This is a genomic window from Akkermansia sp. 54_46, from assembly GCF_001917295.1.
Lineage (GTDB): Bacteria > Verrucomicrobiota > Verrucomicrobiia > Verrucomicrobiales > Akkermansiaceae > Akkermansia > Akkermansia muciniphila.
Map to the genome: position 1 here is coordinate 84,637 of NZ_MNUD01000001.1, position 57,671 is coordinate 142,307.

General features: G+C 54.9%; 43 protein-coding genes, 1 tRNA gene and 2 CRISPR repeat arrays (1 of these 46 running past the window's edge). Of the genes, 27 read left to right on the forward strand and 17 right to left on the reverse strand.

Annotated features, from left to right (window positions below; translation table 11 throughout):
• A partial coding sequence (locus tag BHW66_RS00335) for a tetratricopeptide repeat protein (RefSeq protein WP_286688804.1) occupies window positions 1-634 on the reverse strand: 634 nt, incomplete at its 3' end.
• A 548-nt stretch (window positions 635-1,182) separates the two neighbouring features.
• A complete protein-coding gene (locus tag BHW66_RS00340; protein ID WP_143246954.1) occupies window positions 1,183-1,689 on the reverse strand; it encodes a hypothetical protein in 507 nt (168 codons plus the stop codon).
• 256 nt (window positions 1,690-1,945) lie between these two features.
• Here BHW66_RS00340 and BHW66_RS00345 point away from each other — a divergent pair, with 256 nt between their 5' ends.
• Window positions 1,946-3,016 (forward strand): tyrosine-type recombinase/integrase, encoded by a 1,071-nt coding sequence (locus BHW66_RS00345; RefSeq protein ID WP_286688805.1) that lies wholly within the window; start codon window positions 1,946-1,948, stop codon window positions 3,014-3,016.
• A 208-nt stretch (window positions 3,017-3,224) separates the two neighbouring features.
• Window positions 3,225-3,548, forward strand: coding sequence for a hypothetical protein (locus tag BHW66_RS00350; protein WP_217730439.1), 324 nt, complete (start codon window positions 3,225-3,227; stop codon window positions 3,546-3,548).
• Window positions 3,549-3,581: 33 nt separating this feature from the next.
• Window positions 3,582-3,878: a CRISPR direct-repeat array (repeat unit 36 nt; unit sequence GTTTTGCCTTGAATCCAAAATAAGGCACAGTACAAT).
• Window positions 3,879-3,886: 8 nt separating this feature from the next.
• Window positions 3,887-5,507: a CRISPR direct-repeat array (repeat unit 36 nt; unit sequence GTTTTGCCTTGAATCCAAAATAAGGCACAGTACAAT).
• Window positions 5,508-5,567: 60 nt separating this feature from the next.
• Here BHW66_RS00350 and cas2 read toward each other — a convergent pair.
• From cas2 to cas9, 3 genes are read right to left on the reverse strand one after another with little or no spacing between them, the layout of a single operon-like run.
• On the reverse strand, window positions 5,568-5,900 hold the full coding sequence (cas2, locus tag BHW66_RS00355; protein WP_022196948.1) for a CRISPR-associated endonuclease Cas2: 333 nt from the start codon (window positions 5,898-5,900) through the stop codon (window positions 5,568-5,570).
• Entirely contained in the window at window positions 5,867-6,802 is a 936-nt protein-coding gene (gene cas1, locus BHW66_RS00360) for a type II CRISPR-associated endonuclease Cas1 (protein WP_022196947.1), read from the reverse strand. Before cas1 ends, cas2 begins: the two co-directional genes overlap by 34 nt.
• Before the next feature lie 10 nt (window positions 6,803-6,812).
• Window positions 6,813-10,142: a type II CRISPR RNA-guided endonuclease Cas9 gene (gene cas9, locus BHW66_RS00365; protein WP_217730441.1), complete on the reverse strand. Its 3,330-nt coding sequence runs from the start codon at window positions 10,140-10,142 to the stop codon at window positions 6,813-6,815.
• A 364-nt stretch (window positions 10,143-10,506) separates the two neighbouring features.
• Between cas9 and alr the strand changes: the two genes are divergently transcribed.
• The 11 genes from alr to meaB all read left to right on the forward strand — a co-directional run bounded on the left by alr (window position 10,507) and on the right by meaB (window position 21,231).
• Window positions 10,507-11,613, forward strand: coding sequence for an alanine racemase (gene alr, locus BHW66_RS00370; protein ID WP_022196945.1), 1,107 nt, complete (start codon window positions 10,507-10,509; stop codon window positions 11,611-11,613).
• A gap of 92 nt (window positions 11,614-11,705) precedes the next feature.
• Window positions 11,706-12,146 (forward strand): Rrf2 family transcriptional regulator, encoded by a 441-nt coding sequence (locus tag BHW66_RS00375; RefSeq protein WP_094137189.1) that lies wholly within the window; start codon window positions 11,706-11,708, stop codon window positions 12,144-12,146.
• Window positions 12,147-12,280: 134 nt separating this feature from the next.
• Window positions 12,281-13,567, forward strand: coding sequence for an O-acetylhomoserine aminocarboxypropyltransferase/cysteine synthase family protein (locus tag BHW66_RS00380; RefSeq protein WP_102737404.1), 1,287 nt, complete (start codon window positions 12,281-12,283; stop codon window positions 13,565-13,567).
• A gap of 36 nt (window positions 13,568-13,603) precedes the next feature.
• Window positions 13,604-14,533, forward strand: a complete 930-nt coding sequence (gene cysK / locus BHW66_RS00385; RefSeq protein WP_102737405.1) for a cysteine synthase A — start codon at window positions 13,604-13,606, stop codon at window positions 14,531-14,533.
• 18 nt (window positions 14,534-14,551) lie between these two features.
• Complete coding sequence (gene thiE / locus BHW66_RS00390; protein ID WP_022196941.1) at window positions 14,552-15,166, forward strand: thiamine phosphate synthase; 615 nt, start codon at window positions 14,552-14,554, stop codon at window positions 15,164-15,166.
• Window positions 15,167-15,213: 47 nt separating this feature from the next.
• Complete coding sequence (gene thiM, locus BHW66_RS00395) at window positions 15,214-16,029, forward strand: hydroxyethylthiazole kinase (RefSeq protein ID WP_094139104.1); 816 nt, start codon at window positions 15,214-15,216, stop codon at window positions 16,027-16,029.
• A 308-nt stretch (window positions 16,030-16,337) separates the two neighbouring features.
• The gene (locus BHW66_RS00400; RefSeq protein WP_215836510.1) at window positions 16,338-16,802 is read left to right on the forward strand and encodes a type II toxin-antitoxin system antitoxin SocA domain-containing protein; all 465 of its coding nucleotides are present in this window, start codon (window positions 16,338-16,340) and stop codon (window positions 16,800-16,802) included.
• A gap of 134 nt (window positions 16,803-16,936) precedes the next feature.
• Window positions 16,937-17,011 (forward strand) — tRNA-Gln (locus tag BHW66_RS00405).
• Between the two features lie 151 nt (window positions 17,012-17,162).
• Entirely contained in the window at window positions 17,163-18,644 is a 1,482-nt protein-coding gene (locus BHW66_RS00410; RefSeq protein ID WP_286688806.1) for a beta-N-acetylhexosaminidase, read from the forward strand.
• 64 nt (window positions 18,645-18,708) lie between these two features.
• Entirely contained in the window at window positions 18,709-20,193 is a 1,485-nt protein-coding gene (locus BHW66_RS00415) for a beta-N-acetylhexosaminidase (RefSeq protein ID WP_257228397.1), read from the forward strand.
• Between the two features lie 18 nt (window positions 20,194-20,211).
• Window positions 20,212-21,231 (forward strand): methylmalonyl Co-A mutase-associated GTPase MeaB, encoded by a 1,020-nt coding sequence (meaB, locus tag BHW66_RS00420; RefSeq protein ID WP_012421044.1) that lies wholly within the window; start codon window positions 20,212-20,214, stop codon window positions 21,229-21,231.
• Here meaB and BHW66_RS00425 read toward each other — a convergent pair.
• On the reverse strand, window positions 21,206-21,682 hold the full coding sequence (locus BHW66_RS00425) for an NUDIX domain-containing protein (protein ID WP_215836512.1): 477 nt from the start codon (window positions 21,680-21,682) through the stop codon (window positions 21,206-21,208). The genes meaB and BHW66_RS00425 overlap by 26 nt on opposite strands.
• Before the next feature lie 359 nt (window positions 21,683-22,041).
• Between BHW66_RS00425 and BHW66_RS00430 the strand changes: the two genes are divergently transcribed.
• Both BHW66_RS00430 and BHW66_RS00435 read left to right on the forward strand, forming a co-directional pair.
• Window positions 22,042-23,505 (forward strand): alkyl sulfatase C-terminal domain-containing protein, encoded by a 1,464-nt coding sequence (locus BHW66_RS00430; protein WP_286688807.1) that lies wholly within the window; start codon window positions 22,042-22,044, stop codon window positions 23,503-23,505.
• Window positions 23,506-23,741: 236 nt separating this feature from the next.
• Complete coding sequence (locus tag BHW66_RS00435; protein ID WP_102733311.1) at window positions 23,742-24,263, forward strand: hypothetical protein; 522 nt, start codon at window positions 23,742-23,744, stop codon at window positions 24,261-24,263.
• 93 nt (window positions 24,264-24,356) lie between these two features.
• On the opposite strand, the gene ruvC is transcribed toward BHW66_RS00435, so the two are convergent.
• The 4 genes from ruvC to pyrC form a co-directional block, all read right to left on the reverse strand.
• Window positions 24,357-24,860, reverse strand: a complete 504-nt coding sequence (gene ruvC / locus BHW66_RS00440; RefSeq protein ID WP_094139094.1) for a crossover junction endodeoxyribonuclease RuvC — start codon at window positions 24,858-24,860, stop codon at window positions 24,357-24,359.
• A gap of 47 nt (window positions 24,861-24,907) precedes the next feature.
• Window positions 24,908-26,110 (reverse strand): DEAD/DEAH box helicase, encoded by a 1,203-nt coding sequence (locus BHW66_RS00445; RefSeq protein ID WP_094139095.1) that lies wholly within the window; start codon window positions 26,108-26,110, stop codon window positions 24,908-24,910.
• A 61-nt stretch (window positions 26,111-26,171) separates the two neighbouring features.
• A complete protein-coding gene (locus BHW66_RS00450) occupies window positions 26,172-26,801 on the reverse strand; it encodes an MBL fold metallo-hydrolase (RefSeq protein WP_286688808.1) in 630 nt (209 codons plus the stop codon).
• Between the two features lie 91 nt (window positions 26,802-26,892).
• A complete protein-coding gene (gene pyrC / locus BHW66_RS00455) occupies window positions 26,893-27,894 on the reverse strand; it encodes a dihydroorotase (RefSeq protein WP_012421051.1) in 1,002 nt (333 codons plus the stop codon).
• Window positions 27,895-28,479: 585 nt separating this feature from the next.
• On the opposite strand from pyrC, the gene BHW66_RS00460 reads away from it, so the two are divergent.
• From BHW66_RS00460 to BHW66_RS00470, 3 genes are read left to right on the forward strand one after another with little or no spacing between them, the layout of a single operon-like run.
• Complete coding sequence (locus BHW66_RS00460; protein WP_286688809.1) at window positions 28,480-29,016, forward strand: MarR family transcriptional regulator; 537 nt, start codon at window positions 28,480-28,482, stop codon at window positions 29,014-29,016.
• A 6-nt stretch (window positions 29,017-29,022) separates the two neighbouring features.
• A complete protein-coding gene (locus BHW66_RS00465) occupies window positions 29,023-30,159 on the forward strand; it encodes an efflux RND transporter periplasmic adaptor subunit (protein WP_094139098.1) in 1,137 nt (378 codons plus the stop codon).
• 7 nt (window positions 30,160-30,166) lie between these two features.
• A complete protein-coding gene (locus BHW66_RS00470) occupies window positions 30,167-33,274 on the forward strand; it encodes an efflux RND transporter permease subunit (RefSeq protein WP_022197320.1) in 3,108 nt (1,035 codons plus the stop codon).
• 97 nt (window positions 33,275-33,371) lie between these two features.
• Here the strand turns inward: BHW66_RS00470 and BHW66_RS00475 are convergent, their stop codons facing one another.
• On the reverse strand, window positions 33,372-33,851 hold the full coding sequence (locus BHW66_RS00475) for a dihydrofolate reductase (protein ID WP_102733306.1): 480 nt from the start codon (window positions 33,849-33,851) through the stop codon (window positions 33,372-33,374).
• A 22-nt stretch (window positions 33,852-33,873) separates the two neighbouring features.
• On the reverse strand, window positions 33,874-34,689 hold the full coding sequence (locus BHW66_RS00480; protein WP_022197322.1) for a thymidylate synthase: 816 nt from the start codon (window positions 34,687-34,689) through the stop codon (window positions 33,874-33,876).
• 145 nt (window positions 34,690-34,834) lie between these two features.
• Here BHW66_RS00480 and cls point away from each other — a divergent pair, with 145 nt between their 5' ends.
• Together cls and BHW66_RS00490 are read left to right on the forward strand one after the other, a co-directional pair.
• Window positions 34,835-36,289, forward strand: a complete 1,455-nt coding sequence (gene cls / locus BHW66_RS00485) for a cardiolipin synthase (protein ID WP_215439693.1) — start codon at window positions 34,835-34,837, stop codon at window positions 36,287-36,289.
• Between the two features lie 106 nt (window positions 36,290-36,395).
• Window positions 36,396-37,916 carry a pyruvate carboxylase subunit B gene (locus BHW66_RS00490; protein ID WP_102758450.1) on the forward strand — a complete coding sequence of 507 codons (1,521 nt, stop codon included), beginning with the start codon at window positions 36,396-36,398 and terminating at the stop codon, window positions 37,914-37,916.
• 122 nt (window positions 37,917-38,038) lie between these two features.
• Here the strand turns inward: BHW66_RS00490 and BHW66_RS00495 are convergent, their stop codons facing one another.
• Window positions 38,039-39,052: a tyrosine-type recombinase/integrase gene (locus BHW66_RS00495; RefSeq protein WP_102745373.1), complete on the reverse strand. Its 1,014-nt coding sequence runs from the start codon at window positions 39,050-39,052 to the stop codon at window positions 38,039-38,041.
• A 298-nt stretch (window positions 39,053-39,350) separates the two neighbouring features.
• On the opposite strand from BHW66_RS00495, the gene BHW66_RS00500 reads away from it, so the two are divergent.
• From BHW66_RS00500 to BHW66_RS00510, 3 genes are read left to right on the forward strand one after another with little or no spacing between them, the layout of a single operon-like run.
• Window positions 39,351-39,953 (forward strand): restriction endonuclease subunit M, encoded by a 603-nt coding sequence (locus BHW66_RS00500; RefSeq protein ID WP_102732580.1) that lies wholly within the window; start codon window positions 39,351-39,353, stop codon window positions 39,951-39,953.
• Entirely contained in the window at window positions 39,950-41,458 is a 1,509-nt protein-coding gene (locus BHW66_RS00505; RefSeq protein WP_102732579.1) for an Eco57I restriction-modification methylase domain-containing protein, read from the forward strand. The genes BHW66_RS00500 and BHW66_RS00505 overlap by 4 nt, the downstream gene beginning before the upstream one ends.
• A 29-nt stretch (window positions 41,459-41,487) precedes the next feature.
• Window positions 41,488-44,316, forward strand: a complete 2,829-nt coding sequence (locus tag BHW66_RS00510) for a GIY-YIG nuclease family protein (protein WP_102732578.1) — start codon at window positions 41,488-41,490, stop codon at window positions 44,314-44,316.
• Between the two features lie 30 nt (window positions 44,317-44,346).
• Here the strand turns inward: BHW66_RS00510 and BHW66_RS00515 are convergent, their stop codons facing one another.
• The 4 genes from BHW66_RS00515 to cimA form a co-directional block, all read right to left on the reverse strand.
• A complete protein-coding gene (locus tag BHW66_RS00515; RefSeq protein WP_102732577.1) occupies window positions 44,347-45,723 on the reverse strand; it encodes an MATE family efflux transporter in 1,377 nt (458 codons plus the stop codon).
• Window positions 45,724-45,865: 142 nt separating this feature from the next.
• Complete coding sequence (locus BHW66_RS00520; protein ID WP_094139677.1) at window positions 45,866-46,942, reverse strand: P-loop NTPase; 1,077 nt, start codon at window positions 46,940-46,942, stop codon at window positions 45,866-45,868.
• Window positions 46,943-47,195: 253 nt separating this feature from the next.
• Window positions 47,196-47,408, reverse strand: coding sequence for a DNA/RNA-binding protein (locus BHW66_RS00525; protein WP_012421062.1), 213 nt, complete (start codon window positions 47,406-47,408; stop codon window positions 47,196-47,198).
• A 425-nt stretch (window positions 47,409-47,833) separates the two neighbouring features.
• Complete coding sequence (cimA, locus tag BHW66_RS00530; RefSeq protein WP_123052285.1) at window positions 47,834-49,468, reverse strand: citramalate synthase; 1,635 nt, start codon at window positions 49,466-49,468, stop codon at window positions 47,834-47,836.
• A 121-nt stretch (window positions 49,469-49,589) separates the two neighbouring features.
• Here cimA and BHW66_RS00535 point away from each other — a divergent pair, with 121 nt between their 5' ends.
• From BHW66_RS00535 to BHW66_RS00550, 4 genes are all read left to right on the forward strand, one after another.
• On the forward strand, window positions 49,590-51,761 hold the full coding sequence (locus BHW66_RS00535; RefSeq protein WP_286688810.1) for a M3 family metallopeptidase: 2,172 nt from the start codon (window positions 49,590-49,592) through the stop codon (window positions 51,759-51,761).
• 282 nt (window positions 51,762-52,043) lie between these two features.
• Entirely contained in the window at window positions 52,044-53,243 is a 1,200-nt protein-coding gene (locus tag BHW66_RS00540; protein WP_286688811.1) for an efflux RND transporter periplasmic adaptor subunit, read from the forward strand.
• A gap of 61 nt (window positions 53,244-53,304) precedes the next feature.
• Entirely contained in the window at window positions 53,305-56,520 is a 3,216-nt protein-coding gene (locus BHW66_RS00545; RefSeq protein ID WP_286688812.1) for an efflux RND transporter permease subunit, read from the forward strand.
• A 37-nt stretch (window positions 56,521-56,557) separates the two neighbouring features.
• Window positions 56,558-57,671, forward strand: the 5' portion of a protein-coding gene (locus BHW66_RS00550) for an efflux transporter outer membrane subunit (RefSeq protein WP_094137166.1). 320 nt of this gene lie beyond the right edge of the window; only the first 1,114 of its 1,434 coding nucleotides appear in the window; the start codon lies at window positions 56,558-56,560; its stop codon lies beyond the right edge, outside the window.

Below are 57,671 nucleotides of genomic sequence, written 5' to 3' on the forward strand. Positions count from 1 at the left end.
AGTATCCCAGCCTCCACTGGGCTTCCGCGTTCCCCTGATCGGCGGCCAAACGGTACCACTTCACCGCCTCCCGCTTGTCCTCCCTGATTCCTTCTCCAAAGTAATAACAGTATCCCAGCCACCCCTGGGCTTCCGCGTCCCCCTGATCGGCGGCCAAACGGTACCACTTCACCGCCTCCCGCTTGTCCTCCCTGATTCCTTCTCCCCAAAAATAACAGTATCCCAGCCTCCTCTGGGCTTCCGCGTTCCCCTGATCGGCAGCCAAACGGTACCACTTCACCGCCTCCCGCTTGTCCTCCCTGATTCCTTTTCCCCAAAAATAAAAGTATCCCAGCCTCCTCTGGGCTTTCGCGTTTCCAAACTCCGCCGATTTTTTGAAACATGAGACAGCTCTCTCCACATCTCCTTTATTCAAATACTGCTCCCCCAAATCCATCAGGCGGGTATGATCCAGTTCTACTGTCTCGTTCTCATGGGCGTATTTTTTTCCATTAAATAGCTGTACAACACTAAAAGCCGTTAAAAAACATACGGAAATGATGATTGCAATCATCCGCCATTTTCTTCCTGCCCACCGTTTTTTCTCTATCTCTATTTCCGGATAATTATTTCCATCCGCAAATATTTGTTTCATGCTTTTTTTAGAACAATGAAAATCTATCAGGAAAAACGAGAACAGCAGAAAGACGATGATGAAAGATAAGTAAGACCACATATTTTCAGAACAGTCCATCAATAAAAAACCTACAGGAATAAATAAGGAAAAATAAACGCCCGCATTTAATATCATACTGTTATACTTGCAGTCTCCTGCCATGTCCGCTGCACGGCTGTCAGGAATACAGGCAGAAGATACACAGAAAACAACAATTCCTATATAGTCTCCCCACGTCAAATGTTCCACTATTCCTTTCCAGCTTTTTATTACTGCAAAATCATACAGGGAAACAGCAATAACCAGTAAGCACAAAGCCAAAGCGGCTTGTACTGTAGAAACTTGAGTTTCCCTTCTTGAAGAGAATAAAGACAGGGGCAGCAGGACGACGGAAGCCGCAAAAGAAAAAATCACCCTGGCGCTCAACCCTCCCAGCGCTCCAACCAAAATACTTAATATTGCATGAAGCATACTCATTAACAATCAATATTTATACCAGCTTTCACCCATTTATCCTGATGATTCCGTTATTTAATATTAATTTTATTATTGAGAATCAAATAATCAATAGCGCCAGCGGCCTCCCTTCTATCCATTATTCCCTGTTTGACGCGCAGGGACAAAACCTTTACCATCTTGTCTGCAAGAACCTTGTCCACCTTTCCCTGTTTTACGGCTTCCTGAAGGCGTGACAGAGATGCGCGAAAGACCTGAGCTTCTTCTTCCCTGGCAATTTTTGACTGGGCTTCATGTTCCGCCTGGTTGATGATTGTCTTGGCTTTGGCGCTTTGACGTTTATCCCAGGCGGCAGCTCCCGCCCTGGCTTTGGCTGAAGGGTCATAAGTGCTGGTAATTAAATCCCCACGATACCTGTTCCCATATTGGTCTGAAACGGAAATCGGGGTTATGCTGGTTCTAGTTGTAGGCGTTTTTCTGCTTTTGAACCGTTCAAACCTAGCTCTGGCGCTTCTGTCCCCTTTCCCGGAATGAGTGTAATAGCCACCCGCTCTTCCCGTTTCCAAAGTTCGAGCCAAAACATGTTCTCCCACCAGAAAGACTGTTCCAAATATGATTAATAAGGAAATAGAAACATTCATTTTTTGCCTGTTCTAACGGATTCCCAATCCGTACATTTATATCGAATAATGTAGAAAAAAATCTAACATATTTTTATGAATCATTGTTTATCATCTTTCATTTCCTTTTCCGTTCCTGTTTGATCTTTATAGCTGTTATCATCACATTTTAGACTTGTGTACGGATTGGGAATCCTCTGCTACAACGTTCTTCATGAACATACCGACTTCCTCTTTCCCCACCGACACGGATCAGACAGGAATCCTCCTCATCCGTTCCCTGGGCATTCCTCCCATGGACGCTTTCCTTCTTCTAAAGGACCTCCTGGACACCAGCCGCGGAAGAGGCGACAGAATAACCCGGGCCAAACGATGCATACGGCTGGGAGGAGAGGCCCTTGCCGACAGGGAAACAAGCGTGCCGTTTTCCCAGGCTGTCCGCGCCAGCCTGGAAGCAAGGAAACATCGCCGGCCCCGCACGCTGCAGGAAATCCGCTATATGGCTGCCCGGATGATGAAAAAATGCCCGGAACTGGCAAGAAAACAGGTCCGTTCCATCACGCCGGAAGATTGCGAGCGTTATCTCCGCAAAAGCTTTTCCACTCCCCGCCAGCGGCACAAGGGGCGGCTGATCCTGAGCGGCATCCTGAATTTTTCCCTGAAGCGCGGGTGGTGCCGTAAAAACGCGGCCTTTCTGGTTCCTCCCCCCATCCTCAGGGAAAAACGCATCAGGGCCCTTTCCCTGTACGAGGCAAAACGGCTTCTCCACACCGCGGAACAGTTGTTCCACGGGGCATGCCTGCCGGCCTGCGCCCTGATGCTGTACGCGGGCATACGCCCCCACGAAGTCAAAAGGCTGACCTGGAAGCACATCAACCTGAAATCCGGCCTGGTTTCACTGGCGCCCACCCATACCAAAACAGGAGGGAGCCGCCATGTTTCCATCCTTCCCGTGCTGGGCTCCATCCTCAGCCGGACGTCTTCCGCCTGCTCCCCCTCCCGTCCCGTTTGCCCGCCCAACTGGGAAAAGAAATGGAGGGAAGTAAGGCGCCGGTCCGGCATCCTGAAAAAAAGCGGATGGGTGCAGGACGTGCTGAGGCATACCTACGCCTCCTACCACCTGGCCCATTTCTGCAATCAAAACCTTCTTCAGAAGGAGATGGGGCACTCCTCCCCCTCCCTGCTTTTGGCTCGCTATCTTAACATGGACGGAATCACCTCCGCAACCGGCGCCATGTTCTGGACGCACAGCTTTGTTTCTCCCGCTCCGTTAAAGGAAGACTGACAAAAATCCGTCTGGAATTGCGCGGCCAAAGGCGGAGCAATCCCCTGCTCCATCAGACCGGAGGCGCATTTGTTTTGCCTTGAATCCAAAATAAGGCACAGTACAATCAGAATAATCACGCCGCCCTACGAAAGTATGTTTTGCCTTGAATCCAAAATAAGGCACAGTACAATGAAAGAAGCTAACACCCGTAAAATTATCCTGCCTCATGAAGCATAAACCACAATATAGATTCGCATGGAAGATTATCATGGCCTCTGTTTGCCTCGTTATCACGGCCGTTTTATCTTCATGTGATTCGAAAAACCATACTTCCGAAAAAGCATCCGGGACTTATGCAGAGTTTGTTGTCTTTGTAGATGACCGGGCCGTGATTATTGAGAAGGGTATTCCTGCTAAGGACATTACGACTAAGTGGGAAGGTGCTGGAGTTAAAGAAGTAATCATCTCTAAGTGGGATGATAGGGAAGAACGGCGAACTGTCACTCGTATCATAGGAAAGAACGTAACCACATTGGAGCAATGGAAATGACTAGCGAACTAGAAGAACATCGTAAACTCTTACGTTTTGCCTTGAATCCAAAATAAGGCACAGTACAATAAATAATAATATGAGCATTTATGATGACCGTTTTGCCTTGAATCCAAAATAAGGCACAGTACAATTCAGTTTGTATTGGTTGGCGACGACGCAAAGTTTTGCCTTGAATCCAAAATAAGGCACAGTACAATATTTGACAACTTGCTTTCTATTGCTAAAAGTTTTGCCTTGAATCCAAAATAAGGCACAGTACAATATTTGACAACTTGCTTTCTATTGCTAAAAGTTTTGCCTTGAATCCAAAATAAGGCCAAGAATCTACTGTTCTTGTTTTGCCTTGAATCCAAAATAAGGCACAGTACAATATGACCCCCGGAACACTACTTATAGAGAGGGTTTTGCCTTGAATCCAAAATAAGGCACAGTACAATTGTGGCGCCGTCAATACTGCTCTGCGGAGTGTTTTGCCTTGAATCCAAAATAAGGCACAGTACAATGTCTATAACGAGCAGGGCAATACCCAAATGGTTTTGCCTTGAATCCAAAATAAGGCACAGTACAATATTGTGGACCAGTTGACCTACAACCCCCTGTTTTGCCTTGAATCCAAAATAAGGCACAGTACAATCAATCGATTATACCCCCGCAACGCACCTTAGTTTTGCCTTGAATCCAAAATAAGGCACAGTACAATCCCTGAAACATACTGATTCCGGTGCATACAGTTTTGCCTTGAATCCAAAATAAGGCACAGTACAATATCAACTTCTCTGGGGAAATACTGTGCACAGTTTTGCCTTGAATCCAAAATAAGGCACAGTACAATCAAGCGCCTTAAGCATAGCCTCCGAGGCATGTTTTGCCTTGAATCCAAAATAAGGCACAGTACAATGTTGGATGCAGACATATCTGTTTGAATACCGTTTTGCCTTGAATCCAAAATAAGGCACAGTACAATTTGCGGAGGTAAAGTAATCGATACCATTCCGTTTTGCCTTGAATCCAAAATAAGGCACAGTACAATCCGCGAATTATAAACTCCTGTTCGAAGGTGGTTTTGCCTTGAATCCAAAATAAGGCACAGTACAATGTCTTCGCGAAGCCCTGTCGAGTATTGCACGTTTTGCCTTGAATCCAAAATAAGGCACAGTACAATCAACGGGGGGACAACCCGAAACACTCCTTCGTTTTGCCTTGAATCCAAAATAAGGCACAGTACAATACGGCGAGGGCCTTCTGTCCCTTATCTTTTGTTTTGCCTTGAATCCAAAATAAGGCACAGTACAATCCGGAGGGGAGAGCAGAGGCGGGGAACCTAGTTTTGCCTTGAATCCAAAATAAGGCACAGTACAATATGATTGCAGCGCGGGCATCAGCGGAGATAGTTTTGCCTTGAATCCAAAATAAGGCACAGTACAATTTTTTGTTGGCGGGGTGAGTAAGCTTCTCTGTTTTGCCTTGAATCCAAAATAAGGCACAGTACAATCATATTCTTCTTGAAACCCATACCCCACTCAGTTTTGCCTTGAATCCAAAATAAGGCACAGTACAATATAGGCCCTCTTCTTGTTTTTCCTTCCGTCCGTTTTGCCTTGAATCCAAAATAAGGCACAGTACAATGATAGTGACGGCGGGCGTGTTGCGGCCGTGGTTTTGCCTTGAATCCAAAATAAGGCACAGTACAATCGTCGGAAATGGTCTCCGCGAACAGAATTAGTTTTGCCTTGAATCCAAAATAAGGCACAGTACAATACGGTTATTTTGCATAAATCAAGGTCCTTAGTTTTGCCTTGAATCCAAAATAAGGCACAGTACAATGCAGGATGCGCAGGGTGTTGCGGAGGCGGCGTTTTGCCTTGAATCCAAAATAAGGCACAGTACAATTGATTTTGTCGGCAATGGACGCAAGATGCTGTTTTGCCTTGAATCCAAAATAAGGCACAGTACAATAGATACTGTGCCTTATTTTTATGTTCAGCGACTTATAAAAAAATACGGCGTCCGATATTTTTACCAGAGGAGCATCTGCTGAGGCAGGGAAACCTCCTGTCGGGGACAAGACCTGCCATGAAAAACGAACATCTTATCCCACTGGATATTCGTAACGAAAAGACAGCGGACAGAACCATCAGGCGGTATCATTTTCTGGATTCTGCGGGAGTGGGTAGCCATTCTTTCCTGAGTAACGCACGCGCGGGCATAGACGCTATACTGAATCATCGTATAGCCGTCTTCTAAAAGAGCCTTACGGAAATATTGATAGTTTTTTTTATCTTCCGGCGTGGTTGTGGGAAGATCAAAGAACACAACTAGCCAGCCCATTTTATAGTTGTCATAAGCCATGGTTCATACGGTCCGGATTGTCCGGCAAGAACTGCTTTGCGGAAACTGCGGCAAACGGCCTCTACCGCCGCTTTCAACGGCAGCTGTTTATCCCGGTACATGACAGAAGCCTGCAAGGTGGCTGTAATATGTTGCCTGAACTCACGGGTGATTTCTCCTGCTCTCTCTTCTGTTTTTCCTTCCCGCAGGCACAAATGAATCCAACGGGCCACATTGGCGTCAAAGGCAGGCCTGAAGGGTTCCATCAGATCATAAGCCAAAGGCGCTGCATGTTCCCGGGATTGATGAAAAATGCCGAAGCAGGGATCCAGCCCCAGAGCAAAGAGATATTGCAATATGCAAGACAACAGAATAGCGTACGCATAGTTGAAGAGGTTATTAAACCCCTCCTCATGACGTCCCCTGCGAAAATCGGAGTTTGCCCATGTATCCGCAAATACGCTCCAGAACAGGCGGGCGCACTCTGCTTCCCTCGCCGTCTTTTCCGTCACGGCCATTCTCTTCAGCTCCGCAATGGCGGGATGATGCGGATTCCATGCTTGGGCCAGAGCCGTCTGATTCCCACACTTGGCATCCAAAGTCTTTTGCCAAAGGCGGTTCCGCAAACGGGCCGGCATATCCGCCAGATGTCTTAGCAGACCGGTATCCGTAGACCGATCCGCTGGCAGGAGCAGCACGGCAGGCCTGTAGCTTTCACACAGCACAAATCCTATTCTCTTCCTGGCCAGTTCTATCAGCAAATTGCTCGTGAGCGTCGCCTTAAAAGAACTGAGCACAACAGCCCCCACATCCTCCAGCGGAATCGTCCGGGGAGAATTCTCTCCATCCGCGCATCTGAGTTGGCCCTTGTCGCAGCTCAGATGGCATGTATAGGCATCTATGCTTAGAATATGGTATGACATGTAAAATGCCTTATCGTGGAGTTCCCGTATAAGAAGTAGGGTATCTTTTCATCTGGTATTTTTTTAATAAAGAAATGAGATCTACTTCACGCCAATTACATTCATGCGTCTTATTTTTAGGTACAGCGCAATGCGCTCTCTGAAGATCTAATTTTACGCCACCTTTTGAATCCTGTATGGATTCAATTCTCCATACACCTGCATGCTTGGGATCTTTAGACGAGGTTAAATGAATCAACATGCCTTTTTTCAAAATGCGCACCGGCTTGCCGCCGTTCTGTTCTTTCAGGGCCATGATTCGCTTAAACACCTTAATATGTCTGATCACCACCGGCTTGGGATCTAACGCCACTCCATAATTGCCATCAATTTCTATGGCTGCCTTAAGAGCCTTCAATTTTGACGGGCCTTCCGGAAACACTCCGACCAATTTGCTTGCTTTTACCTGATTTTTTTTCTTCTTCCCATCTTTCTTTTTGGAAAGAGAAACCATGGCATCCTCCCCGCTTCCATCAACAGAAAGCACTCTCTGCATGGTTTCCTTGAGTAAAGCGCCGCCCATGTCTGCAGGGACATGCTGAATGACCCTCTGCTCCATCAATTGTTCACGAATATTTTCTTTAAGAGAGGCGGAAAGATCACGCAACATCATGCGTCCATCATCATTCAGGACATAATGACGCTGATTCGCAACAGGCCTGACTTGAGGTATCAGTTTTTCCGGAATTCGGCGCATGGCAAGAACACGTCTCAGCAAACCATTATGATGAGCGGGTATGATATAGGGAATAAGCCCCAGCACACAGGCATCCAAGGCATGATGCAAATGAGTGAGAGAACGCAGGTTTTCCTTAAGAATCTTGCCGGAGTCCGGGTCGGCAGCTTCCGGGCATAATTCCTTAAAGACCCCAAAAACATCCCACGCCTTGCGAACTTCAGCAGTAACAGCGCCGGGAATCATGTCGATGTGCGCATCCGGCAGAGAGGTTTTAATAGACTTGCATGCCAGTTTCATCAGGTGGGAACTCTGCGTCATCATGCCTTCCGTCATGCCTATTTCCTTCATGGCATCGTGATTTTGTAATTGATGCCTATGGGACAATCCCCTCACCATCAGTAAGGCCTTGCGCTTCTTTTTGCGCTTGCGGTCATCTTCATGCCACTTCTTGTCGTCCAACTTCTCAACAAATTCCCTATAATTATTAAAGGAACAAATATGCAGGTTCGTTCGTCCCGTAACCGGCTTACCCTGCTCCTGCTCCACAAAATCGTACCCGGTACGCTGACCTTTCATCTTGTTAACCTCTTTCCTCGTGAGAACCAGAGAAGAAAGCGCGTTAGACTGCCGGAAAGAATAGGGGACGATATGTTCCATCTCCATATTTTCCAGCTCATGAGTGCCATACCGCTCACCGGTAAACGGGCATGTCCAGTTCATGTCCATGGCGATGCGGCACTTGCGTATCAGATTGGCAGAAAGCGCTTTCCCCGGTAAATCCCGTTTTAATTTATTGACGGCTTCCGTATGGCTTTTCTGACGCAGATTCAGTTCTGTCTGAATCTTTTTGCTGCCCATGCCGGAAAACGTTGTCAGCTCCTTGCCAACTTCCACACAAATGCGGGAAATTCTGTCTTTTTGCCCGTCGGCGAAATCCTGAATCAAATCTTTCAGCAAGCGATCCAGAATCAACATACGGTGACGGACAAGGTGGTTGTTGGTCATCGTATCAAGACGGCGTTCTTTCTGGTATTGATTCACGGAAGAATCCGCGTCAAGGAGGCAATACAGACAACCGTCATGCGCTTTCAGTTCCCCATCCGGATGCGCTTCTCCCCGGGCAGGACGCGTCGGGTCTTCCCCGTCAAGGGTTTCTTCCACAACTTTTTTCAAGACGGGGCGGGCATACGGCGCTCGTCCCGTCGCATACCTGGGTTTTAACGGCGTGGCGGCATAATCCGGATCTGTCTTCTTGGCTTTCTTTCGATTGGCCTGTTGATGGCGTTCTTTCTCTATCTTCTTTTCCAACGCCTCGACAGATTCCCCACGGGACTTAAGCAAATTCAACAAATAATTCGGGGTAACGGACTTCCCGCGACGCAGACGATTGGCGGCAAGCCGGTAAACAGATGGAGAAAGAGTTTCCCCGATGCCGCTTCTTTTCAGAACTTCCACGGCAGGATCCAGGTAAAGAGCCTCTTCGCTGTCAGGATGCAAAGTAAAATAGTTGGCTACATTAGTCTCTGTCTCTCCCAGACGAGAAGAGATGGCCTTCTCCAGAGACGCTTTGGTCAACTTTCCTTCCTGTCGGGCCTGATTCATCAATTCTCTGCGTATCTCTGCAGAAAGAGGCTCTCCGTCCGCACGGATGTTACATAAAATCCGGGCCATGCGGTATTCATAAAATTCCGGGCAATTCGCCGTCGGAACCTTGGATAGTTTTTCTGCCCGTTCACGGGCATTTTGCTCAGAATTTCCTTTCTTTAGCTCAGCTTCGTACACCTGAGCCCACGAGACAGGGCAACGGCTGATGATACGGTTATCAAAACGGGGGATTAACTGACCGAACAAAAGACTCCCACGATAACACCGGGCCAATTTTATCCCGTAATGAATCAACACGCCGCGTTGTTTCGTTGTCAGGGGATGATGCTGGGCAATCAACTCCATGATTTCCGAAGTCAGCCCCGGAATCAGAGGCGCGGAAAGCTCCAATATACGTCGTACTTCCTTTTCCACGATTAAACGGGGAAAAGCGGTATTGAGATTTTTATAAGCCGGCGTTGAAACATTCATCGGAGCATCCGCTTTGCCCTCTTCCAGTTTCAATTCCCGGCAAATGGTTTCCGCCATGGTCGCCGTCCCATGTTTATCCATCAAATCTTGAGCATGCTTCACTCTCTCGGTATCCTCCCCGTTCCCGCCATCTTCTGAAAGGCTGTTAGACCATGAGGCATTATTGTCGTACCCTCTGTTATGAGCATACCAGCGGAGAACATGCCAAAGCTCAATCGGGGCGAGAGTTCGATGCCCTTTTAACGCTTCTGACGCCAAATAAAAGGGAGCGGGGTGCCCGGAAGTTTCTTTCATTTCCGGCGTGATGATTTGCGCCTGAACCAGCAATCTGCCGATACGATCGATGCGAACGCGCCGGGAGCGGATATTGCGTCTCAAACGTCTGTATTCACGCCTTTTAAATGCCTGACAATCATCTTTCGGAAACAGAACCGTACCGCAACCGCAAACCGAGGGATCCGCATCATCATGGGATGCGGAAGCAATGACAGCCCATCCAATGGATGCATAACCAATATCAAACGAAAAAGTGAGAGAACGCGACATCACAAAAAAACTGCTTTAATTCATATTATATGCCAATATTGCATTCCATCAAGTATTTTAAAAATTATTCCATTCAGAAAAAAACAGTTGACAAAACATCTGAACATCACTTTAATTCCCAACGGATTCAAGACAAAATTTGAAATGCAAACCGATTTTCCTGACTGCCAGCCAGTCACACCGGTAACAAAAGCATTTTTATCAAACTGCCATGTGTTTCAGCACATGGCAGTTTTTATACCTTCTGAAAGTTCGAAAGACTGACAAAAATCCGTCTGGAATTGCGCGGCCAAAGACGGACAATCCCCTGCGCCGGGAGCATCCGGCGCCCCTCTTTTTCCAACCTTTCCGCCATTTTCCAACCATGCCAGCAACCAGCCCTCCCCGCGCCTGGGCCGAAATCGACCTCGGGGCCATCCGCCATAACCTGAATGTCGTCAAGCAGGCGGCCAAAGGGGAATATTACATGCCCGTCGTGAAGGCAGGCGCCTACGGCCACGGGCTGGAACAGGTTTGCCGCACGCTGGATTCGGAAGGCATCGCTTTCTTCGGGGTGGCCAATGTGGGGGAAGCCCGGCGCATCAGCCAGGCGGGCTGCCGCACCCGCCCTTACATCCTGGGCCCCGCGTTCCCGGAGGAACGGGAGGAAATCGTGCTGAACGGCTGGCGCTCCTTCATTTCCACCATGGAGGAGGCAGAGCATTACAATTCCCTGGCGCGGCTGTACGGAAAGACGCTGCCCATCCACCTTTCCGTGGATACGGGAATGGGCCGCGGCGGATTCCTGCCGGACCAGCTTGAAGAACTGCTTTCCCGCCTGGGAGAACTGGACAGCCTGCATCCGGAAGGCCTGGGAGCACACCTGCCCTGCGCGGACGAGGACCGGGAAATCACGCTCAGGCAAATCGCCCTCTTTGAACGGATGGCCGCCCGCATCCGGGAGAAACTGCCCTTGAAGTATTGCCACCTGGCCAACAGCGCCGCCTCCCTGGATTATGAAATTCCCTCCAACAACATGTGCCGCCCCGGGCTGGTGCTGTACGGGTTTTCCCCCATTGACTCCCCATGGGCCTCTCAATTAAGGCCGGCCATGGCTCTTTTTTCCCGCCTGACGGTGGTGCGCACGCTGCCGGAAGGCCACGGCATTTCCTACGGGGGCACTTATGTGACGGACCATCCCACCAGGGTGGCGACCGTGGGCATAGGCTACGCGGACGGCTATCTGCGTTCCCTGGCCCATAAGGGCGCCCGCGTCATGGTGGACGGGGTTTCCTGCCCCCTTCTCGGGCGCGTGACGATGGATCAAATCATCGTGGACGTCAGCCGGGCGCCGCACGCGGAACCGGGCATGACCGCAGAAATCATGGGGCCGCATATCCCCGTGACGGAACTGGCTGAAAAGGCCGGCACCATTTCCTGGGAAATTTTTACCGGAATAGGCCCCCGGGTTCCCCGCCATTACAATTATTAAACTTTCAACCGGGGAAGAAGCCCGCCATTCCGCGTGGAACCTTCATTCCCTATTGACGGGCATCCGGAAATATCGTTTATTTAACCGATATGATGAAGGTTTCCACCAGAGGACGTTACGCATTGCGCCTGATGATTGATCTCGCCCACCACCGCAACGAAGGCTACGTTTCCCTGAAGGAGATTTCCGCCAGGCAGGACATTACCGTACGTTATCTGGAACAGATTATCGCCATCCTCCTGAAAGCGGGATTTGTCCAGAGCTTCCGGGGAAAGGCGGGAGGATACCGCCTTTCCAGACATCCGCGCGAATACACCACGGAAGAAATCCTGAAACTGACGGAAGGCTCCCTTCTGCCTATTTCCTGCACGGCTCCCCACGAAAATCCGTGCCCACGGGCGGCAGGATGCGCCACGCTGCCTTTCTGGCGCGGGCTCCAGCAAGTCATTGAGAATTATTTGCGCCGCGTAACGCTGGAAGATCTGGCCGAGCAGCAGAAGGAAATCGGCTGCGACTACGGAGCCGGCATTTAAGCAGCGGCCGCGGGCCTGAACATTTCTCCACCTTTTCCCATTCCGGCCCATGTCCCGTTTTTTTTACCCGGAGCTTGACATGGTCTTTTCTTTTCGTTATCCATTTCCTAGTTTTCCGATAGGAATATAAAAACATGAGCAAGAACCATCGATTTGAAACACGCCAGATCCACGTGGGTCAGGAAAGTCCGGACCCGGCCACCGATGCGCGCGCCGTACCTATTTACGCCACCACTTCCTATGTCTTCAAAGACTCGGAACAGGCGGCGGCCCGTTTTGCCCTGGCGGAGCCGGGCAATATTTATAACCGCCTGATGAACCCAACCGCAGATGTTTTTGAACAACGCATCGCCTCCCTGGAAGGAGGGGCGGCCGCGCTGGCCGTATCCACCGGGGCCGCCGCAGTCACGTATGCCATCCAGAACATCGCCCGGGCCGGGGACCACATTGTTTCTTCCTCCACCGTATATGGCGGAACGTACAATCTTTTCGCCAATACGCTGGCGGATGCCGGCATAGAAACCACTTTCGTGGACGCGAGGGACGTTCAGAATTTTTCCAGGGCCATCCGGAACAATACCAAGGCCCTGTACGTGGAAAGCCTGGGCAACCCGAATTGCGACATTGTGGATATGGAAGCGCTGGCGGAAGTGGCGCACGCCCACGGCATCCCGCTCATTGTGGACAGCACGTTTGCCACGCCCTTCCTGTTCCGCCCCTTGGAACACGGAGCGGACATCGTGGTGCATTCCGCTACCAAATTCATCGGCGGCCACGGCACGGTGATGGGCGGCGTGATTGTGGACGGCGGCAAATTCGACTGGACGCAGAACGACAAGTTCCCAGGCATCAGCAAGCCCAACCCCAATTACCACGGAGCCGTGTTCGCGGAGGTATGCGGCAATCTGGCCTATATCGTCAAAATCCGGGCCACCCTGCTGCGGGACACGGGAGCCACCATCAGCCCGTTCAATTCCTTCCTGCTTCTCCAGGGGCTGGAAACACTCTCCCTGCGGGTGGAACGCCATGTGCAGAACGCTTTGCGCGTAGCGGACTATCTGTCCTCCCATCCCCAGGTGGAAAAAGTGAACCACCCCTCCCTGCCGGACCATCCGAACCACGACCTTTACAAGAGATATTACCCGAACGGGGGCGGCTCCATCTTCACCTTTGAAATCAAGGGCGGCGCGGAAAAAGCTCGCAAGTTCTGCGAAAGCCTGGAACTATTCTCCCTGCTCGCGAACGTGGCGGACGTCAAGTCCCTGGTGATTCATCCGGCCTCCACCACCCATTCCCAGATGACGGAGGAGGAACTGAAGGCGGGAGGAATTACGCCATCCACTGTGCGGCTCTCCATCGGGACGGAACATATCGACGATATTCTGGAAGATTTGGAACAAGGCTTCCGCGCCATTCTCTAACGATTTAACGGCAACAACGCTCTTTTCCTACAAGCCATGAGAATTTACAAAAACATTACGGAACTGATCGGCGGCACCCCGTTGCTGGAACTGACCAATTACGAACGCAGGAATGGCCTGAACGCCACTATCCTGGCCAAGCTGGAATACCTGAACCCCGCCGGCAGCGTGAAAGACCGCATTGCCCAGGCCATGATTGATGCGGCGGAAGCCGCCGGGAAGCTGAAGCCGGATTCCGTCATCATTGAGCCCACCAGCGGAAACACGGGCATCGGCCTGGCGGCGGTGGCCGCTTCACGCGGGTACCGGATTATATTGACCATGCCGGAGACGATGAGCGTGGAACGCCGCAACCTCCTGAAAGCCTACGGCGCGGAACTGGTGCTGACGGACGGCGCGCTGGGCATGAAGGGAGCCATCGCCAAGGCGGAGGAACTGGCCGCGGGACTGCCCAACAGCTTTATTCCCGGCCAGTTCGCCAACCCGGCCAACCCGGAAGCGCATTTCCGCACCACAGGCCCGGAAATCTGGAATGATACAGAAGGCAAAGCGGATATTTTTGTGGCGGGCGTGGGTACCGGAGGCACCATCACAGGCGTGGGCAAGTACCTTAAATCCCGTAATCCGGGCATCCGGGTCGTTGCTGTGGAGCCGTTCTCCTCCCCCGTGCTGACCCAGGGCACGGCCGGCCCCCACAAGATTCAGGGCATTGGCGCGGGCTTCGTGCCGGAAACGCTGGATACCTCCGTGTACGATGAAGTCATCACCGTCACCAATGAAGACGCTTTCTCCACAGGGAAGGAACTGGCGCGCACGGACGGCGTGCTGACGGGCATTTCCTCCGGCGCTGCTCTCTGGGCCGCCACACAGGTGGCGCGGCGCCCGGAGAATGAAGGCAAGACCATCGTCGTCCTGCTGCCGGACACGGGAGACCGCTATCTTTCCACCCCTCTGTTTACGGACTGATTCCTTCCATTCCCTGCCATGAAAAAATTCAATCTCCATCTCTACCTGGTCACGGATGAAGCGTCCAAATGCCGCTACAGCCTTCTGGAAACCGTCCGGAAAGCGGCGGACGGAGGAGTTACCATGGTGCAGTACCGCTCCACCAATCCGGATGCGGGAACCTGTTACCGGGAAGCTTTGCCCATACGGGATTTCCTGGCCTCCCGCGGTATTCCCTTCATCGTCAACAACCGCATTGACCTGGCTCTGGCGCTGGAAGCAGACGGCGTCCACATCGGCCAGAGGGATCTTCCGGTTCCCTCCGTCAGAGCCATGATCGGCCCGGATAAAATCCTGGGACTGTCCGTCTCCAATAAGGAACAGCTCCGCGCCGTGGATGCATCCCTGGTGGACTACCTGGGCATGGGCCCCGTCTTTCCCACCATTTCCAAACTGAACGCCCCTCCCGTGCTGAGCGTGGAAGGCTTCGCCGCTCTGGCTTCCCAATCTCCCCTGCCTGTTGTCGCTATCGGCGGCCTGGACGCGGAACGGGCCCGGCAAGTGCGCGCCACGGGAACCGCCTCCGGAATTGCCGTTGTCTCCGCCATTTGCGGAGCGGAGAATCCGGAAGCCGCCGCACGGGCTCTTGCCTGACGGACGAACCGCAGGAAACACCGGACAATCAAGCACTTTTTTACGCCATGCTTTCACCGACAGACCTTGTTCAAGCCGTTGCCGCCGATCTGGAAAAAATCCGGGAAACGGCCCCGCTGGTTCTCTCCCTGACCAATTCCGTCGTCCAGCCCCTGACGGCCAATCTCCTGCTGGCCATAGGCGCCGTCCCCGCCATGCTCAACGACGCGGAAGAAGCGGCGGACATGCTCCGCAGCGGAACAGGCGCCCTGCTGGTCAACCTGGGCACCGTGACGCGCGAACAGGGAGCCGCCATGCAAACAGCGGTGCGGGAAGCCAATAGGCTGAATATCCCCTGGGTGCTGGATCCTGTGGCCGTAGGGGCTCTTTCCCTGCGCACGCGGCTGGCGGGGCAATTGAAGGAACAATCCCCCCGCATCATCCGCGGAAACGCTTCTGAAATCATGGCCCTGGCCGGCTATTCCTCCGTCACGAAAGGGCCGGAAAGCACCAGCTCCAGCGCAGACGCCCTGCATGCGGCCAGGGAACTGGCCCTGCACACAGGGGCGGCCGTGCTCGTTACAGGGCGTACGGATTATTCCACGGACGGCCGCCAGGTAACCGCCACGGAAAACGGACACGCCATGATGTCCCGGGTCACGGGCGTGGGCTGTTCCATGGGAGCACTGTCCGCCGCCTGTGCCGCCGTCTCCCCCACCCCCTTGCAGGCGGCCGTTTCCACGGCCGTACTCATGGGCATTGCCGGAGAAATGGCCTTTGAACAAAGCCCCTTCCCCGGTTCCTTTGCCGTATCATTGCTGGACAGCCTTTACGCCCTTTCTCCGGAAGACGTTGTCCGCAGGGCGCGCTTTCTTTCCCTTTGACAGTCTTATTTTCCCAGGAAAGCAACTCCGCTGCCATGCACACGGCCTGACCCGGAAATCTCCGGAGGGGGAAGTACATCACCATCAGCTGCCCGGGAGAGGGGAATCTCCGGCTCCCTCCCCCGCTAGAACAACCTGCGCCATATTTTCAGGCATTCCGCCTGCGGAGCAGGAAGCAGCATGCCGGGGACCTGCCGAATCCCGCACAGCCATTTGCCTATCCCGACCGCCAGAGCGCTGGAACTGCAAGCGGATTTAGTGTTGAGAAATACCTGCGGCCTTTTATAATAGAGGCAACCCATTTCAGCATGGCAAACTCCACTACCACGCAAAAACTCTGCAACTGGTTCATTCAGCAGGCGAACGCCAAGGGACTCGTCCTGACGCCCGTCAAACTGAACCATCTGGTCATTCTGGCGGACTGGTGGCATCTGCACCGGACTGGCGGTTTCCTGATCAATGAACGGGTGGAAGCCTGGCCTTCCGGTCCGGTACTCCCTTCCATTTATCATGAATACAAGGATCAGCCGCCCTACTCTTCCATAGAACATCCCAGCCGCCGCCAGCCCCCTTTGGAGGAGGAAACGGACATTATTCCTTTTCTGGAGCATATCTGGAACGTCTATGGCAAATATACGGCCCAGCAGCTCGGACGCATCAACACCGCCCCGTCCTCCCCATGGAAGCAATCCCAGGGCAGGCATGAACAGGCGCACCGCCAGCAAATCACAGAGAAGCACGTACAGGCATACTTTAAAAGCCTGGCCGGATAATTCCGGAAAAAACAGCCTGCCGCTTTCCTGTACAGCCTTTTTCCAATCAAAACATATCTTTGAGTAAAAAAAAACTTGCAAAAAACAGCCTCTTCCGCTTTAATGCGCCCGCGCTGCAAAAGCGCCCGTTACATAGCCCTATAGTGTAATCGGTAACACAGCGGATTCTGGTTCCGTATTTTGGGGTTCGAGTCCTCATAGGGCTACCACTTCTAATAAAAAGGCCATCTCTCCGGAGGCGGCCTTTTATTTTTTTCTATTACCGGCTCCGCGCCGGGCAACAAGGAGACGGCAAAAAAATCTGGAAGCAAAAGATGATTCTTTGACAGAACCTGTTTCCTCCCCGTTTATATTGGAAATATGGCACGTCCCTTATCCATTCTCGGCGGCATTCTGCTCTCCTTCTCCCCTCCGGCAGAGGCAACAGCCCAATACAGCATTATCCCTGAGCCGTCCAGAACGGAACTCAAGCAAAAAACAGCTAAAACTTTACAGCTTCTTTCCGACCAGGAGGCTCCGTCCCTGGGAACGGACGCCTACCGGCTCACAGTCACCCCGCAGGGGGCGCACCTTGCTTCCGGAGGAAGGGAGGGCAGAATTTACGGGCTGGCAACCCTCCGCCAGCTCCGGGACCAGCTGGCGGAGCAGCCGGAGGGCATCCCCTGCGGCATCATCACGGACAAACCGCGCTATCCGTGGCGCGGCCTCATGGTGGATCCCGCGCGGCATTTTATCCCCATCAAGGACCTGGAAAAATTCGTGGATCTCATGGCCTACTACAAATTCAACAGGCTGCATCTGCATCTGACGGACAACCAAGGCTGGAGGCTGCCCGTGCCCGGCTACCCCAAATTGAAAAGCATTGCATCCAGGCGGGAGGAAAGCTTCGAAGACGGAATCCCCCACGAAGGGATATACACCAAACAGGAACTGAAGGAGCTGGTGGCGTACTGCGCAGCGCGCGGCATTGAGGCCATCCCTGAAATAGACGTGCCGGGCCACAACCAGGCGCTTCATGCCGCCTACCCGGAATTTTTCTGCTTTCCCAAACCGGACATGAACGTGCGGACGACAGCGGGAAACAGCAAAGAACTGGTCTGTCCCCAGAAGCCGGAAGTCTGGAAATTTTATGCCGCTGTTTTCAAGGAACTCAAGGATATTTTCCCGTCCGGCATCGTCCATCTGGGCGGGGATGAGGCCCCCACGGAACTCTGGGAAAAATGCCCTCTGTGCCGGAAAGCCCGGACTAAAGCAGGCATGAAGGACGAACAAGAACAAATGAGAGCCTTTTTTGCGAAAACGACAGTTCTGCTTGCCAAAAACGGGCAAACGCCGCAATTCTGGTATGAGGGGAACGCCGGCATTTACCATCCGGGGGAAACGGTTTACGCATGGCGGCAAGACCAGGCCCTCCAGTCCATTGAAAAGACGAAAAAGGCGGGATTGAACCTGATTATGGCCTCCAACGAATACTGTTACCTGGATTTTCCCCAGATTCAGGGGCAGCGCAACTGGGGATGGATGAAAACCACCACCCTGCAAAAATGTTATGAACAGGATCCCGCTTTTGGAAAACCGGAGAAAGAGGCAGGCCATATCCGGGGCGTGCATGCCCCCGTATGGGCGGAACGCCTGCCGGACCTGGACCACCTGCTTTACCGCGCCTATCCCCGCGCCTGCGCCATTGCGGAAGCCGGCTGGTCACCGATGAGCGTGCGCTCCTGGGAAAACTTCCGGCGCAAGCTGGCCGACCACCGTCAATTCATCCTCAAACGCTTCAATTATGATATGAAGCGCACTCAGGGGAATGAACCGGCCTTCCGCTGGGAAAACAACAAGTAATTTCACCGTTTTTCCTTATCACGCATCCCTTACCATGGTATAATCTTTTCCGAAATAGTTCTTCATGATGTTTAAACTGCCCCTCATCCTTGCCTGCGCCATTTTTCCCGCCCACATGGCATGTGCCGCCGAAGCGGACAAATACAGCGTTATCCCTGAACCGGAAAAAACGGAACTGCAGCACAACAGTACCAGAACCTTGAAACTTCTTTCCGACCAGGAGGCTCCGTCCCTGGAAACGGACGCCTACCGGCTCACAGTCACCCCACAGGGGGCGCACCTTGCTTCCGGAGGAAGGGAGGGCAAAATTTACGGGCTGGCAACCCTCCGCCAGCTCCGGGACCAGCTGGCGGGACAGCCGGAGGGCATCCCCTGCGGCGTCATCACGGACAAGCCGCGCTATCCGTGGCGCGGCCTCATGGTGGATCCCGCGCGGCATTTCATCCCCACGGCCGATCTGAAAAAATTTGTGGATATGATGGCCTATTACAAATTCAACAAGCTCCAGATCCACTTGACGGACGACCAAGGGTGGCGTCTTCCGGTGCCCGGCTACCCCAAATTGAAAAGCATCTCCTCCAAACGGAAAGAAAGCATGCGCAACGGAATTCCCCACGAAGGGATGTACACCAAACAGGAACTGAAGGAGCTGGTGGCGTACTGCGCAGCGCGCGGCATTGAGGTCATCCCTGAAATAGACGTGCCGGGCCACAACCAGGCCCTGGCGGCAGCCTACCCTGAATTCTTCTGCTTCCCGAACCCGGATACGAAAGTGAAGACCGATGAAGGTGTCACCCTCCACCTCATCTGCCCGCACAAACCGGAAGTCTGGAAATTTTATGCCGCTGTTTTCAAAGAACTCAAAGATATTTTTCCGTCCGGCATCGTCCATCTGGGCGGGGATGAAGCACCCCTGGAAAAAACCTGGGCCAAATGCCCCCTCAGCATCCAGTACCGGGAGCAAAAAGGCATGAAGGACGTCCACGAGGAATTGAAGGAATTCATCAAAAAAATGTCCTCCATGCTGGCTGTTCACGGCAAGCGCATCCAACTATGGTATGAAAAGCCGTGGGCCAGGGCCAACATCTACAACAAAGGAGACACCGTCTTCACCTGGCGCATGGGACTGACTCCGTCCACCATCACGGAGACGAAAAAGCAGGGGCTCTCCCTGATCATTGCTGCCGGGGAACACTGCTACCTGGACTATCCGCAACTTCCAGGGCAAAACAACCGGGGATGGATGCCCACCACCACGCTGGAACAAAGCTACAGGCTGGACCCCGCCTACGGCAGACCAGAAAAGGAAACAAACCATATCATCGGCGTTCAGGGCACCGTGTGGGGAGAACATCTCCCTTCCCTGAACCACATTCTCTACCGCGCCTATCCGCGTGCCTGCGCCATTGCGGAAGCCGGCTGGTCACCGATGAGCGCGCGCTCCTGGGAAAACTTCCGGCGCAAGCTGGCCGACCACCGTCAATTCATCCTCAAACGCTTCAATTATGATATGGAGCGCACCAAAGAAAACGAACCGCCTTTCAAATAATCCGCCCTCTCTTTTTCCATGAGCAACATCAAATTTGCACGTCCGCACCGCCCTTCCGTAGAAGAACTGGCCCAGGGAGTACTGGCCGGAAACCGCGCCCTGCTGGGAAGGGCCATTACACTGATAGAAAGCAATGCCGTCCGGGACCAGGAATCTTCCCGCGCCCTCATCTCCAGGCTCCTGCCCCATTCTGGCAACGCCGTCCGCATCGGCATTACGGGCGTTCCGGGCGCCGGGAAATCCTCTTTCATTGAAGCCTTCGGCACTTACCTGTGCAAAAAAGGGTTCAAGGTGGCCGTGCTGGCTATTGACCCGTCTTCTTCAGTCTCCCGCGGTTCCATTATGGGAGACAAAACACGCATGGAGGAACTCTCCGGAGAAGAAAACGCCTTCATCCGCCCTTCCCCCTCCGGCGGCTCTTTGGGCGGCGTAGCCCGGAAAACGCGTGAAACCATGATTGCATGCGAAGCCGCGGGCTTTGACATTATTCTCATTGAAACCGTGGGGGTCGGCCAGTCGGAAACTACGGTGCGCTCCATGGTGGACATTTTCATGCTCCTGCTCATCACCGGCGCCGGAGACGATCTCCAGGGCATCAAGCGGGGCATCATGGAACTGGCGGATATTCTGGTAGTTACCAAGGATGACGGCGACAACCGCCAGCGCGCCGCAGCCCACTGCCAGGAACTGAAAATGGTACTCCACTACCTGCAAAGCCCCACTCCCGGCTGGACGCCCTCCGTCCTCACCTGCTCCTCCCTGGAGGGACGCGGCCTGGACACCATTGAAGAAACGCTCTTCCGCTTCCGGGACAGCATGAAGGAATCCGGATTCTGGTACAGCCGCCGCCGGAGCCAGTCCCTTTCATGGGTCCAGTCCCTGGTGCATGAAGCCCTGCTCACCGCTTTTGAACAGCACCCCGCCGTAGCGTCCCGCATGCCCATTCTGGAAAACATGGTGGCGGGGGACAAAATGGACCCCGTTTCCGCCGCACATGACCTGCTGAGCCACTTCACTTATCCAGCGCCCGGACATTAAAGAAATCTTCCAGCACCCTGGCGTAAACTTTCTTTTTAAACTCCGGCAGCCACTCCAGCTTAAATTCGGCTGGGGCTATCCACTTGTAGTCGCAAAACTCCCGGTCATCCAGGACGGGTTCCGGAGCGTCCGCATGCAGCCGGCACAGGAAGTACTCCTGCTCCTGCCCAACAAAAGGCTGCCGCCGCTTTTCACGGACATACTCCAGCACCTCCGGCGGATAATCGTAACGATACCCCCTCCGGGATTCCACAATATCATACTGGGACGGTAAAAACCCCACTTCCTCTCCAATCTCGCGCCGCACGGCTTCCAAAGCCGTTTCCCCCGGATCAATTCCTCCCTGGGGAAACTGCCAGGCCCCTTTCTGCCCGGAACGCTCGCAAATCAACAATTTCCCGTCCTGCCGGACCATCATCCCCGCAACATTCGGACGATACAATCTTTCCATGCCCTGTTCATTAACATAACCTTTTCCGCATTTCCAGCCATGTTCTTTCCATAACCCCGTTGAAAACGGGCAAAAAATCCTTTTACAGATTTTTCCCCTCTACTTCAAGGCACTCCGAATACCAACCCCTTTCCACCAGAAGAATAAGCGGTATAAAAAAACGAAAAACTTCCCGTTTGCTGCGGGAATTCCGGCCAATCAGCTAAAAACTTTAGTAATCAGATATTAACATACTGCCATTTTTCGAACATTGTTCTTTATTGGCAAGTCTATTGTTCCTGCAAAGTAAAATATGGGAACCGGCCTTCCTTTTACTTTTCACGCGTTCCGTTAATAAAACTCCGATCATGAAAACAAAAATGAACTATTTGACAGCCACGCTTCTGGCAATATTTGCATGGGGCGGTACAGGCGTCGGTATGGCAAAACAATCCAAAAAGGCGCTAAGGCATCCTGTTGAAGACAACAAAAAATCTCCCGGAGTTTACGATACGAATCAAAATGACCGTCAAGGCATTCAAGATGCGGAACAAGGCCCCGGGGACAAACCGGGTACGTGGAGCATTTCCCGTCCCAACGCCAAAAACGCGCTGTCTGAAGTCACAAAAGGAATTTACCAGATTCACGGCGGAGATTTTCCGAACATAACTATTATTGAAGGACGGGAAGGCATCATGATCATTGCCCCTTTCGTCCCGAAAGAAACCATGGCCGAGAGCCTTAACCTCTACTACCGGAAGGCGGGAAAACGGCCAATCAAGGCTGTTGTAGATGCACATCCACATACCAACTATTTTGCCAGTACCAAAAGAACGGCATCCGGGCTGGACATAGACGGCATAGAAATGGAATTCATGGCGGTTCCCGGAATGGGAGCCTCTTCTGCCGCACTGATGTATTTCCCCCAATTCAAGGCGCTTTTTTATGGAGAGGACACGGCAAGCGCCATACATGATATCTGCACTCTGGGAGTATCCAAAATAAGGGACGCAAAAAACAGGTGGAAAGCCCTTGATCAAGCCATTCATCGTTATGAGGACAAAATAGAGATTTTATTCTCACAACACCATTGGCCCAGAATAGGAAAAGAAAATATCAAACGGTTCCTGGCCAAGGAATGCCGCAACTGCAAATACATGCATGACCGGATATTGAACCTGGTTAGCAAAGGGTATTCCCCCGCAGAAATTGAGGGAATAATCAATCCGATTCCGGAAAGCGGCAGAATCAGGAATAGCCCTCCGGAAATCACCGGGCAAAAGGACTATCGTCAAGATGCCGAGACATTAAGGCACGTTATGTCTGCCCATCTAAAAAGAGGAAACATAAGGAATCTGGTAAGAAATATGTTGAAACAATTCGGTTATCAAACGGAATCCGTATTCCGGAACGATGAACTTCTCGTCAATGCCGGAGGACCGGGAATCGGGCTGCTTAAAAACTCCCGCGAACTCACGTTGACGGACACTTTATATGCCCTGACTCCGGAACTGCTGTTCGACTATTTGGGCGTCAGCCTGAATAGTGAGAAATCCAAAGGGAAAAAACTGGCTTTCAACTGGATTGCCCAAAACGGAAGATCATACGGCTTCTGGATTGAAAACGAAGTGCTGATGTACCGCGAAGGAAAACTGGTCAAACATCCCGACGCAGTCATCACCGGAGACAGGCTCCACTTCGCCCTGGTCGCCATGCGGGCAATGCCCTTAAAGACAGCTCTGGATAAAGGCATGATTAAAATTGAAGGCAATACGGATAAATTCAGGGAATTGCTCGGATGCATGGATAAGTTCCATGGAAATTTCCATGCCATAACACCCTGATTCCATTACCTTTTTACGTACGTTTCAGGTTTTTCATCTGGAAACAGGAGTAGTGGCATTTTCTATCAACATCATGAACTGTGCCAGTAAATATTATTCAAACAGTCATGTATTCCGGCGCAAGGGAGCAACTGAAAAAAGGGACGACATTTATCGATGGACAGACATGTTCTCCCCCGCAAACATTCAACGATTTTTCCTTCCCATACAGTAAGAGCTGATATTAAATAGAAAGCATGAAACGATTCTTCCTTTCTGTTTTAGCTCTATTTGTTTGTGCAGCCGCACCTCTTTCCGCCCAGTCCAAGAAAGGAGCCGCCGTCCCGTCCACGGATGACTACAACCAGAGCCAGTTCTGGATAGGCAATTTTCCGGAGGGACAGTATGTGGTGCATCTCAGCCGGATTGTAGCGGTGGCGCAGCACAAGTATATTCTGGACAATACCTGCATGGTGTATGAAGTAACGCTGATTACCCTGGGTAATACGCCCACCAAGTTTTATTATCTGGAAACGCTGGGTCAAAATTCCGGTATCAACGCCATCAGGAATGTGACTGACCGTGCGAAGGAGCTTGGGGCCGGCGCCGTCAACCGGGCAACGGGAGGCAGCATTGACCCGGATACAACCGTTGCGAAAGCTTACCCGAATACGAATACCGTGGAATTCCGTGTAGCTACCCTGGAACAGCTCAATAAAATGTATGCTTCCCTGCTCAAGGCGTGGCAGGACGGGAAAGGGAGGACGTTCAAGCCCTGACGGCTTGAATCAGTGATTAGAGAACAGCGCCGGGCAGTCAAATTTCAATTCGCGGGCTGCAAGTGCGGTTTTTACGCTCATCTCTCATCACTGCTAAATGTATTTCCTCTCCATCATGTGGGCCTTCAAAGGGTCCGCAGAGAAGAGGTGGGTGAGGCCGATCGCCAGAGCGTCGGCGGCATCGGATTCCGGCGTTTCCCGGAGTTCCAAAAGAGCCCGCACCATGAAGGCGACCTGCGTTTTTTGAGCGGCCCCGCGCCCTACGACGGAAAGCTTCACGCTTTTGGGGGAATATTCCATAATACGCAGCCCGGCTTCCGCCGCGGCAATGACCACGGCCGCCTTGGCCGCCCCCATCGTGATGGCCGTCTGATGAGACTGGACATAGATGATGCGCTCCACCGCCATTTCATCCGGGTTCCATTTGTCAATGAGATTGCCCAAATGCTGCTTGATGGCAAGCAGGCAGCCGGACTGGGACACGCTCCGGGGAATGGTAAGCGTTCCATAGTCCAGGGCGCGCGCGCGCCGGTAATCTCCCTCCACCACGGCATAACCCGTGTTGCGGATGGCCGGGTCTATGGCAAGAATGCGCATGGGATGATTTTCATTCCATCAGAGAGAAACATCATGTTTCCCCCTTCTTAGCGCCTGCGGCGCTTGGGAACTGCGGGTTTGGGCTTGCGGACGGATTTGACGGGCTTGTCTTCCAACAGGGCGGTGTACGTGTAGTTGAACCCGTCCAGTTTTTTGCGTTCAATGGGTTTCCCGATGAAATTTTCCACAGCCGCAGCAAAGTCCAGCTCATCCGCCGTCATGATCGTGAACGCATCCCCGGAAGCTTCCGCGCGACCGGTACGGCCGATGCGGTGCACATAGTCTTCCGCGTTTTCCGGAACGCGGTAATTGATGACGTGGGTCACGCCGCTGATGTCAATGCCGCGCGCCGCCACATCCGTAGCCACCAGAATATCGTATTTTCCGCTCTTGAATCCCTTAAGCGCCTCCATGCGTTCCTTCTGGGGAATGTCGGAGTGCATGACGGCCACTTCCCCGCGGTAGCCATGATGCTTGAGCATGCCGCATACCGCATCCGCCTCCTTGCGGGTGCGGGTGAAAATCATGACGGAACGGAAGTCCGTCCCCTTGAGCAGGGCCAACAGCAGTTCATCCCGCTGGTCCAGAGCTACCGGATAAAAGGCATGGCTGATGGTGGCGGCCACTTCACGCCGGGCGATGGTAACTTCCGCAGGGTCCGTCAGGCACCATTTGGCAAATCCCGCGATGACCGGAGGCATGGTGGCGGAGAAGAAGAGGGTTTGCCTTCCTTCCCACGGACAGAGGTTGACGATTTTACGGACAATGGGCAGGAACCCCATGTCCAGCATTCGGTCCACTTCATCCAGAACCAGGGCCTTGACTTCACCGAAGCGCATGGTGCAGCGGTAGAAGTGGTCCACCAGACGACCGGGGGTGGCCACAACGATGTCCGCTCCTTTTTTCAGGTCTTCCGTCTGCTTTCCGTATCCCACTCCGCCGTACAGCAACGCTACTTTCAATCCGGTAAATTCACCGTATTCGGCAAAGGCTTCCGCCACCTGGTCGGCCAGTTCACGGGTGGGTTCCAGCACCAGTATCTGAGGTTTGCCGATGGGTTGAAGTTTCGTCAGCAGAGGGAGGGCAAAAGCGGCGGTTTTTCCCGTTCCCGTCTGTGAGGCCCCAATGAGGTCCCTGCCTTCCAGAATGACGGGAATGGCCTGCTCCTGAATGGGGGTGGGATGTTCATAACCGCATTTCTCCACCGCCTTCAAGACGGGTTCCGATAAACCTAATTCTGAAAATAACATTGATCTTGTATGCTTGCTAAAGAGTAGAACACGATTCCGCACAGCGGCGCAGGAACCGCGGTCAGGAGATGAACGGATTGGTCAGCAGTTCGTTCTTTACGGTGGTATAAGGCCCGTGTCCTGGGAAAATCATGGTCGTGGCGGGCTGGTTGAGCACTTTCTTTTCAATGCCCTGTTTCAGCAGGCGCAGGTTCCCCCCCGGGAGGTCCGTCCGCCCGATGGAGCCGGCAAAAATGACGTCACCAGTAAACATGATTCCTTCATCCGGCAAATCGTAAACAATGCTGTCCGGAGAATGGCCGGGCACCTGGTGGAGATGCCACAACAGGCCGCCCCAATTCGCCGTGTGAATGTCCGGAGTAAGTATTTCATCCACCACAAACGGCTGAACATTGAGGGGAAGCCCCCAGGCGTCGCGGGCCATTTTTTCCAGCGTCAGGCTTTCATTGTAAGGTTGCCCGGCATGAATGCGGCAGTCGAAAATCTGTCGCATGCGGCAGGCATCCTCCACATGGTCAAAATGCTGGTGGGTGATGAGAAGATCCGTGATGATGATATCGGGCTTTTTGGAATAAATCCAGTCCGCGAAGCCGGACGGAGCGTCCACCGCCACGTAAGCGTTATCCCTCGTCTTAAAGAGGTAACCATTACAGGAAGCAACTCCACCCGTATAAACGCGAATCCGATCCATGGGCAGGGATTGTAGTGAGATCGCCCGGAATATCCAGTATAAAGACGGTTCCCTTAAATAGCTTTCTGTCATCTTCCCCTGGAAAAGCCCCTTATATCAGTCTCCAGGGAATGGTGCATCCGGCATCCATCGGCACCACTTTCTGTCCATGCCCTTCATAAGCGTCCGGCACCAGCATTTCACGCCGCTGCAGACGGACCGTCCTGGCAGGCGGATTCAACCCGTACAAAGCGCAGGCATGACCGGAAACAAAGCCCTGCAACCGGTCCAGGGCCCCGTGTTCGTCAAACAGGGCCGCCAGACGAGGAAGAGCGATGGGGGCGGTAAATACGCCGGCGGCGCATCCGCACGCTTCCTTGGCATGGATGGGATGGGGGGCGGAGTCACTGCCGAACATGAGGCGGGGATGCCCGGAAAGGGCAGCCTGCAACAGGGCTTCCCGGTCTTCCGGCCTTTTGGCGATCGGCTTGCAGAACAGATGCGGCCTCAGCATGCCACCGGCCACATCGTCCAAAGTAATGAGAAGATGCTGGAGGGTTACCGTGGCGGCCAGGTTTTCAAATTCGTCCAGCAGCTGCACGGCGGCGGCCGTGGTAATATGTTCCATGCAGATAGTCAGCCGGGGGAAGCGCGTGGCCAAATCACGGTAAACATCCAGGAATTCGGCCTCCCGGTCCATCACGAAGCCGTGGCTTTCGCCATGCACCAGCAAAGGAATATCCATTTCCTGCATGATGGACAGGGTAGCTTCCGCATCTTTCATGGCCTTCACGCCGCCTTCGCTGTTCGTGGTGGCTCCTGCCGGGTACAGCTTGATGCCGAACACCAGTTCCTTGAGCCGGGACAATTCCTTTTCTGAATAGGAGCGGAAAAATGCCGTCATGTACGGCTGGAATACATCGTCTCCGCAAGCGTCCAGCACCCGCTGCCGGTAAGCCTGCACCGCACCCGCATCAGCCACCGGAGGCACCAGGTTGGGCATGATGACCGCCCCGGCAAAAGAGGCGGAACTTAACGGAGCGACCAGCTTCATCATATCGCCGTCCCTCAGGTGAAGATGCATGTCCAACGGGGAGTGCAGTTCCAGAATCATGCCGACATCATGAGGGAAGATTGCGCCCAAATCAAGCACGCTCCCCTGCCCTGCAGGAAAGCAATTCTCCGACGGTAAGGGAAAACGGGCATTTTCCCGCAAACCGGAAGGGATGCGGTACATTTCGCGCTGTTGAGATAAAGTCAAATTCCGGAAAACGCATCGTCAGCGGAGTAAAAAGCAAATTCCACCCCCATGCCTCAGAAGCAGGGGCCATCCCGGACGATTTTCCTGAAACAGCAAGCGGAATACGGGAACAGCAGCAATCCGGGCACAAAAAAGCCGCTTGGAGGCGGCTGTTTCTTCTGAACAAGGTGGCGAAGCGGACGGGGCTCGAACCCGCGACCTCCAGCGTGACAGGCTGGCGCTCTAACCGAACTGAGCTACGTGGAAGCTTATACACGCCTTTATACCCCGGTGACAAGAAAAAAAGACTTTTTTTGCAACTTCTGCAACCGCCGGCGGTTTGTACGGTGAAGAAACCGTAACTTTTCAGTTACCCGATTTATTTCAATACAGCAATAACTTCTCAACTTTATTTGTTTTAGTTTGACAACAATTAACCGGTTTTGACATAACACCCTCATGCTTCAGACTGCCGCGGATATCACAGCCTCCGTTCACAAATTCGAGACGATCCTCCACCAGTTCAAAAGGGATAACCTGAATGAGGTGGATCAGAGCCATTACCAGAAAATCATGGGGCTTTCCGTCCGGCAGATGAACGCCCTGGGTGCCCTGAACCACCTGATGACCAACCGCCAGGAAGGCATTCCCCTGAAAGAGCTTGCCTATTATCTCCGCATGAGCATTCCCTCCACCTCCCTGCTGGTGGACAGCATGGTGAAGAAAGGCCTGTTCGACCGCAAGGAGAATCCCCGCGACAGGCGTTCCCTGTGCATCCGCCTTTCCGAGGAAGGCGAATCCAGGTTCCAAATGCTTTTCAACGGCATGAAGGAAAAACAAAGCGGGAAGGGGAAGGAGAGAGTGCGGCGGTTCCAAATGCTTTTCAACGGCATGAAGGAAAAACTGGATACCCTGTTCAACACTCTGTCGCAAGAGGACAAGGAGAATTTCTGCCGTATTGTGGATACCCTTTACAATCACGTTTACAGTAAATAATACCATATGAAAAAACACACGCATCATCGGAAGGCGCCCCTCCGTCTGCTGGCCGGCTCCGGCCTGCTTTTTTCCCTGTTTGTTCCGGGTTATTCCCAGGGAACGCCGGGAGGGGTTGCAGCCAAACCCAGTACCGTACTCGTCCAGAAAGCCGCCGCTATTGACAGTGCGGTGAACAAGAAGTACATCGGCCAGGTGGAAGCCATTGACCGGGTGACTGTGCAGCCCCGCGTCTCCGGCAACATCGTAGCCACCCGTTTCCGGGAAGGAAAAGTCGTGAAGAAGGGGGATCTCCTGTTCGAAATTGAGGATACGCGCTACAGGGCGGCTGTGGAGGAAGCGATAGCCAAAAAGGCCCAGCTTGAAGCCAAACTGCTTTACGCAAAAAACAGTTTTGAACGCTATAACAGGCTGCTGGCCTCCAAATCCGTCTCCATGGACACGGTGGAAAACGCCAAGAGCACCATGCATGCCCTGGAAGCGGAAATCCAGTCCGCAAACGCCGCCATTACGGTAGCGAAGGACGATCTTAACTATACCAGGCTCACGGCACCCATCACGGGCCGCACAGGCCGCGTCACTTTTTCCACGGGCAATTACATTACCCCCACCTCCGGTTCCCTGGTGACCATTACAGGCATCGATGAAGTGTACGTGAAGTTCCCTATCAGTGAACGCGATTTCCTTTCCCTGTTCGGCACCCAGGAAAATATGAAGAAAGACGCTCTTGTGTCCGTCAACCTCGCCAACGGCAAGGCATACGACCAGCCGGGCAGGATTTTCATGACGGACAATACCGTCCAGACGACCACGGACACCCTGAACGTCTGGGCAAAATTCCCCAATCCGGAAGACGTGCTGACGCCCGGCGGCGTAGTCACGGTTAATCTTTCCAAGAAAAATGTGGACCGCTTCCCGGCGGCCAACATTTCCTCCGTGATGCACGATGCCTACAAGAGCTACGTTTACATCGTCAACGACCAGGGCGTCGTGGAACGTCGGGACGTTACGCTGGGCAACACGGTCAATAATGAACAGTGTTTCAGTTCCGGCGTCAAGGAAGGGGAAGTCGTCATCATCGACGGCATGCACAAGGTGCGTCCCGGCGCCAAGGTGAATCCGGTATATTCCGTTCAAAACTGAGCTACCCATGATTGCGGACCTGTTTATCAAACGCCCCAAATTCGCCATCGTCATCGCTATCCTGATGATGCTGGCGGGCGGCATCTGCCTGAACCAGCTCCCCATTGCGGAGTATCCGGAAATCGCGCCCACCAGCATCAACGTGCAGGCTACCTATACGGGCGCCAGCGCCCAGGTGGTGATGGAAACGCTGGCTTCCCCCATTGAGGAAGAACTCAACGGGTTGGAAAACCTGCTCTATTTCTCCTCCAAATCGGATAACACCGGCGGGTATTCCCTGTCCCTGACGTTCAAGAGCGGTACGAATTCGGACATCAACATGGTGAACGTTCAGAACGCCTTGAAACGGGTGGAATACAAACTTCCCAAGGAGGTGACAGACCAGGGCATCAAGATCAGGAAACGCTCCTCTGACATCCTGGGATTCTTCGCCTTCCGGTCCACCAGCATGAGTTCCCTGGAGCTGAACAACTTCGTCAAGACCAGGGTGAAGGATGAGGTCGCCCGCGTACCGGGAATCTCTGCCGTCAACCTGATGCCGGAAAAGAATTACAGCATGCGCATCTGGCTGGACGCCCTGCGCATGTCCGCCCTGAATATCACGCCGGATGACGTTTCCAACGCCATCAAGGCGCAGAACGTTCAGGCCGCGGCCGGCTCCATCGGCTCGGAAGGGGAAAACAACTTCATCCAATATAAGGTAAACGTCACCGGACGACTGCAGACCGTGGAGGAATTCAGCAAGATTATCGTCCGCACGGGCCAGGACGGCCACGTTACCCGGCTGGATGACATTGCCCGCATTGAGCTGGGCGCGGAAACCTACACGGGCAGCAGCCGCAACAACGGGGAAGACTCCGTGAACATGGCAGTGTACCGCCTGGATGACGCCAATGCCCTGGAAGCCATGAACGGCGTGAAAGACACGCTGGAGAAGCTGGAAAAACGTTTTCCGGAAGGTGTGAGCTACGTCGTGAGCTACGACCCCACGCAATACATTTCCGCCACCATGGCGGAAATCGTGGAAACGCTTGTCATCGCCCTGATTCTGGTGGTGGGCATCACGTACCTGTTCCTGCAGGACTGGCGCGCCACGCTCATTCCGGCGCTCGCCATTCCCGTCTCCCTGATAGGAACCTTCGCCATCCTGCTGCCCCTGGGCTTTTCCATCAATGTGCTGACCATGTTCGGCCTTATTCTGGTAATCGGGTCCCTGGTGGACGACGGCATCATCGTGGTGGAAAATACGATGCGCATTCTGGAGACGGAGGATCTCTCGCCGGAAGAAGCCACCAGGAAGAGCATGCACCAGATTACAGGCGCCATCATCGCCACCACGCTGGTGACGGTAGCCATTTACGTGCCCATCGCCTTCTTCGGCGGCATGGTGGGGAACATTTACATGCAATTCTCCGTAACCATGTGCGTGGCCCTCTGCCTTTCCGCAATCAATTCCCTGACGCTCAGCCCCGCGCTGTGCGTTCTGCTGCTGAAAAGGAAGCAAAAGAAACAGAGCAGGTTCAGCCTCTTCCGCCCCTTCAACGCCTCTCTGGAATGGGCGCGCAAAAGCTATATCAAATGCGCCGGCATCATGGTGCGCCGCGCGTGGCTTACGCTGATTCTGCTGGCCGCTGTCCTGGTCGGCAACTGGAAACTGTTTGAGACCGTACCCAAATCCTTCCTCCCGCCGGAAGACAAGGGCACCGTTTTCTGTGATATCCAGCTGGCCCCGGGCGCCACGCTGGGCCGTACGGAACAGGCCATGCGCAGTGCGGAACAGAAGCTGATGAGCATCCCCGGCGTGCGCCAGGTTTCCTCCACTTCCGGATTCAGCTTCATGGGCGGCAACGGAGAAAACCTGGGCATGTGCATCGCCCAGCTTGACCCCTGGGACAAACGCAAGACGCCGGAGCTCTCCCTGGATTCCATCATGCAGAAAGCTTCCGTTCTGTGTGATGAAATTCCGGCGGCCAAGGCCACCGTGTTCAGCCCGCCCGCCATCATGGGGCTGGGCCTGACGGGTGGCGTCTCCTTCATGCTCCAGGCCAGCGGGGAGGAAACTCCCAAAGACCTGGAACGAGTGACCAACGACCTGCTGGACAAAATCAACAAACTGCCGGGAACCATGTACGCCCGCAGCGCGTATGAGGCGAACACCCCCCAGCTTTTCCTGAACATCGACCGTGAAAAGGCTCAGAGCATGCACGTGCCCGTCAGCCGCATCTTCACGACGCTTCAAAGCAAGCTGGCCTCCATGTACATCAATGATTTCAACCTGATCGGCTACACGTTCAAGGTGAAGATGCAGTCTGCGGCAGAGGACCGCACCACCATCAATGACATCATGAACACCTACATTCAGAACGATCAGGGCCAGATGGTGCCGCTCAGCTCCGTAGCCACCCTGTCTTACATGGTGGGGCCGCGGCAAATATCCCGTTTCAACCAGCTCATGTCCGCGGAAGTGACCGCCCAGGCAAAACCCGGCGTCAGCAGCGGCGAGCTGATGAACCAGATTGAGGCTATTCCGCTGCCGGAAAATTACTCCATCACCTGGACGGACATGAGCTATCAGGAACGGCAGAACGATGGGAAAATCGTCCTGCTGATGGGGATGGCCCTGCTCTTCGGCTACCTGTTCCTGGTGGCGCAATATGAAAGCTGGACGGTCCCCATTTCCGTCATTGTTTCCGTCTCCGTGGCCCTGCTGGGCGCTTTGCTCGGCCTGATTATCTGCAACACGCCTCTGAGCATTTACGCTCAGCTCGGCCTGGTGATGCTGGTAGGCCTGGCCGGGAAAAACGCCATTCTGATGGTGGAATTCTCCAAGATGGAGCGGGAGCGCGGCGTTCCCATCCAGGAAGCCGCCCTGGAAGGGGCCCGGCAGCGCTTCCGCGCCGTGATGATGACGGCCATTTCTTTCATCATCGGGGTATTCCCCATGGTCATCGCCTCCGGAGCGGGAGCGGCAAGCCGCAAAGCCATTGGCATCTCCACCTTCTACGGCATGATTCTCGCTACAGTGGTGGGCATTCTGTTCATTCCGGCCCTGTACGCCATGTTCCAGCGTTACCGCGAATGGGTGAAAGGCCTGTTTGCCGGAAAGGCGGAATAAATGTAAAGGAAAACTGCTCCATGAAGGACGGGGCGGCCCTGGCCGCTCCGTCTTTTTTATGCTTCAGCGCCTCCAGCGGAGTTACGGACAAGAGCGGCTATTTGACCTGCTCGTACAAATACAGGTCAAAATCTTCAAACCGTTCCTTCAGGACAGCACGCTCCAGCCGGTTCTCAAACGGAGAAAGAAAAGTGTCCGCCGGATATTCCCCCTTTACTTTGGAAACCCACATGCGGGACATGGACGGCATCATCAGGGAAAAAATCTCCGCCCCTCCGATAACCATGATTTCCGGATCCATCAATTCCAGACATTCCAACTCCCCTGCGGAATGAACCACCTGAACGCCTTCCGCCGTCCACGCCGGGTCACGGGTCAGCACGATGTTCTGCCTGCCGGGAAGAGGCCTGCCTATGCTCTCATACGTTTTCCGGCCCATCAGCACGGGGTGCCCCGTCGTAATGCGCTTGAACGTCTTGAGGTCGTCCGGCAAATGCCAGGGGAGCGCCCCCCGGTAACCAATGCCGCGGTCGGGAGCCATGGCGACCACTCCTGTATAAGTAACGGGTTGTGACATGATGGATTAAGGGATGAATGTTCTAAACGGAGATGGGAGCCTTGATGTGCGGCAGGGGATCATACCCCACGAGCTCAAAATCCTCATAATGGAATCCGTCAATGGTTTTTACCTCCGGATTGAGCTTCATGACCGGGAGAGGACGGGGCGTGCGGGAGAGTTGTTCCCTCGCCTGGTCCAGATGGTTCCGGTACAGGTGCAGATCTCCGAACGTATGGATGAATTCCCGGGCTTCATACCCGCATACCTGGGCGGTCATAAGCAACAGCAGCGCATAGGAAGCAATGTTGAAGGGAACCCCCAGAAAAAGATCCGCGCTGCGCTGGTAAAGCTGGAGGGAAAGGCCGTGCTTTTCTTCTCCCGGCTGGGCGGGAATCACGCAAAACTGGAACAGGGAATGGCACGGAGGGAGGGCCATGTCATCCACCAGGGCCACATTCCACGCACTGACGATGTGCCTCCGGGACCAGGGATTATGTTTCAGGCCGTCAATCAGTCTGGCAATCTGGTCAATGGGTTTTCCGTCGTTTCCCGGCCAGCAGCGCCACTGCGCGCCGTACACGGGCCCCAGATCCCCGTTTTCGTCGGCCCATTCATCCCAGATGCTGACGCCGTTGTCTTTCAAAAACCTGATATTGGTCTCCCCTTTCAGGAACCAGAGCAGCTCATAAATGATGGAGCGCAAATGAAGCTTCTTGGTCGTCAGGCACGGAAAACCGTCGCGCAGGTCATACCTGCTCTGCCGCCCGAACACGCCGATGGTGCCCGTTCCGGTACGGTCCTCCCGCCCCGCCCCATTGGTCAAAACATCCTCCAAAAGTGCCAAATACTGCTTCATTCCCTTAAATTACGCTTTTCTAATCCCTGGACCCGTGATAATACGAGCATGCGCCACCTTAGTATCATCTCCTGCTCCAAAAGCCAGCCTTTTCACTTCTCCCCGCCGTTTTCCTCCCCCCGCATCTTTTCCGGTTTTCCGTTCCATGATCATTCCTGAAGAGCCATATTTGGGATTTGCCGCCTTTTGCCACATTGCAGGCGCCTTCTGCCTGATTCCGGCCCTGCTCCATACGCGCACGCCTCAGGGAACAATCGCGTGGCTCATTTCCCTGCTGGCATTTCCATATATTGCCGTCCCCTTTTACCTGATCCTGGGACGCCGGAGATTCAGCGGATATGTGGAAACGCGCCGCCGCCAGACGGACCCCGAATCCGCATGGGGGGAACTGACGGATAAAATTACAAACTGCATGGTTCCGTATGCCGTACAGTCATCAGACACGGCGGGAAAAATCATGCGCACGCTTTCCAATATCGTGCGGCTGCCCGTCTGCCGCGGCAATTCCTGCCGTCTGCTTATTGACGCGGCCAATGCTTTCCCGCGCATCTACGACGCCATCAAGAACGCGGAGCATTACATCCTGATTGAATTCTTCATCATCAAAAACGACTCCGTGGGGCAGAACCTGAAGGAGCTGCTGATTGAACGGGCCAGGGCCGGCATCCGCATTTACATGCTGTATGATGAAATAGGCTCCCACAAGCTCCCCCCCGGTTACATTTCCGCCCTGCGGAAAGCAGGAGTGAACATTGAACCTTTCAACGGGAAGCGCCATTTCCTGAGCAACATCCTGCGGCTGAACTTCCGCAACCACCGGAAACTGGTGGTGGTGGACGGCTCCACCGCCTTCATCGGAGGCATGAATATAGGCAGGGAATACCTGGGCAAGGGCGCTCTGGGCTACTGGCGCGACACGTTTGTTCAGCTTGAAGGGCCTTCCGTCCAGCAAACGCAAATCAGCTTTCTGGAAGACTGGAACTGGGCCATGCTGAAATGCGCCCCCTCCTCCCTTCCCCGCCTCCGCTGGGAAATCACGCCCCAGCCGGAAGATGAAACCCTGCTCATCCTGCCCTCCGGTCCCGCAGACGTCATTCCCGCCTGGAAAACCGCGCTCATCGCTCTGGCAAACAGCGCCACCCGCCGGCTCTGGATCGCCACGCCCTACTTCGTCCCGGACGAGGGGGTCATGGCCGCCCTGCAGGCGGCGGCTCTGCGGAATGTGGACGTGCGCATCCTGCGCCCGGAGCGGGCAGACCATATTCTGGTGAAACTGTCTTCCTTTACCTTCCTTCGGGACCTGGACACATACGGCATCCAGCTCTGGGCCTATCAAAAGGGGTTCCTGCATCAGAAAGTGGTTCTGATGGACGATGACATAGCCACCGTGGGAACCGCCAATCTGGACAACCGTTCCCTGGCCCTGAACTTTGAAATAACCGCCGTTATCCATTCCCCCTCCGCCTGCGCGGAGGTAAAAGCCATGCTGGAGCGGGATTTTTCCTCCTCCAAGAGGGAATCCCTGGCGGATTACAACAACAAATCCCTGGGCTTCAAAATGCTCTGCAACCTGGCGCGACTGACGGCCCCCGTCCAGTAGTTCTTCCGGCGAATCCGCTGTTGTATGCTTGACCTGCAAGGGAGGCTGTGAGAAAATCACCCTCCAGAAGCCACCTCTTCAATTTTTAACAACAGTTAACTAAATAATGAATCCTGTTACATTCAACTGCACCGTTCTGCGCGACGGGCATCAATCCCTGGCGGCAACACGCATGAAGACGGCAGACATGCTGCCCATCGCCCCCATTCTGGACTCCATGGGCTTCAGCGCCCTGGAAACCTGGGGCGGCGCCACCATCGACGCCGGGCTGCGCTTCTTGAAAGAATGGCCTTTCGACCGGCTGGACGCCCTGAAAAAAGCGGCCCCCAAGACGCCGCACATGATGCTGCTGCGCGGCCAGAATATCGTGGGCTACACCAACTATGCGGACGACGTTGTGGAAGCCTTTGTCGCCATGAGCGCCAAGCACGGCATGAACATCTTCCGCATTTTCGACTGCGTGAACGACCCGCGCAACATGGAAACCTCCATCCGCGCCGCCAAGAAAGCCGGAGCGCAGGCCCACGGCACCATCTGCTACACGACTTCTCCCGTGCACACCACGCAGACTTTTGTGGACATGGGGCGGGAACTCGCGGATATGGGAGCGGACGCCATCGTCATCAAGGATATGGCCGGCCTCATTCCTCCGTATGTCACCCAGGAACTCGTCAGCGCCCTGAAAAAGGACCTGAACATCCCCGTCTGGATCCACACGCATGACACCGCCGGCCTCGGCGCATCCACTTACCTCAGCGCCATTGATGCCGGAGTGGACGCGTGCGATGTCTCCATCTCCCCCTTCGCCAACGGCACGGGCCAGCCGGACTGCCTGCGCATGCTTGCCCTGCTGAACGGCAATCCCCGCAAGCCGGATTACGACGCGGACAAGCTCATTGAAATCTCCGAAATGCTCAAACCCGTCTATGAAAGTCTGGGCAAATTCGCCTCCCACCGCAACGAAGTGGTGGACTCTGACACGCTCCGCTACCAGGTGCCCGGCGGCATGCTTTCCAACTTCCGCACCCAGCTCAAGGAACAGGGCATGGAAGACAAATTTGAGGAAGTATTCGCGGAAATCCCGGTAGTCCGCAAGGCCCTGGGCTGGATTCCGCTGGTGACCCCCACCTCCCAGATCGTAGGCGTGCAGGCGATGCTGAACGTCAAGTTCGGCCGCTGGAAGAACATCACCCCCCAGGCGGCGGACATTGCCCTGGGCTACTACGGCCGCACCTCGGCTCCCGTGGACCCGGAAGTGCAGAAACTCTGTGCGGAAAAGATGGGCAAGGAACCAATCACCTGCCGCCCGGCGGACCTGATCAAGCCCGGCATGGAAGACCTGCGCAGGAAACTTGCGGAAAAGGGGCTCCCCACGGACGACGAACACTGCGTCATCTACGCCATGTTCCCGCAGCAGGTGGAAGACTTCTACAAAAAGCCGGAACCTAAGGAAGAAGCCCCCGTGCAGGTGAACACCGCTCCCGCCGCGGCTCCGGCGGCCGCGCCGTCCATGACCGTCATTGACAACGGAATCACCGCCCGGGTGAGCGGCCCCTCCGGTTCCCGTGACCTGACCATCATCATCAACGGCCAGTCCCACTCCGTGAAAGTGGAACGCATCGGCTAAAATCTCCGAAGCATCTGCTCAAACCGTTTGCGGGCGGTTCCCTCCATGAAAGGGACCGCCCGCTTTGCATGAACGCTCCTGCTTCTTATTCAACCACTCTGTTTTCCCACAGATAGGGGGACTTACGCCGCCAACCAGAAAGCACGGGCATCCTGCCTTCTGATTTCATCCATATTCAGATATCTGGTTTTCAATAAATGGGCGTTTTGGTGCCCCATCTCCCATTGCAAGCCGGCATAATCCCGGAATTCCAGCGCGTGGTAACTGGCAAAAGTGTGCCTTAACACATCCTGCACCCATGGCCGGCTGTTATTCCAGCCGGCACGGGCGCGCACCAGCCGCCACTTGCGTTCCCATCCTGCCGGGCACAACGGTTCTTCCCCGGAATGATGCCGGAAAGCCCGCAAATACCGCAACGCCGCCGGCCGAAGGGTCACCCGCCGCGCCCCTCCCGTCTTGGAATGCCGCGCCGGAATGAGCGCCGCTTTTTCTTCCAGCCTGATATGCCGGAATTGAAGCCTTCTGACCTCCTGCGGACGCACTCCGGCATACAGCATCAGCACGGCTGCCGGCAGACACTCGCCGCCGCACACCTCCCGCGCCGCCGTCATCAGCTTCCGGCACTCCTCCGGCGTCAGCACAGGCACCCTTCTTTCCTTCACCAGCGGGCACGGCGTCTCCGCTGCCGGGTTCTTCCCCGCCCATCCTCTGCGGCAGGCAAAAGCGCATATTCCGTGCAGAATGACGCGCGCCTTGCGCCGTCCGCTGGCCGTCGGGAATATATTCAGGATGCGCTGGCAATCCTCCCGCCTCAGTCCCCGCATCATCTTATGCCTCAATTCCGGCCATGACTTCACCATCCGCGCCGTAACGCACCGGATTTCTTCCAGCGTGCGTCGCCGCCGATGCGCCCGGGCTTTCAGGGACTCCGCCACGCAAACGGAAAAACTGACCGTCTTTTTCATCGCTTTCCATTCCTTAATCCCCAGCTCCACGCATTGCAGCCGCCCGGCCATCCCGGCCGACACTCCCCGGAGCAAGCGCGCCATGACCATCATTTCCGCGGCCTGCACGCGTTTTTTACGCATCCAGCAAATGAGCAGGGCCTCTTCTTCCGTCAATTCCTGTTGAGTCATGAAGCAAAGATAAGCAAACGGATTCCTAATCAGCATCAAGTCTAAAACGGAAAGAACTGAAAAATAATAAGGAAATACGTGCATAAATGGGAATTTGATACTTTCACCCGCAGATATGGAAATTTTATTTTCCCTCATTTTATCACTGTAAAAACACTTAAAAAACATGGATAGGACTCTTGCTGATTAGGAATCAGCCTATTTTCCCCAAGTGGGTTCCTTATCGTCAGAGTTATCTCAAATTAAATCCCGTAAACGGGTAGCGGAACACGGAGAAGTATTCACCCCTGACTGGCTGGTGAATGACATGCTCAACCTGGTGGCGCATGAAGCGGAACGCATTGACAGCCGCTTTCTGGAACCGGCATGCGGAGAAGGAGCCTTTCTGGCCCCTATCCTGTTGAGGAAGCTGGCAACCGTCCGCCGGCAATACGGCAGTTCCCCGGCGGATTATGAGTTCCGCGCCGTGCTGGCTCTCATGTCTATCTATGGGGTGGAATTGCTGGCGGATAACGTCCGCTCCTGCCGGGAACGCCTGCTGACCCTGTGGCTGACGGAATATGAACGGCGTTTAAAACGTCCGCCCTCCGCGGAATGCCAGAAAACCGTCCGCTTTATCCTGGAACGCAATATTCTTAACGGCAACGCCCTGAGCATGAAAAAAGTAGATGCTTCCGCCCAGGATACTCAGGAGCCTATCCTCTTTTCCGAATGGTCCGCCGTGGGCGGAACCCTCATCAAACGCCGGGATTTCCACCAGGATGAACTCCTGCGTGATCAAAGCGCCCGGACTTCCCTGGAACAGGCGGAAGGGGAACTTTCCCTGCAATACGTTCCCAAATCTCCGACGCGGGAATTCCCCCCCATGGATTACCGCAAACTGCCGGAAGCGGAATCATGAACAATAACATCCATAACCCTGACGTATTGAGCTGTCTGGCCAATCTTTCCAGTGACGAGGTGTTCACGCCGCCGGAGATTGCCAACGCCATGCTGGATCTGCTCCCGCAGGAGCTTTTTTCCGACCCTTCCGTTACCTTTCTGGACCCCTGCTGCAAGAGCGGCGTCTTTCTGAGGGAAATTGCCAAAAGGCTCAACAAGGGGTTGGAAGCTCACCTCCCAAACCGGGAGGAGCGCCTGGAACACATTTTCAGAAATCAGCTCTTCGGCATCGCCATTACGGAGCTGACGTCCCTTCTCGCCCGCCGCGGAGTGTATTGTTCCAAATACCCCAATGGGCCTTACTCCGTCGTTCGTTTTGACAATGCCGAGGGCAACATCCGCTACAAACACATCACACACACCTGGAGGGGCGGCAAATGCGTCTTTTGCGGCGCCTCTCAAGCCGCCTATGGAGAACAGGCACGACAAGAGGGACTGGAAAGCCACGCTTACGAATTCATCCACGCCAACAATCCGAATAACCTGTTTCCTATGAACTTTGATGTCATCATCGGCAATCCCCCGTATCAACTTGATGATGGAGGCAACGGAGCAAGTGCTATCCCCATTTACAACTTATTTGTAGATAGTGCACAAAAATTACAACCTCGTTATTTGTCTATGATTATACCTGCGCGCTGGTTTTCTGGAGGTAGAGGATTAAATATGTTCAGAAAACAGATGCTGAACGATAGACATTTAAGATTTATTTGTGATTATTTCAATTCAACAGAATGTTTTCCAGGAGTAGATATTTCCGGCGGAATTTGTTATTTTTTATGGGATAGAGATAACAAAGGTGACTGTTTGATTAGAACTATCTTAAACGATAAAAAAGATGAACTTATTCGCCCTCTTTTAGAGAAACAAGCTGACACATACATTCGTTTTAATCAAGCTATTCATATTTATAAAAAAGTTAAACAAAAATCAAATTTTAATAATATAATAAGTTCTCAAAAACCATTCGGTTTACGTACCTATGTACAAGGTAAAGAAAAGACTGAGAGCAGAAGCGTAAAAATTTATTCTAACAAAAATATAGCTAAGTATCCAGGGTATATTAAACCTTCCGAGATTACTCAAAATCAGGAATGGATAAACAAATATAAGGTATTTATTTCAAGAGCATACGGAGAACGAGGAGCATTTCCTTATTTTGTATTGGGGAAGCCCTTCTTAGGAGAACCCGGAAGTTGCTGTACAGAAACTTACCTAGTAATAGGCCCTTTTAATGCCAAGGAAGAAGCTGAAAACGTAATAAGCTATATTAAAACAAAATTCTTCCGCTTCATGGTATTATTGAAAAAAAACACGCAAGATGCTTCCAAACAAGTCTATTCCTTCGTACCAATGCAGGATTTTAGTAAGGCGTGGACGGATGAAGAACTTTACGCAAAATATGGTTTAACGGGAGAAGAAATAGAATTCATAGAAAGTATGATCCGTCCGATGGAAGGTTAACGGGAGCAAGAAAAAGAGGAGCAAAAGTCATGGAAAAGAACGGGCGTTTTTTTGAAGGGAAGACGAGCGCACGGCCAATGATTTATGCCTATGAGGACGCCAGCTATCCCGGTTGTCTAAAAGTAGGATATACGGCGGTGGATGTGGAAAAACGCGTAGCGCAGCAGTACCCTACCTTGAGGCCGGAAGGGAAGAAACCCTACCGGGTTATCTTCGCGGAACCGGCTCTGTATGAAGATGGAAGCAGCTTTACGGACCATGCCGTACACCGGATGCTGGAGAAAAAAGGCGTGGAGGGAGTGGGCGGAGAATGGTTCCGCTGTACGGAGAAAGAAATCAGGGCGGCATGGCTGGCGGTGCGCACCCGGACGGCCAACATGGAAAACCGTACCAGGGATTTTACCATGCGCCCGGAACAGGCGGAAGCCGTGGAGCGGACGCTGAACTACTTTAAAGCGGAACGCGCGGATGGACGCACGCCGCGTTTTCTGTGGAACGCCAAAATGCGCTTTGGCAAAACCTTTGCCGCTTACCAGCTGGCACGGCGGTTGAACGCGCGCCGGGCGCTCATCCTGACCTTCAAGCCGGCGGTGCAGACGGCGTGGAAGGAAGACCTGGAAACGCACCTGGACTTTGAAGGCTGGCAATTCATCTGCCGGGAACAAGGGCCGGACGCCCAGCCCATTGACGAGCAATACCGGCAGGCGGACGCCGGACAGCCTATTGTGTGCTTCGGCTCCTTTCAGGACTTTCTGGGGGTGAATAAGGAAACGGGCGGCATCAAGCCCCAGCATGAATGGGTGCGGGAAATCAACTGGGATCTGGTTATCTTTGACGAATACCACTTTGGGGCGTGGAAGGAAAACGCCAAAGCTCTGTTCCTGATGGAGGATGAGGAAGAAGAATACAACACCGCGCCCCCGGAAACCAACACCGGCAATGTCTGCGATGAACAGGATCTGCCTATCACTGCGGACCACTACCTGTACCTTTCCGGAACGCCGTTCCGCGCCCTGAACTCCGGCGAGTTTATTGAAGAACAAATTTACAGCTGGACGTATTCCGATGAGCAGCGCGCCAAGGCTGCCTGGCAGGGGGAAAATAACCCGTATGCCGCCCTGCCGCGCATGGTGCTGCTCACTTACCGCATGCCGGAGGACATCCGGCAAATCGCTATGGGGGGAGAGTTCAACGAATTTGACCTGAACGTCTTCTTCCAGGCGGAAGGGAAAGGGAATAAAGCCCGTTTTATTCATGAAGAATACGTCCAGAAATGGCTGGATCTGATCCGCGGCTCCCATCATGCCGCGGCGACGGATGAGCTGAAGCTGGGCGGCAAAAAGCCCCCCATGCCTTACTCGGATACCCGGCTGATGAGTTTGCTCAACCATACCCTGTGGTTCCTGCCGGATGTGGCTTCCTGCCACGCCATGAACAACCTGCTGCAACAACGTCAGAATACCTTTTACCACGACTATCAGGTCATCGTCTGCGCCGGACCGGAAGCCGGCACGGGGGCGAACGCCCTGCCGCCCGTGTTGAAGGCCATGGGCGGCAATCCGCTGGAAAGTAAAACCATTACGCTCTCTTGCGGCAAATTGACCACGGGCGTTACCGTCAAGCCCTGGGCCGGCATCTTCATGCTGCGCAATCTCTCCAGCCCGGAAACCTACTTTCAGGCAGCCTTCCGGGTGCAAAGCCCGTGGACGGTGGACAGTGATCAGCCGGGGAAAAAAGAAATCGTCAAACCCAACTGCTACGTCTTTGACTTTGCCCTGGACCGCGCCCTTAAGCAAATAGCTGACTACAGCTGCCGCCTGAACGCCAACCCGGGCAATCCGGAAACCAAGGTGAAGGAGTTCATCAGCTTTCTTCCCGTGCTGGCCTACGACGGCAGCGCCATGAAACAGGTGGAAGCCGCGGAAATACTGGATATGGCCATGGCGGGAACCAGCGCCACCCTGCTGGCCAGACGCTGGGAAAGCGCCCTGCTGGTCAATGTGGATAACGTCACCCTGCAGCGCCTGCTTGCCAGCCGGGAAGCCATGGATGCCCTGATGAGCATTGAAGGCTTCCGCAATCTGAACAGTGATCTTGAGACCATTATCAACAAATCAGATGCCGTCAAAGGAATGCGCAAAGGAAAAGACGATCTGACCCCTAAGGAAAAAAAAGACCTCTCACAGGAAGAAAAGGAAATCAAATCCCTGCGCAGGCAGATACAGCAGAAACTGATCAAATTTGCCGCCAGAATCCCCATCTTCATGTATCTGTCAGACTTCCGGGAATACTGCCTGAAAGATGTGATCACCCAACTGGAGCCGCATCTGTTCCGGAAAGTAACCGGGCTGACGGAAAAAGATTTTGAACTGCTCGTCAGCCTGAACGTCTTTAATGAAGCTCTGATGAATGATGCCGTGTACAAGTTCAAACGGTATGAAGACGCCAGTCTTGTTTATACGGGTATCAATCGTCACGCGGAGGAAAACGTGGGGCTGTACGCTACCGTCCTGAGCCGGGAAGACTATGAAATGATGGCCGGGGCCCAGCAGGATTCCATGGCCGGCGCTGTAGAGGAAAAAGCCCTTCCCTCCCCAACGGCGGATGACCGCATCGCCTGCCGTCCGGAAGAGGAAGAAGAGGAACCTCCGCCCGCTCCGAACGTGCGTATTCGTAAAGGGACGCTCCTTACCCACCGGGAATACGGCACGGGCATTGTAGTAAAGTTGGACGAATCCTCCGGCCGAATGACCGTAAAATTTGGCGAAGAGAAAAAACTCTTCCCCTACCCGCGAAGCCTGGAACAAGGAAAACTCATCCCTGCTGAGAAGGCAATCCCGGAAAAAGAGGGGAATTAACCTCTCCATAAAAACAGGAGGGGGCGTCCCTTACTGTTCATGGAGCCGCATCATCTTAAACTCCCGTTTAACGGTACGGACGACGCGCCAGAGCAGCAGCACCGCCGCTACAGACAAGCCGATGATGAATCCCGTCCAGATGCCGCGCGCTCCCATGGCCGGGACAATCCAGTCCGTACGGGCGAGGATGTAGCACGCCGGAAATCCTACCATCCAATAAGAGAAGAACGTAATGAAGGTAATGGACGCCGTGTCCCGGAATCCTCTCAGAACCCCGACGGAAAGCACCTGCAAACAGTCCGGAAGCTGGTAGGCCGCCGCCAAAACCAGCAGGACGGAAGCCGTGCTGACAATCAGCTCCGAGTCATTGTACAGGTGCACAATCTGCTCGCGGAACAGGGTGATGCCTCCAAAGGTGCACAGACAGATGGTGAGCACCAGCACGTAGGAGGACAGAATGGCGGATCTGGTGCCTGCCAGGTCATTCCTGCCGTGATGGTACGCCACGCGGATGGAAGCCGCCAGCCCTACGGAGAGCGGGAGCATGAACACCAGGCCTCCCACGTTCCCGGCAATCTGGTGGCTCGCCACCTGAGTCTCTCCCAGCGGAGCCAGCACCAGAGCCGCCGCGCAGAAGAGCATCACCTCGCACAGCTGGGAAACGCCTATCGGCACGCCCAGACGCACCAGGTGCGTGATGACGGAAGGCGTAGGCCGCCGCCAGGAAATGATGTGCCTGCGGTACGGCCTGTGCTTGGGATTGAAGTAAACCAGCAGGAACATCAGCAGGAATTCAATGTAGAAAATGACTGCCGTGGCCGCGCCGCACCCCGCTCCGCCCATGCGGGGAAAACCGTACATGCCGAAGACGAACATGTAGTTCAGGGGAATGTTGAGCAGCAGGCCGCACAATCCCACGTACATGGCGGGACGCGTCATGTTGGAGCCTTCGTTCAGGCTCTTCAGGGCCACGAATCCCAGGTTGGCGGGAAGGCCCCACATAATGGCGAACATGTAGGCGGAAGCCATCCGGCACATGGCGGCGTCATCGGAAATCCAGCCGAATACATTTCTCAACACATAAATGACCGGCATGGAAACCAGGCTGAGCATCAACGCCAGCCACAGGCCGTGGTTGGTCATGTAGCCCACGCGGCTTTCATGGCTTTTCCCCCGCATGTTGGCAATCACGGGGCCGATGATCATCAGCACGCCGCAGGCGAAGAGAGCCACGGGCAGGTACACGGAAGACCCCAGGGCCACGGCGGCCATGTCCGTCACGCCGGCGCGCCCGGCCACAATAGCGTCCACCGCCCCCATGCCCACAATGGAGAGGTTGACCACCAGCACCGGAAGGGCCAGCGGTATCAACTTTTTCATTTCCTTCAAATTCCACGTCTTATTCATTTTTTATTTCCTTCCATGCATTCCTCATTCAAAGGAGCCGGAACATGCCGGCAAACAAGCCGGACCGGAGCGGCAGGCTCCAATCCGGCTTCAAATTTAAGGGTTACCAACCGTACCGGGCCTTCCGCCCCGTCCGGGACATTCAGCGGTCAAGCACCACGCGGGCACATTGTTCAGCCACCTGGCGGAACGCGGCGGAAACCGGATTTTGCCCGGGATCTTCCAGGGCCACGGGGCGGCCTTCGTCCCCGCCGAAGCGGGTGGAAATATCCAGCGGAATCTTGCCGAGCAGGGGCACTCCCAGTTTAGCCGCTTCCCGTTCGCCGCCTCCTTCGCCAAAGATATGGTAAATCTTGCCGTCAGAGGGGCACTGGAAATAACTCATGTTTTCAATTATGCCCAGAATGGGGGTTTCCACCCGTTCAAAGAGGCCGATCGCCTTGCGGGCGTCAATCAGCGCCACTTCCTGCGGGGTGGTCACTACCACCACGCCGTCCAGTTCGGCCGTCTGGACAATGGTCAGCTGAATGTCTCCGGTGCCGGGAGGCAGGTCCAGAATCAGAAAATCCACATCCCCCCATGCCACGTTGCGCAGGAACTGCTGGACGTAGCGTGTCGCCAGAGGACCGCGCACCGCTACAGGATCGGATTCATTAATCAGCAGCCCCATGGAAAGAAGTTTCACGCCATGGGCCGTTACCGGGATAAATTCGTCATTCTCATTGGCTCCGGGGCGTTCCTTGGTGCCGAACATCAGGGACATGGAAGGGCCGTAAATATCCAGGTCCACCAGACCGACGGAATACCCCAGCTTGCTCAGGGCCACCGCCAGGTTCGCGGAAACGGTGGATTTGCCCACCCCGCCCTTGCCGGAAGCCACGGCAATGACGTGCTTGGCGCCGGGAACGGAGGATTTCCAGGTAGAGGGATCGTCATTGATTCCTTTTTTGGCTTCCGGAGCCTTATGCTCGATATTAACGTCGCAGTGCTTCACGCCGGGCAAATGCTTCATCACGCCGTGAACGCCTTCAAAAATGTAACGGGGAATATCCGCATTTTTGCTCTCAATCACCAAATCAATCGTGACGTTGTTTTCAGCGTCAATGTCAATCTTTTTCACCAGCCCGAAAGATACGATATCGCGGCTGAACCCCGGAAATTTTACCGTGGTCAGCGCAGCCCGTATCAATTCCGGAGTCAATTCCTGTTGTGTCGTCATATCTCTGAAATATTCATGGTTGCATCAACATTCCGGCCCCGCGCCTCCGGAATGCAGAATGCTCCGGGATATGAAAAAAGGGGACGGCAAAACCGGGAAGTAAAAATACTCCCTTTTTTATTTTTGACAACGCCTAATTCAGACAAAACGGCTTTTTGCCCGCCGGATTTGCAATGCCCCGGATACTAAGAAATGGCGGGACGGCCGCAGCCCCGCTATTGGTGAAATAAAAAACAGGAGGGAGGGGGAAAATTTATTCCCCCTGCTGCTTCAGGGTCTCCCGGATATCCTGGAGAGCGGCGATGAAATCATCCAAAATTTCCGCAGGCACCATAATCCGGTCCCGGTTGGAGCTCACCTTTTCCGTAATACGCACCACTTTGCCGCGCGCATTCTGTTTGAGATCAAGAAAGAACGTCTTGCGTTCCGCAATGATTTTTTCTGTACAAATAATATCGTCCTCCACGGCTGTAATCTACCTCTGGTTGAATGAGGATTTCAGGATAAAGCTTCCCCGCTGGCGGGTCAATGTTTTATTTATCCCGGCAGATGCGGCCGGGAAGCAAAAACCGGAAAAATAACGGTATTTTCCCGGCAGGGCATCCGTTCTCCGGGCAAACTGGCAGCAATCCAGCGTTAACTGCGGCAACGTGGTTGACCAACATGAATGGAGAACAGGAAAGAACACAGGAGCCGTCTCAAAAAAGGACACCGTCGCCCGAACCTGTTCACGAAGCTCATTGCTCCTCTTCCTGTTCATTTTGAGCCATTCAACCGACAGGAGGAACCTTTTCCGCCCTTCAGCTTCCGGCCCGCCCCTCGCAAAGGAACGGGAAGAAAAAGGAAAAGCCATGAGGGGCGCCCACGTCCCCTGGGAAGGAGCGCCGCACCTCAGCATTCCGCACGCCATCTGGCCTGCTCCGTCTTGTAGAGCTTGTACGTGACGGCGTCCGCCAGGGCTTCCAGGCTGGCCTCAATAATGTTGTAGGAAACGCCCACGGTGGTCCAGGTGGCGACGCCGTCCGAGGACTCAATAAGCACGCGGACATTGGAGCCGGTGCCGTTTTCATCCTCCGCCTCCGGAATGTTCGTCCGGGTGGGGGAAAGCACGCGCACCTTGTAGTCGATGAGGTGCATCTGTTCCAATTCCGGATACCAGCGCGTCAGGGCGCGGCGCAGGGCCCTGTCCAGCGCATGCACGGGGCCAAAGCCCCCGGCGGCGGTGTGCTCCACATTGCCGTGGACATCCAGCTTGAGGGAGGCTTCCACCATCATGTCCGGGTCCATTTCATGGCGTGAGGTCAGCACCACAGTGCGCAGGATGTTGAAATACGGTTTCAAGGCATTGTCCGGCATGTGCCGCAGGAAGAGCAGCTCCGCGCTGGCCGGGGCGGCCACGTAATCATACCCCAGTGCGGCATTTTTCTTCACGGCGGCGGAAAGCACGTCCAGAAGGGGGTCCCCCTTTTCCAGTTCAAAACCCAGGGTGCGGGACAGGGAAAGGATGTTGCTCCTGCCGCCCTGCTCCGTCATCAGCACGCGCTGGGCGTTCCCCACCAGGGAGGGGTCGATGTGCTCGTACAAAGCGGCTTCCTTCATGATCGCGCTGACATGCACTCCGCCCTTGTGGGCGAAAGCGGCGTTCCCTACGAAGGGCTGCCGCCGGAAAGGCGCCAGATTGGATACTTCCGAGACAAAGGCGGCAGTGGATTTGAGCCGCGTCAGGGAAGCGCCGCTGAGGCAGGAAAATCCTTTCATCTTCACCTGGAGGTTGGGGATGACGGAACAAAGATTGGCATTTCCGCAACGCTCCCCGATGCCGTTTACGGTCCCCTGCACCTGGATGGCTCCGCTGTTTACCGCGGCCAGGCTGTTGGCGACGGCCAGTTCACAGTCATTGTGGGCGTGGATGCCCAGAAGGGCATGCGGCAGGCGTTCCCTGACCGTCCTGATAATGGAGCTGATTTCCTCCGGCATGGTGCCTCCGTTGGTATCGCACAGCACCAGGCAGTCCGCTCCATGTTCCCAGGCTGTCCGGAGCACAGCCAGGGCGTATTCCGGCTCCCGCTTGAAGCCGTCAAAAAAGTGTTCTGCGTCAAAAAAGGCTTCTTCCATATTTTTCTTAAGGAAGGAAATGGAATTGCCGATGATTTCCAGATTGCGTTCCCGGGAAATGCCCAAGGCCACTTCCACATGGCGGGGGCAGGATTTCCCAAAAACCGCGGCCACCCGCGCGCCGCTGGATATCAGGGCGGCCAGCGTGGGGTCCGTCTCCGGAGTATGGGAAGGATGGTGCGTGCTTCCAAAGGCGGCCAGCTTTGCATTCCTTAGTCCGACACCTCTCATGGCGTTGAAAAATTCCGTTTCCACCGGATTGGCGCCGGGCCAGCCGCCCTCAATGTAATCCATGCCCAGATAATCCAGCTGGCGGGCGATGCGGACCTTGTCCGTCGCGCTCAAATTGACGTCTTCACTCTGCGCGCCGTCCCGCAACGTAGTATCATAGAGAAAGATTTTGGTGGACATCCCCTTGATTCATACATGCAAACGGGAAGCCGTTCAAGACCGGGCCCCGGCTTTTCCCCTGATGCAGACACGAAAAGCGCAAGGCTTGAAGGAGAAACCGGCTTCCAGTAGAATGGCCGCCATGAGTTTACTCAGGCAGTGTTTCTACCTCCTTTTCCTCTTTTTCTCCATGGCCTTCCCCTCCCCGGCGGCCTCTTCCGCCCACCCTTTCCTGGACAAGGGGCGTCCCATCCGCTGGAGCCGGCTGACTCCGGACAAACTGGAACCGGATATTCAGGAAGCCATGCGCCGCACCCGGGCCTCCGTAGAGGAAATCAGCCGCCTCCGTCCGGAGGAAATGACGTATGAAAATACATTCGGAGCGCTGGAGAAAAGCAATGGCCTCCTTACGGAAGGCATGTGCAAGGCCTATGTCCTGAAAAGCCTGTGCGACAGCGGGGAACTTCGCAAGGCCATGGATTCGGTCGCTCCCCGCGTGTCCGCCTTCCTTTCCTCCGTCACGAAAGACCAGGCCCTGTGGAAAGTCCTGAAAACCGCGGAGGAACGCCTGCGGCAAACCCATCTGACTCCCGAACAGAAACGGTACATGGAACTAAGCATGCAGAGCTTCCGGGACAACGGCGCTGATCTGCCGCCGGACAAGCGCGCACGGCTTGAGGCCATTGACAGGGAACTGACGCTCGCCTCCCAGCGTTTCAACAATTTGTACATGGACGCCAGGAAATCCTGGACCTGGACGGTGCGGGACGCCGCTCTTCTGGAAGGGATAGACGGAAGCGCCCTGCAACAGGCGCGCAAGGAGTTCCTGAGGCGCCATCCCGGCCAGTCCGATCCGGGCTGGACGTTTACGCTGGATTCCGCGGCTTCCGCCCGGGTCATGGAAAAAGCCCGGAGGGAAGAATGCCGGAAAGATTTATGGGAACACCGCCAGTCTCTGGCTACGGGAGCATGCGACACGGAACCCGTCATCAGGGAAATCCTTTCCCTGCGCCGTGAAAAGGCGCATTTGTGCGGATATAAGGAATACCCGGATTACGCCCTGCGCGAGAGCATGGCGGAAAATGGGGAAAACGCCATAAAGTTCGTCAATGAGCTGCTGGACAAGATCAAGGCCCCCTTTTTCCGTGAAATGGAAACGCTCCGCAGCCTGAAAGCCCGCCTTACGGGGCAGGAAAACGCCCGACTGAATCCCTGGGACGTGGCCTATTACGCCAATCTCCGGGCAGAAGAACATTTCCGGCTGGACCAGGAAGAACTGCGCCGCCACTTTCCCCTTCCCCACGTGCTGGACGGCCTGTTTTCCCTGGCGGAGCGGCTGTACGGCATCCGCGTGAAGGAGATTCCGACGCGGCAGTCCCTCTCCGGCATCCCGGCAGGCGAATCCGCCGGAGCCGTGGAAGTCTGGCATCCGGACGTGCGCTTTTTCACGATTGACGACGGCAACGGCGACCGACTGGGTTCTTTTTACCTGGATATTTTCTCCCGTAGCAATAAACGGGCCGGAGCGTGGATGAACACCCTGGATACGGGCAGCCCGTCCACGCCGGAAACCCCGGGCAAACCGCGCCTGGGCATGGTCTGCCTCAATATCCATCCCCCCTCGGCAGGAGACACGGTGACACTGTCCCACCGGGAAGTCAGGACTTTATTCCATGAGTTCGGCCACTTGCTGCACCTGATGTTTACCAGGGTTTCCATTCCTTCCCTGGCGGGAACCAGCGTGCCGCGGGATTTTGTGGAAGTCCCCTCCCAATTCATGGAAAACTGGTGCTGGCGGCCGGACGTGCTGAAAAGCTTTGCGCGTCATGAACAAACGGGATTCCCCTTTCCGGAGGAAATGCTGAACGCTCTGGACGCCTCCCGCGGCAATACGCCTGCCCTCGCGCTGGCCGGGCAGCTCCTGTACGCAAAGATGGACCTGGCCGTGCATTCGGAACCGGAACGCTTCTCCGCCGGCTCTCTCGATAATGTGGATTCCTCCGTAGCGGGAGATATGGATTATTTCAAAGATTTCAAAAGAGCCGGCAAGCTGCGCACGGCGCGTCACTTGTTTTCCTCTCCTGCGGGCTATGCCTCCTTTTATTTCTCCTACCAATGGGCGGAAGTTCTGGACAAGGATATTTTTGAAGCCTTTGAACGGGCCGGAGGACCGGACAGGGAAACGGCAGGAAAATTCCGGAAAACCATTCTGGAAAAAGGCTATGCGGTCCCGCCCATGCGGCAGTTCATGGATTTCATGGGAAGAAAGCCGCGCATGGACGCCATGCTCCGCAAGAGGCGGCTGGCATCCTGAAATAAAGGAGCCCCAAACCGCAGCAGCCGCTTCCAAGCGGTACCGGGACAAATCACATATTATACATTTGTTTAATTAAATTATCCTTTCATTATGCAAAGGTTACAGATATTTTGCAGAATTCAGAACACATCTTTGCGTTGACTTTGTAAGAAAAAGAAGAGAAAATTCTTTCGCTTTGCCGCACCTTCCGGCACCAGCCGCAACCAACCGCATTCATTTATGTATAACAAGCCTTTGACGTTTGCCGCCACAACCCTGCTCCTTTGCTCCCCGGTGATCATGTTAACTTCCTGCGAAGGGGAAAAGGATTCCGCAGCCCAGGCGCCGGCGCTCGTTCCCGAAGTGCAGGTGACCAAACTGGTCACGAAGGATGTTCCCATCAGGCAGGAATGGGTGGGCACCCTGCGCGGCACGGAAGATGCCGAAATCCGTTCCCAGGTCACGGGATACCTTCTTTCCAAGGATTACCGGGACGGCGCTTATGTCAAGAAGGGCCAGGTGCTTTTCCAGATTGATCCCCGCCCGTTCCAGGCAACGCTGGACCAGGCCCAGGGGAGACTGGAACAATATGAAGCCACGCTGAAAAAATACAAGCTGGACGTGGAACGCTACACCCCGCTGGTGAAAACCGGCTCCGTCAGCCGCAAGCAGCTGGACGACGCCCTGCAGCAGGTCCAGGAAACGGAAGCCGCCATCGCCACGGCAAAGGCCCAGGTAGATGAAGCAAAAATCAATCTTAAATTCACCACCATTACAGCCCCCATTTCCGGCCTGGCCGGCCTGGCAACCCCTTCCATCGGCAACCTGCTGACGCCCTCCAGCCCCACGCCGCTGACCACCATTTCCTCCATTGACCCCATCCGGGTGGATTTCTCCGTGAGCGAACGGGATTTCCTGAACTCCATGGACAATAATCTGACCAGGCAGAAGCACCTCAAATTTGACGTGATTCTTGCCAACGGCACGGAATATCCCATGCAGGGCGAACCCGTGGCCATTGACAGGAATGTGGATGCCCAGACCGGCACCATCAACATCGTCGGGCACATTCCCAATCCGAACCTGACGCTGCGGCCCGGCATGTTCGTCCGCGTCCGCGCCACGGTGAAAACGCTGGAAAACGCCGCGCTGGTGCCTCCGCGCGCCATTCTGTCCGCCCAGAGCGCCAAATTCATCATTTACCTGGATGACAAGAACATTCCCCACATGCAGGTCGTCAACCTCGGCCCCGTTGTTGACGGCATGCAGGTAATCAACATCATTCCCATGCCGCACTCCACCTTCACGAAGGACAGCCCCATCGTGGTGGAGGGAATCATGCAGGCGGCCAAGGTGCAGGGACAAGCCCCCGTCAAACCGCTTCCCTACAAGCCCGTAGTTTCCCAGCCCGTCATGCCCTCCATAGGGGCCCAGTCCTTTGAAAAGGCCAGGACGCCGGAAGGCATGAAGGATGGAGAAGCCCAGCCGTCCGCCAAGTAACCTCCCTTATCCGGAGACCCAGCATCTTCCCTTTTCCCGCGCATTTTCATGATTTAACGCCATGTCCAGCTTCTTCATCAAACACCCGACCATTGCCATCGTCATCTCGATCGTGATGATCCTGCTCGGCGGCCTGTCCCTGATGGGGCTGCCCATTGAGCAGTATCCGAATATCGTCCCGCCCACCATCAAGATGCAGGCGACCTACCCGGGCGCGAATGCGGAGACGGTGGCCAATTCCGTAGCCTCCCCCATTGAGCAGTCCATTTCCGGCGTCGTGGGGATGGATTACATGACTTCCACCAACGCCAACAACGGCATCTGCTCCCTGAGCATCGTCTTTGAAGTTGGCACGGACCCCAACATGGACCAGACGCTGGCCTACATGCGCTACGGGCAGGCCACCGCCCAGATTCCCGCGGAGGTCTCCCAGATGGGCATCACCATCACGCAGTCCACAGGCAGCCCGCTGGCCGTAATCAACCTGTATTCTCCGGATGACAGCCTGAACGCCATTTTCCTGAGCAACTATGCCTACGTGAGCCTGGTGGACCCCGTGAAACGCGTTCCCGGCGTGGGCGACGTGCAGGTATTCGGCGCAGGCCGCTACGCCATGCGCATCTGGCTGGACACCACCAAAATGGCCGCCCAGAACATCTCCGTGGGAGAAGTCCAGTCCGCCATCCAGGCGCAGAACACCGTGATTCCCGGCGGCCAGATCGGCGCGGAGCCGGCCCCTCCCGGAACGGAATTCACATACAGTATCCAGACCAAGGGGCGCCTTCAGACGGCTGAGGAATTCGGCAACATCATCATCCGTGCGGAGGGGAACAAGCTTCTTTACCTGAAAGACATCGCCAAGGTGGAGCTGGGCTCCCAGACTTACAACGTATCCAGCAAATACAACGGCAGGGATTCCGGCGCCATCGCCGTGTACGCCGCTCCCGGCTCCAACGCCATCAACACGGTGGACGCTCTGGTCAAGCTCTTTGAAGACCGCTCCCGCAGCTTCCCCGCCGGAATGGAATACAACCTGACGCTGGACACCACGCTGGCCGTGCGCGCCTCCATTGAGGAAATTGAGCACACGCTGGTGGAAGCCCTCCTGCTGGTGGTCCTGGTGGTGTTCGTCTTCCTGCAAGGCTGGCGCGCCACGCTGATTCCGGCCATCGCCGTTCCGGTATCCATCATCGCCACCTTCGCGCTGTTTCCGCTCCTGGGCTTCACGTTGAATACCATCTGCCTCATGGGCATGGTGCTGGCCATCGGCCTGGTGGTGGATGACGCCATTGTGGTGGTGGAAGCCGTGGAATCCCACATGGAGCGCGGCCTCACGCCCCGCCAGGCGGCCTTCGCCGCCATGGAGGAAGTTTCCGGCCCCGTCATCGCCATTGCCCTGGTGCTTGCGGCGGTGTTCCTGCCCTCCCTGCTGCTGCCGGGCATTACAGGCACGCTCTTCCAGCAGTTTGCCGTGACCATCGCCATTTCCATGCTTATTTCCGCGTTCAACGCGCTGACGCTCTCCCCGGCGCTGTCCGCCATTCTGCTCAAACCCAAGGACCCGTCCAAGGGAGGCCCGCTGAAATTCTTCTACCGCGTTTTCAACCGCAGTTATGACGCCACGGCCAGCGGCTACACCAAAGTGTGCCACTTCCTGACCCGCAAGCTCATCATCTCCATTCCGCTGCTGGCTCTGATCGCCTACGCGATTGTCCCCGTAGCCAAGAAAATCCCCAACGGCTTCCTGCCGGACGAAGACCAGGGCTACCTGTTCGCGGCCCTGATCATGCCGGAAGCCCGCTCCCTCCAGCTGACTACGGCCGCCGCGGACAAGGTCTCCGAACTCATCCGTCAGAACCCGAACGTAAAAGACGTGATTGCCATCTCCGGCTTCAGCCTGCTGACGGGCGTGCAAAGCACGAACAACGCCTTCTTCTTCGTCATGCTCAAGCCCTGGGAGGAACGCCCCAATCCGGACCAGAGCGCCCAGGCGGTCACCGCCCAGCTGAACGCCCTGCTGACCACGAAAGTTTCCGAAGGCATCACCATGTGCTTCCAGCCTCCGGCCATTGCGGGGGTAGGTTCCGCCAACGGCGTCACCTTCATGTTGGAAGACCGCGACGGCAAGGGTACGGAATACCTGGCGGAACAAACGGACATCTTTGTGAAGGAAGCGAACAAGCTTCCGATATTCGACCCGAACAACAACGGCGGCGTGCGCAGTGTGATGTCCTTCGCCGTGGAACAGAAAGATGTGCGGCTGGATGAAGAAAAATGCGCCACGCTGGGCGTCAGCATCAGTGAAGCCAACAGCCTGCTCCAGGCCTACATGGGTTCCCTGTTCATCAACTACATCACCCTTTACGGCCAGCAGTGGCAAGTGTACATCCAGGCGCAGGGCAGTGACCGCACCGGAACGGACATGCTCAAAAACTTCTATGTGAAGAACAACACGGGAAGCTCCGTCCCCCTTTCCACCCTCGTGAAAATCACGGATATCAAGGGGCCGGAATTCCTGCTGCGCCAGAACCTGTACAACTCATCCAAGCTCATGGTCACGCCCGCCCAGGGCTACTCCAACTCCCAGGCCATGGAGGCGCTGGAAAAAACCTTTGAAGCCAGCATGCCTTCCGACATGGGCTACAGCTATGCGGACATGAGCTACCAGGAACAAAAAATCCAGAACGGTATCGGCATCGTGCAGATTTTCCTGCTCTCCTCCGTCTTTGTCTTCCTGATTCTGGCGGCCCTGTATGAACGGTGGTCCCTGCCCCTCAGCATCTTCATGACGGTGCCCATCGCGGCCCTCGGCGCGTTCCTGGGCCTGTACTGGTTCGGTTATGAATTGAACCTGTACGCGCAAATCGGCCTGGTGATGCTCATCGGACTGGCGGCCAAGAATGCCATTCTGATTGTGGAATTCGCCGTCATTGAAATGGAACGCGGCAAGACGCTGATGGAAGCGACGCTTTCCGCCGCCAGAATCCGCCTGCGCCCCATCCTGATGACTTCCTTCGCTTTCATTCTGGGCTGCGTTCCGCTGGCGCTGGCCTCCGGTTCCGGCGCTTATTCCCGCAATATCATCGGAATCGTGGTCATTGCCGGGATGACGATGGCGACGGTCGTGGGCATTTTCCTGATTCCGTGCTCCTTCTATTTCATCATGAAACTCTTCCGCGTCCGCGTCGCCCGTAAGACGGTGGAAACGGAAGACCCGGATGAAATCATCGCCCGCAAGCATCTGTTCCACGAAGCCCATGAATCATTAAAAGGGTAACCCCCTTTGCAACCATCTGAAAACAGACTCAACGCATATGCGAAGAAACCCATACATCACACGCGCCATCCTTCTGGGAACGGCTTTTGCCGCTTCCTCCTGCATGATGGGCCCCGACTTCAAACCGGTGGACATGCCCATGCCCGCGGCATTCAGGGGAGCCCCCGCGGCGACGGAATCCATTGCGGACCTGCCCTGGTGGAAAGTCTTCAAAAACAAGGACCTTCAGGACCTCCTGACGGACACCTACAACAATAACCGCGACTTGAAAGCCGCCATGGCGCGCGTGGAAAAGGCACGCCAGTACATCACCATCACGGAGGCCCCGCTCTTCCCGTGGGCGGATTATTCCGGCTCCGTCAGCAAAGGCTCCAACTATACCGGAGGCGGCATCGTCCAGACTACCGGAAACACACTGACGCCAGGGGCGATTGACGCCGGCATTTCCTGGGAACTGGATATCTGGGGCAAGACGCGCCGGATGACGGAAGCTGCCCGCGCAGACTACCTGGCTTCCGAAGAAGGACAGCGCGCGCTTATGCTTTCCCTGCTCCGCCAGGTGGCGGACTCCTACCTCCAGCTCCTCCAGCTGGACGAACAGCTTGCCATCGTGCAGAAATCCGTGGAATCCTATTCCGAAAGCCTGCGCCTGTTTGACGAACAGCTCGAAGGCCAGGTGGGCGACAGGCTCCAGGTGGCTTCCGCCAAGGCGGCCCTGGCTTCCTCCCAGGCCCAGATTCCCGCCATTCAGGTGCAAATCGCCAATCTGGAAAATGCGGTCTCCGTCCTGGCCGGACGCGCTCCCGGCCATATCCGCCGTTCCGGCAGCACCCGGGACATCGCCTATAACGTTAAGGTTCCCGCCGGCATTCCGGCCTACATCCTTTCCAGAAGGCCCGATGTCCGCCAGAGCGAATACAAGCTGCGCGCCGCCAATGCCGAGGTGGGCGTAGCCATTGCCAACTACTTCCCGACCATCTCCCTGACGGCGGCGGGCGGCCTCGCCTCCGCAGACCTGCGCCACGTGCAGGGGCGCCGCGGCGGCTGGGGCCTGGGGACCAATCTGACCGGCCCCCTCTTCCAGGCGGGCAAGCTGACGGCTTCCGAAAAAGCGGCCAAGGCGGAATTCCTGGCGGCCAGCAACGACTATG

Excerpts from the sequence above, each read along its gene's own strand:
- alr (WP_022196945.1), top strand. The coding sequence starts at position 10,507 with ATGCCAGCAACCAGCCCTCCCCGCGCCTGGGCCGAAATCGACCTCGGG.
- BHW66_RS00470 (WP_022197320.1), top strand. The coding sequence starts at position 30,167 with ATGATTGCGGACCTGTTTATCAAACGCCCCAAATTCGCCATCGTCATC.
- meaB (WP_012421044.1), top strand. The coding sequence starts at position 20,212 with ATGAGCAACATCAAATTTGCACGTCCGCACCGCCCTTCCGTAGAAGAA.
- cas2 (WP_022196948.1), bottom strand. The coding sequence starts at position 5,900 with ATGGCTTATGACAACTATAAAATGGGCTGGCTAGTTGTGTTCTTTGAT.
- ruvC (WP_094139094.1), bottom strand. The coding sequence starts at position 24,860 with ATGCGCATTCTTGCCATAGACCCGGCCATCCGCAACACGGGTTATGCC.
- BHW66_RS00435 (WP_102733311.1), top strand. The coding sequence starts at position 23,742 with ATGAAACGATTCTTCCTTTCTGTTTTAGCTCTATTTGTTTGTGCAGCC.
- BHW66_RS00515 (WP_102732577.1), bottom strand. The coding sequence starts at position 45,723 with ATGAATAAGACGTGGAATTTGAAGGAAATGAAAAAGTTGATACCGCTG.
- BHW66_RS00540 (WP_286688811.1), top strand. The coding sequence starts at position 52,044 with ATGTTAACTTCCTGCGAAGGGGAAAAGGATTCCGCAGCCCAGGCGCCG.
- thiE (WP_022196941.1), top strand. The coding sequence starts at position 14,552 with ATGAAAAAATTCAATCTCCATCTCTACCTGGTCACGGATGAAGCGTCC.
- BHW66_RS00460 (WP_286688809.1), top strand. The coding sequence starts at position 28,480 with ATGCTTCAGACTGCCGCGGATATCACAGCCTCCGTTCACAAATTCGAG.
- BHW66_RS00430 (WP_286688807.1), top strand. The coding sequence starts at position 22,042 with ATGAACTATTTGACAGCCACGCTTCTGGCAATATTTGCATGGGGCGGT.
- cas1 (WP_022196947.1), bottom strand. The coding sequence starts at position 6,802 with ATGTCATACCATATTCTAAGCATAGATGCCTATACATGCCATCTGAGC.
- BHW66_RS00445 (WP_094139095.1), bottom strand. The coding sequence starts at position 26,110 with ATGTTATTTTCAGAATTAGGTTTATCGGAACCCGTCTTGAAGGCGGTG.
- BHW66_RS00510 (WP_102732578.1), top strand. The coding sequence starts at position 41,488 with ATGGAAAAGAACGGGCGTTTTTTTGAAGGGAAGACGAGCGCACGGCCA.
- thiM (WP_094139104.1), top strand. The coding sequence starts at position 15,214 with ATGCTTTCACCGACAGACCTTGTTCAAGCCGTTGCCGCCGATCTGGAA.
- BHW66_RS00520 (WP_094139677.1), bottom strand. The coding sequence starts at position 46,942 with ATGACGACACAACAGGAATTGACTCCGGAATTGATACGGGCTGCGCTG.
- BHW66_RS00495 (WP_102745373.1), bottom strand. The coding sequence starts at position 39,052 with ATGACTCAACAGGAATTGACGGAAGAAGAGGCCCTGCTCATTTGCTGG.
- cas9 (WP_217730441.1), bottom strand. The coding sequence starts at position 10,142 with ATGTCGCGTTCTCTCACTTTTTCGTTTGATATTGGTTATGCATCCATT.
- BHW66_RS00375 (WP_094137189.1), top strand. The coding sequence starts at position 11,706 with ATGAAGGTTTCCACCAGAGGACGTTACGCATTGCGCCTGATGATTGAT.
- BHW66_RS00345 (WP_286688805.1), top strand. The coding sequence starts at position 1,946 with ATGAACATACCGACTTCCTCTTTCCCCACCGACACGGATCAGACAGGA.
- cysK (WP_102737405.1), top strand. The coding sequence starts at position 13,604 with ATGAGAATTTACAAAAACATTACGGAACTGATCGGCGGCACCCCGTTG.
- BHW66_RS00415 (WP_257228397.1), top strand. The coding sequence starts at position 18,709 with ATGATGTTTAAACTGCCCCTCATCCTTGCCTGCGCCATTTTTCCCGCC.
- BHW66_RS00425 (WP_215836512.1), bottom strand. The coding sequence starts at position 21,682 with ATGGAAAGATTGTATCGTCCGAATGTTGCGGGGATGATGGTCCGGCAG.
- BHW66_RS00400 (WP_215836510.1), top strand. The coding sequence starts at position 16,338 with ATGGCAAACTCCACTACCACGCAAAAACTCTGCAACTGGTTCATTCAG.
- BHW66_RS00535 (WP_286688810.1), top strand. The coding sequence starts at position 49,590 with ATGAGTTTACTCAGGCAGTGTTTCTACCTCCTTTTCCTCTTTTTCTCC.
- BHW66_RS00465 (WP_094139098.1), top strand. The coding sequence starts at position 29,023 with ATGAAAAAACACACGCATCATCGGAAGGCGCCCCTCCGTCTGCTGGCC.
- BHW66_RS00480 (WP_022197322.1), bottom strand. The coding sequence starts at position 34,689 with ATGAAGCAGTATTTGGCACTTTTGGAGGATGTTTTGACCAATGGGGCG.
- BHW66_RS00505 (WP_102732579.1), top strand. The coding sequence starts at position 39,950 with ATGAACAATAACATCCATAACCCTGACGTATTGAGCTGTCTGGCCAAT.
- cimA (WP_123052285.1), bottom strand. The coding sequence starts at position 49,468 with ATGTCCACCAAAATCTTTCTCTATGATACTACGTTGCGGGACGGCGCG.
- BHW66_RS00545 (WP_286688812.1), top strand. The coding sequence starts at position 53,305 with ATGTCCAGCTTCTTCATCAAACACCCGACCATTGCCATCGTCATCTCG.
- BHW66_RS00490 (WP_102758450.1), top strand. The coding sequence starts at position 36,396 with ATGAATCCTGTTACATTCAACTGCACCGTTCTGCGCGACGGGCATCAA.
- cls (WP_215439693.1), top strand. The coding sequence starts at position 34,835 with ATGATCATTCCTGAAGAGCCATATTTGGGATTTGCCGCCTTTTGCCAC.
- BHW66_RS00410 (WP_286688806.1), top strand. The coding sequence starts at position 17,163 with ATGGCACGTCCCTTATCCATTCTCGGCGGCATTCTGCTCTCCTTCTCC.
- BHW66_RS00380 (WP_102737404.1), top strand. The coding sequence starts at position 12,281 with ATGAGCAAGAACCATCGATTTGAAACACGCCAGATCCACGTGGGTCAG.
- pyrC (WP_012421051.1), bottom strand. The coding sequence starts at position 27,894 with ATGATTCTGGAACTGCACTCCCCGTTGGACATGCATCTTCACCTGAGG.
- BHW66_RS00475 (WP_102733306.1), bottom strand. The coding sequence starts at position 33,851 with ATGTCACAACCCGTTACTTATACAGGAGTGGTCGCCATGGCTCCCGAC.
- BHW66_RS00350 (WP_217730439.1), top strand. The coding sequence starts at position 3,225 with ATGAAGCATAAACCACAATATAGATTCGCATGGAAGATTATCATGGCC.
- BHW66_RS00450 (WP_286688808.1), bottom strand. The coding sequence starts at position 26,801 with ATGGATCGGATTCGCGTTTATACGGGTGGAGTTGCTTCCTGTAATGGT.